Source organism: Ruegeria sp. N8 (genome assembly GCF_056531325.1).
Window position 1 is genome coordinate 281780 of record NZ_JBQFLQ010000004.1, and the last position, 49043, is coordinate 330822.

Sequence of the window (49043 nt, forward strand, 5' to 3'; positions counted from 1 at the left end):
GTGCTGTCGAACCGCAATGTGATCGAAAGCGCCAAGAACTCGGCTGAGTTCGACCATCTGACCCGCAACGAAGATATTCTGTCCTACCTGCCGATGGCGTGGGTGGGCGATTTCATATTCTCGATCGGTCAGGCCTATTGGTGCGGCTTCTGCGTGAACTGCCCAGAAAGCGCCGACACGATGATGACCGACCTGCGCGAGATCGGGCCGACCTATTTCTTTGCCCCGCCGCGCGTGTTTGAGACGCAGCTGACCAACGTGATGATCCGGATGGAGGATGCGGGCAAGCTGAAGAAGCGCATGTTCCGTCACTTCATGGATCACGCCAAGAAGGTGGGCGGTCTGTTGCTGGATGGCAAGCCGGTTGGGTTTGGCGACAAGGTGAAATACGCGCTGGGCAACATGCTGGTTTATGGTCCTCTGAAGGATACGCTGGGTTATGGCCGGTTCCGCGTCGGCTATACGGCGGGTGAGGCGATTGGGCCTGAGATTTTTGATTTCTACCGCTCACTGGGTATCAATCTAAAGCAGCTATATGGTCAGACCGAAGCCACCGTTTTCATTACTGTACAGCCAGACGGCGAGGTGCGCGCGGATACGGTTGGTGTTCCTGCGCCGGATGTCGAGTTGAAGATCGACGACAAGGGCGAGATTCACTATCGCTCGCCCGGTGTGTTTGTCGAGTATTACAATAACCCGGATTCGACCGCCTCGACCAAGGATGCCGAGGGTTGGGTGGCAACCGGGGATGCCGGGTTCATCGAGGAAGGGTCAGGCCATTTGCGGATCATCGACCGTGCTAAGGACGTGGGCAAAATGGCCGACGGGTCGATGTTTGCACCGAAATATGTCGAGAACAAACTGAAGTTCTATCCCGATATTCTTGAGGTTGTTCTGTTCGGAAACGGCAAAGATCGCTGCGTGGCCTTTATCAATATCGACCTGACGGCGGTGGGTAACTGGGCCGAGCGGAACAATGTGGCTTATGGGTCCTATCAGGAACTGACCAGTCATCCCCGTGTGTTAGAGACGATCAAGTCGCATGTGGAAGAGGTCAACAAGTCGGTTGCGGCAGATGAGATGCTGTCGGGCTGCCAGGTGCATCGCTTTGTGGTCCTGCACAAAGAGTTGGATGCGGATGATGGTGAAATGACCCGGACCCGAAAGGTGCGGCGCGGCTTTGTGGAAGAGAAATTCCACGACATCATTGATGCGCTTTATGACGGATCATCCAGCGTTTCGACTACGACTGAAGTAACCTATGAGGACGGGCGTAAGGGGTCGATCTCGGCCACGCTGGAAATTGTGGACGCGCCGGTTGTTGCTGCGACCTCGCACAAGGTGGCGGCGGAATGAGGGCCGTTCGAGCGCCGCTCGACCTTGCGGTCATCGCCCCGCCCGCCGTCCCGTTTTTTTACAGCTCAGGGAGGATCTGATGCTGGATAGTTCCGAAGGATATGTCACCGAAGACGGCCGCAAGATCGGCGGTGTGGTGATGGAGATGAAGAACATCACCCTGCGTTTTGGCGGTGTGGTGGCAATCAAGGATATCTCGTTCGACATTCGCGAGGGTGAGATCCGGGCAATTATCGGACCGAATGGGGCGGGCAAGTCCTCGATGCTGAACGTGATCTCGGGGTTCTATGTGCCGCAGGAGGGTGAGGTTTGGTTTCACGGATCAAAACGCCCGCAGATGCGACCCTTTGAGGTGGCGCAGCAGGGGATTGCACGGACGTTCCAGAATATCGCTCTTTTCGAGGGGATGAGCGTTTTGGATAACGTCATGACAGGGCGTTTGGGCTTCATGAAGACGAATATTATCCAACAGGCCTTGTGGAAGGGCAAAGCCGAGGCGGAAGAGACGGAAAATCGCGAGGCGGTCGAGAAGATCATCGATTTCTTGGAAATCCAGCACATCCGCAAAACACCTGTGTCTCGCCTGCCCTACGGGCTGAAGAAACGGGTCGAACTGGCGCGAGCCTTGGCGGCGGAGCCAAAGCTGCTGCTGCTGGATGAGCCGATGGCGGGCATGAATGTCGAGGAAAAAGAGGACATGAGCCGCTTTATCCTGGACGTGAATGACGAGTTTGGCACCACCATCGCGCTGATCGAACACGACATGGGCGTTGTGATGGACCTGAGCGACCGCGTGGTGGTGATGGATTATGGCCGCAAGATCGGTGACGGCACACCCGATGAGGTGCGCAACAATCAAGAGGTCATCGACGCCTATCTGGGGGTGAGCCATGACTAGACATCTGACAGACATGAGAGGGGGCGGACATGCCTGATCAGTTGGTATTTGCGATGGAGGTCATTCTGAATGGCCTGATGGCCGGGGTCCTTTATGCGCTGGTCGCGCTGGGCTTTGTGCTGATTTACAAGGCATCGGGGATTTTTAACTATGCCCAAGGGGTTATGGCACTGTTTGCGGCAATGACTCTGGTGGGGATCATGAAAGGTCAGGTGCCGTTTGCGCATCTGATCAATGCCATGTTCGGCACGCATATCCACTATTTTGGCTGGAACGTGCCTGCGCTGCTGGCGATTATTCTGACCATGGCGGTGATGGTGTTGCTGGCCTGGGCGGTGCAGCGCTTTGTGATGCGCCATCTGGTGGGTCAGGAGCCGATCATCCTGTTCATGGCGACGATCGGCCTGGCTTATCTGCTGGAAGGTGTGGCCGATCTGATGTGGGGCTCTGAAATCAAGACGCTGGATGTGGGCCTGCCGCAGGGCATCAACCTGTGGATTGATGAGAGCACATTCAACATCTTCGGCTACGGCTTCTTCATCGACAATCTGGACATTGTTGCAACAGTTATCGCGGCATTGCTGGTGGCGGCGCTGGTGGCGTTCAGCCAGTACACCAAGCAGGGCCGGGCGATGCGTGCGGTGGCCGATGACCACCAGGCGGCGCTGTCCGTGGGGATTTCGCTGAATTTCATCTGGGTGATGGTTTGGTCGGTCGCCGGGTTCGTGGCCCTTGTCGCAGGCATCATGTGGGGTACGAAATCGGGTGTGCAGTTCTCGCTATCGCTGATCGCGCTCAAGGCGCTGCCGGTGCTGATGCTGGGCGGGTTCACCTCGATCCCCGGAGCGATTGTCGGAGGGTTGATCATCGGTGTGGGCGAGAAACTGTTCGAATTTGCCATCGGCCCGCTTGTGGGCGGTGCGACCGAGAACTGGTTTGCCTATGTGCTGGCGCTGATCTTCCTCGTGTTCCGGCCGCAGGGTCTGTTCGGTGAGAAGATCATCGAGAGGGTGTAGCGATGCAAAAGTTCCTCGCCATCACCAACGTGATCGCATGGGCCGGGTTCTGGGCCTTTGGATATATCGCTCTGACGTCGGATGATCTGACGGACGGGCAGGTGACAATCGCAGCGATCCTGGCTTTTGCCGGACTGGTCATGGGCATCCTGGCCTACCTCAAGCTGGTCCGTGCGTCCGAGGCGACGGGATATGCCAAAGGATCGAACCAACTGGATGCCGCAGCCCGCAACCGGGCGCAGGAAGAATGGGGAAAGTAAGACATGTTCTATCGTGAAGCCGGAGATTTCAAAGTCTCTTACGTGGATGACAGCCAGACCTTCCCGATCAAGTTCGACCGGTATCGGTACTATGTGGTGCTTGCCGTGGCGTTTGGGATCATCCCGTTCATCATCAACGACTATTGGGCAAATGCGCTGCTGCTGCCGTTTCTGATCTATGCGATTGCGGCGATCGGACTGAACATTCTGGTGGGCTATTGCGGGCAGGTTTCGCTGGGCACCGGCGGGTTCATGGCTGTAGGGGCCTATGCTTGCTATAAGCTGATGACGGCCTTCCCGGATGTCAGCATGTTCATCCATGTCATCCTTGCCGGAGGTATCACCGCGTTGGTCGGTGTGCTGTTTGGCCTTCCAAGCCTTAGGATCAAAGGGTTCTATCTGGCCGTGGCGACTTTGGCGGCGCAGTTCTTCCTTGTCTGGCTGTTCAACAGGGTGCCGTGGTTCTACAACTATTCGGCCTCGGGGCAGATTAATGCGCCGGAACGCGATGTGTTTGGTATCATCATTACCGGCCCGAATGCGCCTGCATGGGCAACCTATCTGTTTTGCCTGATCTTCCTAGCGGTCTGCGCCGTCGTCGCTCGCAACCTGACGCGTGGTACCACAGGACGTAAATGGATGGCGATCCGGGACATGGACATCGCGGCCGAGATCATTGGTGTGAATCCACTTCGGGCTAAGCTGACGGCTTTTGCTGTCAGCTCGTTCTTTGTGGGTATTTCGGGTGCGTTGTTCTTTGCGGTTTATCTGGGCGCGGTCGAGGTCGGCGAAGTCTTCGGTATTCAGAAATCGTTCCTGGTGCTGTTCATGATCATTATCGGTGGACTGGGATCCATCTTTGGATCTTTTGCCGGGGCTGCGTTCCTTGTGCTGTTGCCCGTTGTCCTGAAGGTCGTCGGCGCGGACATGCTGGGCTGGCCCACCGATATCGTGGCTCATTTGAATCTCGTCATCGTTGGCGCGCTGATCATCATGTTCCTGATCCTTGAACCGCATGGGCTGGCGCAGCTGTGGCGCGTGGCCAAAGAGAAACTCAGACTCTGGCCGTTCCCGCACTAAGCGGTCCGGCCCAATCAGATAACGGGTGCAAAGCCCGAACTCACCATCGGACCAACCAAGGGAGGAGACACCCGATGAAATTGAAACTGGCAACCATGGCGCTCGGCGCCGCAATGGCGGCAGGTCCGGTTATGGCCGACCTCGTATTCCCGTCGCTCAGCTATCGGACCGGGCCTTATGCGGCGGGCGGTATCCCGTTCGCGGATGGCTATGCTGATTACTTTACCCTGCTGAATGAACGCGATGGCGGTATTGGTGGCGTGGCGACCAAGGTGATCGAATGCGAAACCGGCTATAACACCGAAAAAGGTGTGGAATGCTATGAATCCACCAAGGGCGAAGGCTCGCTGGTGTATCAGCCGCTGTCGACTGGTATCACCTATCAGCTGATCCCCAAAACCACCGCAGATGGCATTCCGATGCACACGATGGGGTATGGGCGCACCTCGGCCAAAAACGGCGATGTGTTCAGCCATACGTTCAACTATCCTGCGAACTACTGGGATGGGGCCTCGGGCGCGATCAACTACCTGCTGGATACCAACAACGGCGACCTGAGCGGCAAGAAAATCGCGCTGGTCTACCACAACTCGGCCTATGGCAAGGAACCGATCCGCACGCTGGAAGAGCTGTCTGCCAAGCACGGGTTCGAGCTGGTTGCCCTGCCGGTGGATCATCCTGGTCAGGAGCAGAAGTCGCAGTGGCTGCAAATCCGCCGTGATCGTCCCGATTTCGTCCTGATGTGGGGCTGGGGCGTGATGAACCAGGTGGCTGTGCAGGAAGCTGCCAACATCCGTTACCCGATGGAAAACTTCATCGGCATCTGGTGGTCGGGCTCGGAAAACGACGTGCTGCCAGCGGGTGAAGCTGCGAATGGCTACAAGGCGCTGACCTTCCACAATGTGGGCACCGATTTCCCGGTCTTTGATGACCTGCAGAAATATGTCGTCGATGCCGGTAAAGCCGCTGGCGCGGGCGATCAGGTGGGTACGGTTCTGTACAACCGTGGCCTCTATGCCGCAATGCTGGCCGCCGAAGCTGCCAAAAAAGCGCAGGAAATCCACGGCACCGCCGACATCACCCCTGCGATGATGCGCGACGGCATGGAAGCGCTGGAAATCACCGAAGCCAAAATGACCGAACTGGGCCTGCCAAACTTTGGCCCGACCTTCTCGGTTTCGTGTGAAAACCACGGCGGCGACGCTCTGGTCGGTGTGACCCAGTGGGATGCGACCAACAAGACCTGGAGCCTGATTTCCGAGTTCAAAGCCACCGATGGCGACGTGATCGGCCCGCTGATCAACGAGGATTCGGGTGCATATGCGTCGGAAAACAACATCGGTTCGCGCTGCTGATCCGGTGATCTGAAACACGGGGCGGCGGGCTCTCGCCGTCCCGACCTAAACACAAGGCTTGAGGACACGCGCTGATGCTGGATGCGGCTCAAAACACCGAAGTGCAGACCGAAACCCTGCTTGAGGTCAACAATATCGAGGTGATCTACAATCACGTGATCCTCGTCCTCAAAGGCGTCAGCCTGACCGTGCCCAAGGGCGGTATTACCGCGCTGCTGGGTGGAAACGGGGCTGGCAAGACGACGACGCTCAAGGCGGTGTCGAACCTGCTGCATTCCGAACGCGGCGAGGTGACGAAAGGCACGATCAAGTATCGCGGCACCAGCGTGCATGAAAGCGATCCGGCGGATTTGGTTGAAAAGGGTGTCATCCAGGTGATGGAAGGCCGCCATTGCTTCGAACACCTGACGGTTGAGGAAAACCTGCTGACCGGTGCCTATACCCGCAAGGACGGTGCGGCGGCGATCCAGAAAGACCTTGAGCTTGTCTATTCCTATTTCCCACGGCTGGCCGAACGCCGCAAATCCCAAGCCGGATATACTTCGGGCGGTGAGCAACAGATGGTCGCCATGGGGCGCGCATTGATGTCGCGGCCCGAGACAATCCTGCTGGACGAACCCTCGATGGGTCTGGCCCCGCAGCTGGTCGAAGAGATTTTCGGAATCGTGAAGGACCTGAACGAGAAAGAGGGTGTGTCCTTCCTGTTGGCCGAACAGAACACCAACGTGGCGCTGCGGTTTGCGCATTACGGCTACATCTTGGAATCGGGTCGTGTGGTGATGGATGGCCCGGCGGCGGAACTGCGCGAAAACCCGGATGTGAAGGAATTCTACCTCGGTATGTCGGATGAGGGCCGCAAAAGCTTCCGCGATGTGCGGTCCTATCGCCGCCGCAAGAGGTGGCTGTAAGCGGATGGAGGATCTGGCGATGACCTATTTCGACGCACTCGAAACCCGATCAGCCGACAAACGCGCCGCCGATCAGGCCGAGGCGCTACAAAAACAACTTGCACGGGCCCTGTCTGCCCCCGGTTTTCAAACGCATCTTGCGGATGTGGAGACAGATGGTGTCACATCGGTTGAGGACTTGCCCAAACTGCCGGTTCTGCGCAAATCCCATCTGGCGCAGGCGCAGGCTGCGCGTCCACCGTTCGGGGGGTTCACGGTCAAACCTGCGCGGCATTTTCACCATGTGTTTCAGTCTCCGGGTCCGATCTATGAACCGGGTAGCACCGATCCCGACTGGTGGCGTATGGGCAGGTTCCTGCACGCTGCTGGTGTAGGGCCGGGCGATATCGTTCAGAATTGCTTTGGCTATCACCTGACGCCCGCGGGTATGATCTTTGAAAGCGGCGCGCGCGCGGTCGGGGCGGCTGTTTTGCCCGCAGGCACCGGCCAGACCGAGTTGCAGGTGACAGCAGCGCGTGATGTAGGCTGCACCGCCTATGCCGGGACGCCGGACTATCTGAAGGTCATACTGGACAAGGCGGATGAGATGGGCGTCCAGCTTCGGTTCACTACCGCCGTCGTAGGCGGCGGGGCCTTGTTCCCGTCACTGCGGCAGGAATACGCGGATCGTGGAATCTCGTGCCTGCAATGCTATGCGACCGCCGATCTGGGTAACATCGCCTACGAAAGCCCCGCCATGGAGGGGATGATCATCGACGAACATGTCATTGTCGAGATCGTGACCCCCGGCACCGGTACCCCAGTGGCAGAGGGTGAAGTGGGTGAGGTCGTTGTGACCTCTTTGAACCCCGACTATCCGCTGATCCGTTTCGCGACGGGCGATCTATCGGCGATCATGCCCGGCCATTCATCTTGCGGACGCACGAATGCGCGGATCAAGGGCTGGATGGGCCGCGCCGATCAGACCACCAAGATCAAGGGTATGTTTGTGCGCCCCGAACAGGTGGCCGCGCTGGTCGATAAACATGCCGAGATCGTCAAAGCCCGCGTCATTGCCGCCCGCCAGGGTGAGATGGACATGATGACCGTTCAGATCGAAAGCCCCGGTGGCGATGACATGGCCTACGCTAAATCGGTTGTCGAGCTGCTGAAACTGAAGGGCGCGATCGAGGTCGTCGCGCCGGGATCGCTGCCCAAGGACGGGTTGGTGATCGAGGATCAGCGCGTTTACGAATGAGGCCAAGCAGGTCTGCGGCAGTATGTGCCGCAGATTTGTATCCCTGCCCACTGGTGTTTCTGACCGTTTTGGTCGATTAATGACGAAACCTGCGCCTTAGCCAGTAACAAGCCGGGATCATGGCCGACGTCGAATTCTCAGAACATGGAACGCGCAATCGCGGCGCGTTGGGCACCCGGTTGGTGGCGACAGTAGCCTGTCTGGTGGCGGCGGCCTGTCTGCTGCCTATGCTCGCAGTTGTTCTGGCGGCGGTGACGGGCGGGACGGACACGATCTCGCACCTGATGGACACGGTCTTGCCGGGCTATGCGCTGACCACTGCGGTGCTGGTTATTTTGGTGGCGATGGGGACGTTTGCCATCGGTGTCGGTGCGGCGTGGCTGGTAACGATGACGCGCTTTCCCGGAGTTCGGTTTCTGGAAATCGCTCTGGTGCTGCCGCTGGCCTTTCCGGCCTATGTTCTGGCCTATGCCTATACGTTTATTTTGGACCACCCCGGTATCGTTCAGACCACCCTGCGCGACGTGACCGGCTGGGGTCCGCGCGACTATTGGTTCCCCGAGATCCGCTCGACCGAAGGCGCGGCGGTTATGCTGATCCTCGTGCTGTACCCGTATGTCTATCTGCTGGCTCGCGCGGCTTTTTTGCAGCAAAGCGCCACTGCCTTTCTGGCGGCCCGCGCGCTGGGTAACAGCCCTTGGGGCGCATTCTGGCGCGTGTCGTTGCCAATGGCGCGCCCGGCGATTGCAGGGGGCGTGTTGCTGGCGATCATGGAGACCATCGCAGATTTCGGCACCGTCGCCTATTTTGGCGTGCAGACCTTTGCCACCGGCATCTATACCAGCTGGTTTTCTATCGGAGACCGCGCTGCCGCCGCGCAACTGGCGTTGTGCCTGCTGGGTTTTGCGCTGGTCATGGCCGTGGCTGAACGGATGCAACGCGGCAAAGCGAAATACTATCAGGCGGGCAAAAACCACGCTGCGCTGCCCTCGGCCCAATTAAAGGGATGGCAGGCGGCAGCGGCGTTCACGCTGTGCATCATCCCGGTGTTGCTGGGGTTCCTGCTGCCTGTGTTCATTCTGGTGCAGATGGGGACGGAATCGGAACAAAACCTGCTGTCACGGCGCTATATCGGGTTCATTCAAAACTCGCTGATTTTGGCAGGGACGGCTGCGGTCGTGACGGTTTTTGCTGCGATCTGCGTTGGGTTCTTTCAACGGCTTCGGCCTGGTCGGGTATCCTCTAGCACAGGGTATATGGCGCGGCTGGGCTATGCGGTGCCCGGCGGAGTTATCGCCGTCGGACTGATCGTGCCCTTTGCCAGTTTCGACAATGCTCTGGATGCGTGGATGCGGCAGACTTTCGATATCTCGACCGGGTTGCTTGTCACCGGCTCGATCTGGCTGTTGGTTGCGGCCTATATGGTCCGGTTCCTGGCCGCTGCGCTAAGTGCCTATGAGGGCGGTCAAAGCACAGTCCACGCCAATATGGACGCGGCCTCTCGGTCCTTGGGGCAAAGCCCGCTGGGCACGTTGCGCCGAGTGCACTTGCCGATTCTGACACCATCGCTGCTGACCGCGCTGCTGATCGTGTTTGTGGACGTGATGAAAGAGCTGCCCGCGACCCTGATCATGCGCCCGTTCAACTTCGACACACTGGCGGTGCAGGCCTATCGGCTGGCCTCGGACGAACGGCTTGAGGGGGCTGCGGTGCCGTCGCTAGTCATTCTGGCTGTGGGACTGCTACCGGTCATTTTGATTTGCCGGCAAGTGGGTCGCAGACGCTAGGGCGCTTCAAAATTGCCACACCCTGTCGTGCGTGGGCTTGATTCAGGCGCGTTTTCCGGCAAGGCTTGGAGCATGAACATGCAGCCTCCCAGCCGGTTCTCTGGTAACTCGGCCCAGATGCCCGTCGCTTTCAACCGCCACGAGATGTCTCATATCCTGTCCGTCTATGGTCGGATGGTCGCCGCCGGAGAATGGCGGGACTACGGCATTTCCAACCTCCGCGATATGGCCGTGTTTTCGATCTTTCGCCGCACGGCCGAACACCCGATATACCGGGTAGAAAAGCACCCGCGTTTGCGGCAGAAACAGGGGATGTATTCGGTGGTCGGCATGGATGGCCGCATCCTGAAGCGCGGTCAGGATTTGCGTACCGTGCTGCGGGTTCTAGAACGCAAGCTGATCCGCTCGGTTGACCTTGATTAGAGCCTTTTGTGACTGGTCACCGGTCCGTCACCCTGATCTTTGATCCGCGCAACGGCCTGCACCATCGGCTCAAAGGTCACATCCATGTGGAAGGCATTGGCGTGCAGAAGCATGTCCTCGGCATAGACCCATGCAACATGGCCCTTCCAGAACAATAGATCACCACGTTGAGGCGGAGTGCCGTCTGGCAGAGTTTGCCCGACCGCGCGCTCTTGATCTCCGCTATCACCCGGGCAATGCATCCCGCAGGCCAGCAATCCGGCCTGCACAAGGCCCGAGCAATCCAGCCCGCTTCGGCTGTTGCCGCCCCACAGATACGGTGTGCCCAGAAACAGCTCGGCCACGGCGACTGGGTCGGTCAGGGTGACGCCGATGGGTTTGGCGTGAACGGCGGGAATGAAACCAAGTTCGGTTTCCAGAAACCCGTTCACTTCGGACCGGGCGGTTATCCTGCCGCCGAAGCTCAGTGACGCGATGTCCGGGCTTTTCATATCCGCTTGGGTATAAGCATGGGTGGCTGGGGCGGTAATCCAATGGGTTGCGGGGGTATCCGGGCCAAGCTGGCCCGACCGGACCCAGCCCGGATAACCGTCCTTGTCTGATGTGATCCGGCTCCAACCCTCTACTGTATCAGTGACTGCGACCGTATCCCCATACAAAAGTTGCCGATCCCGGGGCCCATCTGGGCTGCGCATCAGATCGACGACCGGCTGTATGATGCGGTGTTGGGTCATAGGCCCAGCATCTCGGGCAGGGCGGTCAAAAGGGCACGTGGGCCTTGACCCAGCCCGCCCTTGCTGCGTCCGGGTTCTTTGCTGCGCTGCCACGAATAGATGTCGAAGTGTATATAGGGACTGTCGACCGCAAAACGGCGCAGGAACAGGGCGGCAGTGATCGACCCGGCAAATCCACCCGCAGGGGCGTTGTCCAGATCGGCAATGCCGGGTTCGATCATGCCTTCGTAAGGCTCATGGAAGGGCATCCGCCAGACTGGGTCGGCTGCTGCGCGCGCCGCGTGGGTCAAGGCGTCGGCAGCCTTGTCGCTGTCGGTGTAGAAGGGCGCCAGATCAGCACCAACAGCCACACGCGCTGCCCCGGTCAGCGTCGCCATCGAAATAACAAGGTCTGGTTTCCCCTCATCCGCCAGCGCCAGCGCGTCCGCCAGAACAAGACGCCCTTCGGCATCGGTATTATTGATCTCGACCGTCAGACCCTTGCGCGAGGTCAGGATATCGCCGGGTCGAAAAGCGTTCCCAGCCACCGAATTCTCAACCGCTGGGATCAGAACACGCAGTTGCAGCGGCAGGTTCAGCGCCATGATCATCCGCGCCAGCCCTAGCACGTTGGCTGCCCCGCCCATATCCTTTTTCATCAACCCCATCGAGGCACCGGGCTTCAGGTTCAACCCGCCAGTATCGAAACAGACACCTTTACCGACCAGAGTCAGTTTCGGTCCTGCGTCGCCCCAGTTCATCTCGATCAGGCGAGGCGCCTGCGCGGCGGCACGACCCACCGTGTGGATCATGGGAAAATTCTGGTCCAACAGGTCATCGCCTGCAATCACCGAACAGGATGCACCGAATTCCTGTGCCAGCGCTTCAGATGCGGCCTGCAACTGATCCGGCCCCATATCCGAGGCGGGGGTGTTAACCAGATCGCGGATCAACGCCTCGGCCTTGGCAAGAACCTCCAATCGGGTGACATCCACGCCATCCGGTGCGACGAGGCGCGCTTTGGCGGCGGATTGACTGGCATAGCGGTCGAAACTGTATCCGGTCAGCAACCATCCCAGGCATTCAGTCTCAAGCACATCATCCGATACCCCCGAGGCTATGCGATACGTGCCTTTGGGCAACGCTTCGGCCGCTGCGGCCAGTGGGAACCGTTTGCGCGCCCGGCCTGCTGGTTTGCCAAAGCCCGCCAGCGCCATGGACGGCGCACCGTCTGCATCGGGTATCAACAGCGTTTGACCCAAACCGGCCGTGAACCCGCTGTGTTCCACCCAAGCCGCCACAAAACCAGGCTGATCCGAAAGCCAGCTTTCCAGATCGGGCTGCGCGATCACGTGCAATGGCAGGGACGGGTCAGAGGCAGGGGCAAAAGACAGGGTCATGGCGATCTCAACTGGTTCGAATTGCGCCCAGCCTAGTCACCCACGATCCGTTCGCAAGCCCCGTCAGACCGAAAGGTCCTGCTGGTCCCAGATGACGGTCAGCGATTTTTCACCCACGCGGATCAGGCGCGACAGCGTTGACCCCGTGGCCACGGCATCGCCGACATCAACATTATGCGCCACGTCCCCTGCTACGCGCGCCAAAGCGGTCATCCCAACCTGTTCGGAAATCGCCACCAGAGAACGCGCGCATTTGCGCAAGCTCACCCAGTCGCGCCGCCGCCAGTAGCGTTCGCAATTTGACAGGCGCACGGCCAGTTCCTCGACCGTGCGACACAACACGTCCAATGCATTCTGATCCCCCAACTGTCCGCACAATCCGTTCAGACGCTCCGGGTCCAAGCGGACGGATTCCTTGTGTTCAAGCGTGATTATCTTTTCCACCACATTCACCCCAATTCCTTGCACCCCCACGGTGTGGCCCTACTGTGGCGTGAAATTCCTTTGCAAAACCTTGCAGTGCTGCGGGATAATGGCTCGAATTTTCGGTGAATTCGGGTTACAGCACTCGTCAGACACAAGACTAAGGACGTAAGAATGGAACGCGCCAAACCTCTGCCGAGCTATCTGGTCAAACGGTATCACGGCTGGAAAGCCACCACCTATTCCGAAAATCAGGTCTGGTACCGGCGCCTCGCGACCGAGGGTCAGCGCCCGCGCGCGATGGTTATTTCGTGCTGCGACAGCCGGGTGCACGTGACGTCGATGTTCGGCGCGGATCAGGGCGATTTCTTCATTCATCGTAACATCGCCAACCTCGTCCCCCCATACGCCCCGGACGGAGATCACCACGGTACCAGCGCCGCGATCGAATACGCCGTAACCGCGCTGAAAGTGGCGCATCTGATCGTGCTGGGCCATTCGCAATGTGGCGGCGTTCAGGGCTGTATCGACATGTGCAAGGGCCAGGCCCCGCAGCTTGAAGCCAAGGACAGCTTTGTCGGGCGCTGGATGGATATCCTCAAGCCGAAATACGATCTGGTGGCCGATATCGAGGACAGCACAGACCAGGCGCGCCAATTCGAGCGGCATGCGGTTGTTGCCTCGCTGGAAAACCTGCTGACCTTCCCGTTCATTGCTTCGGCTGTCGAGGACGGATCACTGAGCCTGCACGGGCTGTGGACCGATATCGGCGAAGGCGGGCTGCAATGCTATGACCCGCACGAAAAGAAGTTCGTGGTTGTTTGATTTTCGATAGGCGCAATGCGATGTGAAGGGCCGGTCAGGCCCTTCTTTTTTGTGCAATTGAATCACCGTAGGATCATACCCTCGGGCCAGTTTAGTTCTGTCTCGATTTGAATAGTTTCTGCCTGTCCGGGGGCCAACTCCATTTCCCACGCCAGAACTCCCCGCCGGTTATCGACATTTTCTTCGGCAGGGCTGGGATTTGCGCTCCAGGTGATATTCAGATCATCCTGTTCGGAAAAGGGGACGCTCTCGAGCAGCCGTAGGGGCCAAGTTTGGTCCGAGAGATTCTCGATGTGAATTTGAGCGCGTTCAACTCTTTCGTTCGAGCGTGATATCAACCCGACGTCACCGCTGCGCCGTCCCAGGATTTGGTGCTTCAAAGTCAGAGCATAAAGAGGACCAAATCCCAATTCCACCTCTTCACGAGGTCCGATTTCGGGGCTGGCATCGATTGCGACCAGAACGCCATCGACATGCCATCTGGCATATTCCGAGGAGATTAGGTTTTGTGCATACGGATTCGTGAAACGCGCAGTGCGATAAGCCGTGTCGTCTCGGCTGGGATTGGCCAAGGCAAAAAGCTCTGCCGGTTGAGACATGCTATCCAGTTCCAGTTCGGCGGCCCCGTATCCGCTGGAAATCGAGATCGGTACTGGCAGCGTATAGGTCGTGCCCGTTCCTTGAACTGACGCGGCGCTCGGGTTCCAACTTCTCGCGGTTTCTTCGGCCACAACCGGCGCCTCTACGACCGGTTCTTCCAGCGTTTTGGGCTTTTCACGGATAGAGCGGCGTTTGGTTCGAATCCTAGACGCAGTGCTTTGATCGTCGGGTTGCAGTGTGGAAACGCTCAGGGCGATGTCGTTCCAGTCTTCACCAGTCGTTTGAGCCACAAAGACGCTGCGTTTGATCTGCACCTTCGGGGTATTTCCGGTTTTCAGATCAAAGACATAAGCCGGTTGCCATGATGCAGTTTCATAAGTGAGATATGACAGCGATAGTGTTCCATTTGTATCTTCTTCGGCAATAGCATCTACGGCGATAAAGATACGTTCATCCGCTTCCGGCACAAGCGCGGCCAGATCAGCTTGCGCCGATTCCAACTCGGCCTCAAGCTCTGCCAGTTGGGTTTCAGTTTCTCGCGCCTCAAGTTCTGCTGCCTGCGCGGTGTTTTCAGCATCAAGGGTTTCGTCGCCAACCATGCGGGCAATGCTGCGCAGGTTTTCGGGATCCGACTCGGCCGAACCTTCGTTACGCCCCAGATTGGTGAGGAACGCAATCGTGTGACCGGCAGCTTGGGCCTTCAATCGGGCGGTGTCAGCCTGACCCTCGACCGATTGGATTCGAGATTCTATGTCTTCGATACGTTCTTCTACCTTTTTGACGGCCTCGCCGACATAGTCGCGCCAGGGCACGTCTGCGTAGCGTGAGATCAGAGCCGTCTGACTTAATCCATCTGCGCGAAACTGCATTGTCGCGATTTGGTAGCCTACATCGTCGCTTTTCGGTGTGCCCAACAGAACCAGTCGATGACGGCCCGCTGGCACATCGAAGGCGCCTGTTCGGGTGATCTGAGCCCCTTCCGGGTACACAGTCACGGCGCTAACATTGGTTTCAATGGTAAAAGTTTCAGCATGTAGAAGTGTCGGCAACAAGGCCAAAGAATAGATCAAAGATTTCATAACAACTCGCAACAAATCAGTGGCACCATACCGTATAGGTTGCAGGAGTGCTGCGCTGCAACAAGTCAAAAGAAAATGAGCCGCCAGATTGGGCAGCCGTTTGATTGCAGGGACAGCCAAAAAACTGTGGGGCAAGTTCTTCACCGGATTTGCCGAGGTCGTGGCGGAACAGGAGGTGTCCTGACCTTTTAAGCTTGGGGGAAGTATTGTTTGCGTCCGTGAGCAAATGAGTTGACCGCAATGCGGATCAAGGCGATCACCATGCCTGTAGGAGATTTCCGCAGGCAGGAGGTGTGGGATGTCGATTGGCCCTCAGGTCAGGAAGCTTGAAGACAGGGTTTTGATTAATCCCAAAGACGGTCCTGCCATCAGGCGTCTCGTTACTCTTTTGGACCTTTGGGAAAATTCCGAGAATGCAAGCGGTACCTTTGGCGCGACGCAGGCCCGGATAAATGAAGACCTAGGTCCAGATTGGCGTCAGGACATGCTGGATCGCTCGCAAATTTGCGAAAGTTATCATCATTGGATGTCTGTCTTGTCTTCTGCAGGCATGGCTACTGCCGTCCCGATTGCTCAGGCGTTTTCGGGCCGGGTGATGACAATCAAAGGCCAACAAACGCACTGCGATACGAGGATCAAGTTCTTCAAAGAAACCAAGGTGATATCGCGGCTTTGTCACGATTGCTACAAAGTGCAAATCTTGCCTTCAAATCTAGACGAGATGTTCCAGACCTATTTCCTTTTGCTTTTGCTCAATCTGCCGAACGACAATGCAAGGAAGTGCATGATTGAGCTGAGAGATGGCATCAAATACCCCTATAAAGGGTATATTTATTGCCAGAGCATCGAAGAAGCTAAGGACTGCATGGTAGCTTTCGAAAGCCTCAAAATTCGGAACGGGGTAAAGGGGATTCGTACAAAAATTTCGCACGGATGCTCCGAGTTCGTGCAGGAATACCCGGATTTTAAATTCAACGAAGCTGAAGCATTCAGTGAGTTCAAGGTACCAGATGATTGGGTTGCGAAAGAGACGCGCTATTTCAAAAACTTGAAGCTCCCGACATCCTTGCGGAAGACGAACTCGAAAACGTTTCTCAGTCTGAGGGATGTTTTCAGTTTTCGCACATGGGTAAAATACGCTGAACTAATTGGCGACGAAGCAAGTGAGTCATACAGATCGCAACAAGGTCCGAACCTGTTACCAACGTTTATTCAACGCGTTCAGAAGCAAGCAAAAAAGCGGAACAGCGAAATGAAAGCGCTCGTCGAAACAGACTGATGGTACAGCATGTTGCAAGAACGGACATTTGCGTCCGGACAAAACAGCGAGTTTTCGGAAGAGATGGTGCCCAGGAGAGGACTCGAACCTCCACGTCCATACGGACACTAGCACCTGAAGCTAGCGCGTCTACCAATTCCGCCACCTGGGCAGGTGTCGTGGAGGGGCGTTTAAGCCCACTGGCGAGGGGCGTCAACCGGATTCGGGAAGTTTTTTGAAAGTTTTTTGACCGCATACGGAACACCCCTGAGAATGGTGGGGTTTTTCCCTTGCACGCGGCGTTATTGCGCCTTGTTCCGCGACCTTTTGGGCGGTAGATCGGATCTGGACCTAAAAACAGGAGCCCTTCTATGTCAAAACTGGTCACGATTTATGGCGGATCTGGGTTTGTGGGCCGGTATGTCGCGCGGCGCATGGCAGGCGAAGGGTGGCGTGTTCGGGTAGCGGTGCGCCGTCCGAACGAGGCGATGTTTGTCAAACCCTATGGCGTGGTCGGGCAGGTCGAACCTATTCTTTGCAATATCCGCGACGATTCCTCGGTCGCAGCGGCTATGCAGGGCGCGGATGCGGTGGTGAACTGCGTGGGTGTGCTGAACGAGCTGGGCAAGAACGCGTTTGACGCCGTTCAGGCCGAAGGTGCCGAACGGATCGCACGGATTACGGCCAAGCAGGGGATCGCGACGATGGTCCATATCTCGGCCATCGGCGCGGATGCGGACTCGGACAGCGAATATGCGCAGACAAAGGCACAGGGTGAAGCCGGCGTACTGGAACATATGCCCGGTGCCGTGATTTTGCGGCCCTCGGTCATTTTCGGGACCGAGGATCAGTTCTTCAACCGCTTTGCAGGCATGACCCGCATGGGACCATTCTTGCCGCTGGTGGGCGCTGAGACGAAATTCCAGCCTGTGTATGTGGATGATGTGGCCAAAGCCGCAGTGCAGGGTGTTCTGGGACAAGCCAAGGCCGGCACTTATGAGCTGGGCGGACCCGAGGTGAAATCCTTCCGCGCGCTCATGCAGCAGATGCTTGATGTGATCCATCGCCGCCGCATCATTCTGGGGATGCCGTTTTTTGTGGCCCGGATCATGGCCGGCGTTCTGGATATTGTGAAGTTCATCAGTTTCCAGTTGTTCCCCAACAACATCCTGACCCGCGATCAGCTAAAGAACCTGCGGCGCGACAATGTGGTGTCGGACGGGGCCAATGGTTTTGCCGATCTGGGGATTGAACCCGCCACGCTGGAATCCGTTTTGCCGGACTATCTGTGGAAGTTCCGCCCCTCGGGTCAGTATGACGAGATCCAGAGATCGGCCAACAATCTGCGCACCTGATTAGCTGTAGGCGATGACCAGCAGGATCAGGCCCAGACAAACGCGGTAGATCACGTAAGGCGTAAAGCTGACACTGCGCAGCAGGCGCATCATCAGGGATAGCGCCAGCAAGGCGGCGGCAAAGGCAAAAAGGGCGGCGATGGCGCCGTCGATGGCCAGCCGCAGGTCGGCCTCTTTGATCACATCGACCGACAGCAGGATGCCCGAGGCCAGGATCGTCGGGATCGACATCAGCATTGCGATCCGTGCGCCCTCTTCTCGCGTATACCCAAGATGCCGTGCGCCGGTGATTGTGATGCCGGACCGCGACGTGCCGGGGATCAGCGCCAGCATCTGCCACAGCCCCATGATGGCTGCATCTTTCAGTCCCCAGTCCTTGGCTTCTTTTGTCTGCGGGCCTTTCTGATCCATCCAATAAAGCAACAGCCCAAAGCCCAGCATGGTCCATCCGATTATCGCCATCGAGCGCAGGGATTGGCTGAGTCCGCTTTGAAACAGGACCGCCCCAAGGATTACCGTCGGGATGGTCGAAACGATCAGCCCCAAGGCCAGTCGCGCTTGTTCAGTGTCCGTTTTACCGCGCAGCGCGCGGGGCAGCCCCGCCGCCGCGGACTTTACGTCGGGCCAGAAATACAGGACCACGGCACCCAAAGTTCCCACATGAACCGCTACGTCTATGGCCAAACCCTGATCTTGCAGGCCGGTCAGGCTGGGCAGAAGAATCAGGTGGCCCGAGGATGAGATCGGCAGGAATTCGGTGACGCCCTGAATGATTGCCACAAGAATCAGCTGAAAAAGACTCATGAACCTGCCCGTGCCATTGCCACGTGTTTTATGCGATTCATGGGTATAAGTGCTGCGTTGAAAAGGAAAGGACACTTATAGGTCCGAATCGGATCTATTTTTTCAAAGTTTTTGGACATCATTAGAAATTTTGCTTTGGAAATTACTAAATAGGTCAGCATTTATGACTTTTCATCTGATCTTGCATCTTTTATGGAAGCTCGACAAAGCCAATTCATGGAGTCTGACCCGTGGCCAAGCAACCGATGCTGAAATTTGTGCAAGTCGATCGCGCCATGCCCGAAAAGCGTGCCGCAGACACGCGCAAGGAAGACTTTGACGAGATTTACGCCGAATTCGCCTCGGCCAAGGCGGAAGAGCAGGCCAGCCGCTGCAGCCAATGTGGTGTGCCTTATTGTCAGTCCCACTGCCCGCTGCACAACAACATCCCCGATTGGCTGCGCCTGACCGCAACCGGGCGCTTGGAAGAGGCCTATCAGACCAGTCAGGCTACCAACACCTTCCCCGAGATCTGTGGCCGTATCTGCCCGCAGGACCGTTTGTGTGAAGGCAATTGCGTGATTGAACAGTCCGGCCATGGCACCGTGACCATTGGCACGATCGAAAAATACATCACCGATACCGCATGGGACAAAGGTTGGGTTAAGCCCGTTGTTCCGGGCACCGAGCGCAGCGAAAGCGTCGGCATCATCGGTGCGGGTCCTGGTGGTCTGGCGGCTGCCGACATGCTGCGCCGCGCTGGTATTCAGGTGACGGTCTATGACCGCTATGACCGCGCCGGTGGTTTGTTGATGTACGGTATTCCGGGTTTCAAACTGGAAAAGGACATCGTGCAGCGTCGCAACGATCTGCTGGCAGATGGTGGCGTGACATTTGAACTGAATTGTGACGTCGACGCCACGAAATTCGAAGAAATTCGTGGGAAGCACGACGCAGTGATCATCGCCACTGGCGTTTACAAGTCGCGCGACCTGTCCATGCCGGGCAGCGGTTTGGCCGGGATCGAGAAGGCGATTGACTTCCTGACGGCCTCGAACCGCAAAAGCTTCGGCGACGCGGTTGAAGACTTCGACAATGGTCGCCTGAACGCGGCTGGCAAAAAGGTTGTCGTAATCGGCGGCGGCGACACCGCGATGGACTGTGTGCGAACCTCGATCCGTCAAGGGGCGACATCGGTCAAATGCCTGTATCGCCGCGACCGCGCGAACATGCCTGGTTCGCAGCGCGAGACTCAGAACGCCGAAGAAGAAGGCGTGGTGTTTGAGTGGCTCAGCGCGCCCAAGGGCTTTACCGGCGACGACAACGTCACAGGTGTGATGGTGCAGAAGATGCGCTTGGGCCAGCCCGACGCAACCGGCCGTCAGGCCCCCGAGGTGATCGAAGGCGCGGACTATGTCGAAGACGCCGATCTGGTGATCAAGGCGCTGGGATTTGAGCCCGAAGACCTGCCCAGCCTGTTTGGCCAGCCCGACCTGCCGGTGACACGCTGGGGTACCGTCAAGGCCGCCTTCCAGACCGGCGAGACCGAGATGGACGGCGTCTATGCCATCGGTGACATCGTGCGCGGGGCCTCTTTGGTCGTGTGGGCGATCCGCGACGGGCGCGATTGTGCCGATGCGATCATCGACCGGTTCAACGCCAAGGCTGCAGTCGCAGCCGAATAGACCCAGCGATCAGGAGCCTCGAAATGCCCGAGTTGCAAGGCCAATGCATGTGTGGCGCGGTCACGGTGACCGCTACGCCCGCGCGCGATGCGCTGGGCGCGTGCCATTGCGACCAATGCCGACGCTGGACAAGTTCGATGCTGGTTACTTTTCAGGCCGAAGAAGGCTACGCCGCGCTTGGGCCGGTCAAGACCTTCACTTCGTCCGATTGGGCCGAGCGCGCCTTCTGCGCCGACTGCGGCTCGGCACTGTGGTACCGGATCACGCTCCCCGGTGAGATGCACGGACACACGCAAATCGCCGCAGGCCTGTTCCCAGATACTGGCCACACGCTGAAACTGGAACTTTATTTCGACAAAAAGCCCGAAGGGTACGCGTTCGCAGGTGAACGCAAGCAAATGACCAAAGCCGAGGTCGAGGCCATGTACGCCCCCTCGGAAGAAGGAGACAGCCAATGACCAAATATGATGCCGATTGGGTGCGTGCCGAAGAAGCCAAACGTCAGTGGATGGCCGAAAACGGTCTCTATTCCGAGGAGGAAGAACATTCATCCTGCGGTGTCGGCCTTGTCGTGTCTGTCGACGGTAGGCCGTCGCGCAAGGTGGTCGACGCGGGGATTGATGCGCTCAAGGCGATCTGGCACCGGGGCGCTGTGGATGCCGATGGCAAGACCGGCGATGGCGCGGGTATCCATGTGCAGATCCCTGTTCCCTTCTTCTATGATCAGATCCGCCGCACCGGCCACGAACCCAATCTGGATGAGCTGATCGCGGTCGGTCAGGTCTTCTTACCCCGTACGGACTTTGGTGCGCAGGAACAGTGCCGAACCATCGTGGAAACCGAAGTGCTGCGCATGGGTTACTACATCTATGGCTGGCGTCACGTGCCGGTCGATGTGACCTGCCTGGGTGAAAAGGCCAATGCGACCCGGCCCGAGATTGAGCAGATCCTGATCTCGAACTCCAAAGGTGTGGACGAAGACACCTTTGAGCGCGAGCTCTACGTGATCCGTCGTAGGATCGAAAAGGCGGCGTTGGCGGCAGGAATTTCCGGCCTGTATCTGGCGTCGCTGTCCTGCCGCTCGATCATCTATAAAGGAATGATGCTGGCCGAACAGGTTGCGGTTTTCTATCCCGACCTGATGGACGAACGCTTTGAATCGGCCTTTGCGATCTATCACCAGCGTTATTCGACCAACACCTTCCCGCAATGGTGGCTGGCCCAGCCCTTCCGCATGTTGGCCCATAATGGTGAGATCAACACGCTGAAAGGCAACGTCAACTGGATGAAAAGCCATGAGATCCGCATGGCATCCTCGACCTTTGGGGACTACGCCGAGGACATCAAACCGATCATCGCGGGCGGATCGTCGGACTCCGCCGCATTAGACTCGGTTTTCGAGGTTCTGGTGCGTGCGGGCCGGTCTGCTCCAATGGCGAAAACCATGCTGGTGCCGGAAAGCTGGTCCAAACAGGCGGTCGAGTTGCCGCAGGCGTGGCGCGACATGTATTCCTACTGCAACTCGGTGATGGAGCCATGGGATGGCCCCGCCGCTCTGGCCATGACCGATGGTCGCTGGGTCTGCGCCGGGCTCGACCGGAATGGTTTGCGCCCGATGCGCTACGTTGTGACGGGTGATGGATTGGTTATCGCCGGGTCGGAGGCCGGGATGGTGCCGATTGATGAGGCATCGGTGACGGAAAAAGGCGCGCTGGGTCCGGGTCAGATGCTGGCCGTGGATATGAAGCGTGGCAAGCTGTACCGCGACACGCAGATCAAGGACAAACTGGCCCGTGCCCTGCCCTTTGGCGAATGGGTTGGCAAGATCAACGATCTGAATGAAAGCCTGTCAGGCGTGACCGAAACCGCGAAGTTCAGCGGAGAGGAACTGCGCAAGCGACAGATCGCAGCCGGTTATTCTGTTGAAGAGCTGGAGCAAATCCTTGCCCCCATGGCTGAAGACGGCAAAGAGTCCCTGGCCTCGATGGGCGATGACACGCCATCGGCGGTTTTGTCCAAGCAATACCGCCCGCTCAGCCATTTCTTCCGCCAGAACTTTAGCCAGGTGACCAACCCGCCGATCGACAGTCTGCGCGAATACCGCGTCATGTCGTTGAAAACCCGGTTCGGTAACCTGAAAAACGTGCTGGACGAAGACAGCAGCCAGACCGAGATCATCACGCTGGACAGCCCCTTTGTCGGCAACACCCAATGGGACAAGCTGGTAGAAAATCTCGGTTCGCCGCTGGCGGAAATAGATTGTAGCTTTGAACCCGGTCGGGGCGCGTTAAACGCCGCTTTGACTCGTGTTAGAGCCGAAGCAGAAGAGGCCGTGCGCTCGGGCGCGGGGCATCTGGTGCTGTCCGACATGGGTTCGGGCGCAGGTCGCGTGGCGATGCCGATGATTCTCGCGACCAGCGCGGTGCACTCGCATCTGACCCGTCAGGGGCTGCGGACTTTCTGTTCGTTGAACGTGCGCTCGGCCGAATGTGTCGATCCGCATTACTTTGCGGTTCTGATCGGTTGTGGCGCGACCGTGGTGAACGCTTATCTGGCCGAAGACTCGCTGGCTGACCGCATTGATCGCGGCTTGCTGGATGGCACGCTGACCGAAAACGTCGCACGCTATCGAGAGGCAATCGACCAAGGTCTGCTGAAGATCATGGCCAAGATGGGCATTTCGGTGATCTCCTCTTATCGCGGTGGTCTGAACTTTGAGGCCGTGGGCCTTAGCCGTGCCATGGTGGCTGAGTATTTCCCCGGCATGACCAGCCGGATTTCCGGTATCGGTGTGACCGGTATTCAGACCAAGGCCGAGGAAATCCATGCCAAGGGCTGGGACAGCGGTCTGGACGTGCTGCCCATCGGTGGTTTCTACAAGGCGCGGAAATCGGGTGAAACCCACGCGTGGGAAGCGACCTCGATGCACATGATGCAGATGGCCTGTAACCGCGCATCTTACGAGCTGTGGAAGCAATACTCGGCCAAGATGCAGTCGAACCCGCCGATCCACCTGCGTGACCTGATGGATTTCAAACCGCTGGGCAAACCGGTGCCGATTGAAGAGGTCGAGTCGATCACCTCGATCCGCAAGCGTTTTGTGACGCCGGGCATGTCGCTGGGCGCATTGTCACCCGAAGCGCATAAGACGTTGAACGTGGCGATGAACCGGATTGGAGCCAAGTCTGACTCTGGTGAAGGCGGCGAAGATCCGGCGCATTTCGTGCCAGAGCCCAATGGCGACAACCCATCGGCCAAAATCAAACAGGTGGCCTCGGGCCGGTTTGGCGTGACTGCCGAATACCTGAACCAGTGTGAAGAACTTGAGATCAAGGTCGCCCAGGGTGCAAAACCCGGTGAGGGCGGCCAGTTGCCGGGCATGAAAGTGACCGACCTGATCGCGCGCTTGCGCCACTCGACCAAGGGCGTGACGTTGATTTCCCCGCCACCGCACCACGATATCTACTCGATCGAGGATTTGGCGCAGCTGATCTATGACCTGAAACAGATCAACCCGCGCTGCAAGGTGACGGTGAAACTGGTTGCGTCCTCGGGTGTGGGCACGATTGCCGCCGGTGTGGCCAAGGCGAAAGCGGATATCATCCTTATTTCGGGCCACAATGGCGGCACGGGCGCATCGCCCGCGACGTCGATCAAATATGCCGGTTTGCCGTGGGAAATGGGCCTCACCGAGGCGCATCAGGTTCTGGCGATGAACAACCTGCGCGACCGTGTGACCTTGCGGACCGATGGCGGGCTGCGCACCGGGCGCGATATCGTGATGGCTGCGATGATGGGGGCCGAGGAATACGGCATCGGCACCGCCGCCCTGATCGCGATGGGCTGTATCATGGTGCGCCAGTGCCAGTCGAACACCTGCCCGGTCGGTGTGTGTACGCAGGACGAATCCCTGCGCGCCAAATTCACCGGCAATGCCGACAAGGTCGTCAACCTGATCACCTTCTACGCGCAGGAAGTGCGCGAGCTGCTGGCCAGCCTTGGCGCACGCTCGGTTGATGAGATCATCGGACGGGCCGATCTGCTGGCGCAGGTCAGCCGGGGCTCGGCGCATCTGGATGATCTGGACCTGAACCCGCTGCTGATCACCGTCGATGGCGCGCAGAATATCGTCTATGACCGTGACAAGGATCGCAACGCAGTGCCCGATACGCTGGATGCCGAGATCGTGCGCGATGCGGCGCGGTTCCTGAAAGACGGCGAGAAGATGCAGCTGTCCTACGCGATCCAGAACACGCACCGGACGGTTGGTACTCGGGTGTCCAGCCATATCGTGCAGAATTTCGGGATGCGGAACACGTTCCAGGACGACCACCTGCATGTGAAATTGCAGGGCTCGGCCGGTCAGTCGCTGGGGGCGTTTGCGGCTCCGGGGCTCAAGCTGGAAGTGTCTGGCGATGCTAACGACTATGTTGGCAAGGGCCTTTCCGGTGGCATGATCGTTGTGCGCCCACCGCAGGTCAGCCCGCTTAAGGCAGATGACAACACGATCATCGGCAATACTGTTCTGTACGGGGCCACCGATGGCCACCTGTTCGCAGCAGGCCGCGCAGGCGAACGGTTCGCGGTTCGGAACTCGGGCGCCAAAGTGGTGATCGAGGGCTGTGGCTCGAACGGGTGCGAATACATGACCGGCGGTGTCGCCGTGATTCTGGGCGACATTGGTGCCAACTTTGGCGCGGGCATGACCGGCGGCATGGCGTACCTGTACGATCCCGAAGGCAAGGCACAGGCTCTGATGAACATGGAAACGCTGGTGACCTGCCCGGTTACGGTGGACCATTGGGAAGACCAGCTGAAAACGCTGATCGAAACTCATCAGTCTGAGACCTTCAGCCGCAAGGCCGCTGATATCCTGCAACATTGGGATGTGGAAAAGGCCAATTTCCTGCAGGTCTGCCCGAAAGAGATGCTGAACAAGCTCAGCCATCCTCTGACCAATGAGGTTGAAGCCGTTCCGGCAGAATAAGTCGCCAATCAGTCAAATTGCAAAACCCGCGTACCACTCCGGTACGCGGGTTTTCTTATTCATGGACCTCTACAACAGACATTTCAAACAAGGCCTACACGTCGTATAGCTGTGGCATGGCAAAGAAAGCAGTCCGCAAGACAAGCGGTAAGAAAAAGAAGGCGTCGAAAGCCAAACCCAACGTCGTGATGCGGATTCGCCGCTGGGTCACGCGTGGGCTATTGGCGATTGCGGTGTTTGTAGTGGCGCTGATTGGGCTCTATTCGGTAGTCAACCCTCCGGTGACCCATACGATCTGGTCCGAATGGCGCAGATTGGGCAAGGTCGAGCGTGACTGGGTTCCCATCGAACAGATTTCGCCGATCATGGCGCGGTCAGTCGTAGCGGCTGAGGACGCCAATTTCTGCCGCCATTGGGGGTTTGATGTCGAAGCTATTCGTGACGCGATTGAAGGGGGTGGTGCCCGAGGTGCGTCGACGATTACGCAGCAAGTGGTGAAGAATGTCTTTTTGTGGCAAGGGCGCAGTTGGGTGCGCAAGGCGCTTGAAACTTCGATGACGCCGGTCGTCGAAATTTTCTGGAGCAAACAACGTATACTTGAAGTCTATTTGAACGTCGCCGAGACCGGAAATGGCGTATTCGGGGTTGAGGCAGCGGCACAGCGTAATTTCAACGTTCCGGCGTCCAAACTGTCCTCGGTTCAGGCGGCGCGGATTGCGGCGATCCTGCCATCCCCGCGAAATCGGTCGGTAACCGACCCGTCGGTGCGCACCCGCAGACGAGCGGCTGCGATTCTAGACGGGGCGGCCACCATCCGCGCAGATGGTCGCGCGGATTGTTTCGAGGATTGAAAAACAGGCCATCTCAGGGCTAAAGCTGAGGGGTATTCACTGGTTCGATTGGAAGCTCATGGCGCGTCTGTTTCACGTTCCCCTGTCCCCGTACTGCCGCAAGGTCCGTCTGTCGCTTGCCGAAAAGAAGATCGAGGTTGAGCTGGTCGAAGAGAAATACTGGGAACAGGACCCGGATTTCCTGCGCCGCAATCCGGCGGGTAAAGTGCCGGTCCTGCGATTGGACGGGCATGTCATGGCGGAAAGCAGCGCCATTTGCGAGTATATCGAGGAAACGCGCCCCGAACCCGCTTTGATGCCAAAAACACCGGAAGCCCGGTATGAAGTCCGGCGGCTAGTCGGCTGGTTTGACGACAAGTTTCATCACGAGGTGACATCGAAACTGTTGTACGAGCGGGTCAACAAGAAGATGACCGGGCAAGGTTACCCGGACAGCAAGAATGTCAAAGAGGGTGCCAAGGCGATCAAGTATCATCTGGACTACATGGCATGGCTTCTAGATCACCGACGTTGGTTGGCGGGCGACCAGATGACATTGGCCGATTTCGCGGCGGCGGCGCATTTGTCGGCGCTGGACTATATCTCGGACGTGGATTGGAACCGTTCGGCGGCGGTCAAGGATTGGTACGCCAAGATCAAGTCTCGGCCTGCGTTTCGGTCTATACTGGCGGATCAGGTGCCGGGGTTTCGGCCTCCGCCGCATTACGCGGATCTGGATTTCTGATAGGGTGGCAGGGGGGCTATCTGCCCCCCATCGCGCCGGGGCGCGATTCCCCCCGAGGATATTTTAGCCAGATGAAGAGCGGATCGGATTTAAAGGACAAGGTGGTCGCTCGGGCATTGAGCGAGGGGTTTGTGTCCTGTCGGATTTGTCGGCCGTGGGATGTGCCGGATGTGCCCGCGCGGTTGCAGGCGTTTTTGGATTCCGGGTATCACGGACAGATGGGGTGGATGGCCGAACGGACCCATTGGCGGGGCGATCCGTCGGCTTTGTGGCCCGAGGCGCGGTCGGTGATCATGTTGGCCGAGAGCTATACGCCGGAACATGATCCGACCGAGGTTTTGGGCCATCCTGATCGGGGTGCGATTTCGGTCTATGCGCAGAACAAGGATTACCATGATCTGGTGAAAAAACGCCTCAAGCGGTTGGCGCGGTGGTTGATTGCCGAAGGTGGCGGCGAGGTGAAGGTGTTTGTTGATACAGCGCCGGTGCCTGAGAAGGCCCTGGGCCATGCGGCGGGGCTGGGATGGCAGGGGAAGCATACGAATCTGGTCAGCCGTGATTGGGGAAATTGGGCCTTTATAGGCTCTGTTTTTACTACATTGGACCTGCCTGCGGATATGACCGAGGTGGATCATTGCGGATCGTGTCGCGCTTGTTTGGATGCCTGTCCAACGGATGCGTTTCCTGCGCCGTACAAGTTGGATGCGCGGCGGTGTATTTCCTATCTGACCATCGAACATAAGGGGTCGGTTGACGAAGATCTGCGCGGAAAGTTGGGCAATCGGATTTACGGATGCGATGATTGTCTGGCGGCCTGTCCGTGGAACAAATTTGCTGTCGCGGCCAGCGATCTGCGCTATGCGGCGCGGGATGATTTGGTGGCCCCGCCGCTGGTTGAATTGGCCGGGTTGGATGATGCGGCGTTTAGGGTCAAGTTCTCGGGCTCGCCCATCAAGCGGATCGGGCGGGATCGGTTTGTGCGCAACGTGCTGTATGCGATTGGCAATTCCGGTTTGCCCGCGCTGAAGCCCGTGGCGCAGGGGTTGGTGGATGATCCTGATCCAGCCGTGGCTGATGCCGCGCGCTGGGCGGTACAACAACTGCCCTAAGTGCCGCAAACAGGCTGGACGTGTCGGTCCAAACCGCTACACCCAATTCAGCGAACAGGAAGGAGAACCCGATGGCGCTGGCTTTGGGGGTGGATACGGGCGGAACCTATACGGATGCGGTGCTGATCCGGGATGAAGCTGAGGTGATCGCCTCGGCCAAGTCGCTGACCACGCGGGCAGACTTGGCAATCGGCGTGGGCAAAGCGATTTCGGCTGTGTTGGAACAGGCGGCGGTTGGCCCCGAGCAGATCTCGATGGCATCTTTGTCGACCACTTTGGCCACCAACGCTCTGGTCGAGGGGCAGGGCGGGCGTGTGGCGTTGGTCTATATCGGGTTCAAAGAAGGTGATCTGGATCGGCACGGGTTGCGCGACGCGCTGAAGGGTGATCCGGCGCTGGTGATTGCCGGGGGTCATAGCCATGCGGGGGGTGAAGTTGCTCCGCTGGATTTGGCCGCGTTGCAGACGTTTTTAGACTCTCATAAAGGCATATCCGGCTTTGCCGTGGCCGCGCAGTTTGCCACGCGCAACCCCGCGCATGAGCTGGAAGCGGCGCGGATTATAGCCGAGCGGACGGGGGCTCCGGTCACATGTTCTCATCACCTGTCGGCCAAGTTAAACGGGCCGAAACGGGCAGTGACGGCGGTATTAAATGCACGGCTGATCGGGATGATTGACCGGCTGATCGGACGGGCGCAGGATCAGTTACTGACGTTGGGAATCACCGCGCCGATGATGGTGGTCCGCGGCGACGGCGCGTTGATGAGCGCCGAGCAAGCGCGAGAACGCCCGATTGAGACGATCCTCAGCGGGCCTGCGGCCTCGATCGTAGGGGCCAGTTGGTTGACGGGGGCCGAGAATGCGCTGGTGTCGGATATTGGCGGGACGACCACGGACATCGCCGTGATCCGCGACGGTAAGCCCGCGATTGATCCCAATGGTGCGCGCGTCGGTGGCTTTCGCACCATGGTCGAGGCGGTGGCGATGCGCACGCATGGTCTGGGCGGCGACAGTCAGGTCCATGTGGTGACCGAGGGGCTGGTTGGCGGCGTGGTCCTTGGGCCGCGTAGGGTATTGCCAGTGTCGCTGATCGCGGCCGAGGCCCCGGATGTGGTGCATGCTGAGTTGGACAAGCAACTGCGCGCGACCACGGTAGGTGAACATGACACGCGGTTTGCCCGCCGCGTGCCCGGTATCCACGCCGAAGGGCTGGGTGCACGGGAAGAGGTGTTATTGGACCGTCTTGGCGATCAGGTTTTGCCGCTGAGCGACCTATTGCGCACACGGATGGAGAATGGCGCCCTGACGCGGCTGGTGGATCGCGGGATCGTTCAGGTCTCGGGCGTGACGCCGTCGGATGCCAGCCACGTTCTGGGGCGGCTGGACGCCTGGGATGCCGAGGCAGCATGCAAGGCGCTGGAATTGGTGTCGCGCAAACGGGTTGGGTCAGGCGATGTGCTGGCGAAAAACCCCGAGGTTTTGGCGCAGATGATCGTGGATCAGTTGACGGAACAAACGTCTTTGACTTTGTTAGAGACTGCTTTTGCCGAAGAAGTCGAGGATTTTGGCATTCCCCCGACGGATCTGGCTCGGCACATTCTAACGCGCAAGGGCTTGGCCCGACACCGGGGCCTGCTGGCTTTGGATGCGGCGCTGAATGTGGATGTGATCGGGCTGGGTGCCTCGGCCCCCAGCTATTACCCGGCGGTGGGGGACCGTTTGCATTGCAAGATGATCTTGCCCGAACATACTGGCGTGGCGAATGCCATCGGCGCGGTCGTCGGTCGCCTGACCTTGCGCCGGGCGGGGACGGTCACGTCGCCTTCCGAGGGCAAGTTCCGGGTGCATCTTGAGGACGGACCGCAGGATTTCAACGATTCCGAGGCGGCGTTGTCGCTGCTAGAATCCGTACTGCGATCCGAGGCTGAGGGCGCGGTACGCGACGCCGGGGCCGAGGATATCCGCGTGATCGTTGACCGCGACATCCGCACAGCCCGCGTCGAGGCGCAGGAGGTCTTTGTCGAGGCCATGATCACGGTCGAAGCCAGCGGCCGCCCAAGGGTCGCCGCCGGCTGATCGCTTATTCCGCCGCGTCGCGTTTGGGCAGAACCCAATCGGGGCGCGGGAAATGGCAGGTATAGCCGTTGGGGATACGCTCCAGATAGTCCTGATGCTCGGGCTCGGCGTCCCAGAAATCACCGACGGGCTCCAACTCGGTCACGACCTTGCCGGGCCACAAACCGCTGGCGTTCACATCGGCAATCGTGTCCAACGCCACCTGTTTCTGTGCGTCATCGACGTAGTAGATGGCCGAACGATAGCTCATCCCGCGGTCATTGCCCTGACGGTTTACCGTAGTCGGATCGTGGATCTGAAAAAAGAACTCCAGCAGGTCACGATAGCTGATCTGCGTGGGGTCAAAGAAAATCTCGATCCCTTCGGCATGGGTGCCGTGGTTGCGATAGGTGGCGTTGGGGACATCGCCGCCAGTATAGCCGACACTGGTGCGGGACACGCCCGGTAGCTTGCGGATCAGGTCCTGCATTCCCCAGAAACAACCTCCTGCTAGGACAGCGCGTTCTTCGGTCATTGGATTTCCTCCACATGGATCAGATAGTCGGCATAGCCTTCGGCCTCCATGTCATCGCGATGGACAAACCGCAAGGAGGCTGAGTTGATGCAATAGCGCAGCCCGCCATGTTCACGCGGGCCGTCGGGGAAGACGTGGCCTAGATGGCTGTCGCCGTGTTTTGAACGCACCTCGGTGCGAATCATGCCGTGGGTGGTATCCCGGAACTCTTCTACATGTTCATGCACGATGGGCTTGGTGAAACTAGGCCAGCCGCAGCCGGATTCGTATTTGTGAGTCGAAGCGAACAGCGGCTCGCCCGAGACGATATCCACATAAATCCCCGGTTCCTTGTTGTTCAGCAGCTTGCCGCTGCCCGGACGCTCGGTCCCGCTGTTCTGCGTGACATGGTATTCTTCGGGCGAGAGGGCAGCGATGGCCTCGGGGGATTTGGTGTATTGGGTCATGGATCCTCCGGTCGGTTGAGTTGCACCATTATTTGGGGGTTGGGGCGCAGAAATCAAAGCCTGTTTCATGCGCCTCGCGCCCTCGTGCGTTGATCCGGGGGACGATTTGGCGCGTATACTTGGGTAGAGGAGGGTTCACCATGTTCCGCATCTTGCTGTTGACCGCTTTGATTCTGACCGGGCGCACCGTGCAGGCTGCGCCGTTGAGCGGAGAGTTTCCGTCCATCGACGGCGGTACCCTGTCGATCGCGGATTGGCGCGGGCAGCCGGTTTTGGTGGTGAACACGGCCTCGCATTGCGGCTTTACTGGGCAATACAACGCGCTGCAGCAAGTCCACGAAGACTATGGTCCGCGCGGACTGGTCGTGCTGGCGGTACCGTCGGATTCCTTCAATCAGGAATTGGGATCGGCGGAAGAGGTCAAGGAATTCTGCGATTTCAACTATAACCTGACCCTGCCGATGACCGACATCACCCCGGTTCGAGGCGCAAAAGCGCATCCTTTCTATCAACAGGTTGCGGCGCAGACAGGATTTGAGCCCAGTTGGAACTTCAACAAAATCCTTCTGGATCCCGAAGGCGAAGTTATAGCGACCTATGGCGCGACCACGCGCCCCGATTCCCGGCAAGTGCTGTCTCAGGTCGAGGCTTTGCTGCCCTGAGCAGGCTGTCGCGACAGTTGCACCGCCAGGATTCCAGCGGTGGTGATCAAAACGCCAACAGCATCCAGCGGGCCCAGTTTCTCACCCAGCAGAATCGCGGCGATGGTCACGCCGAATACGGGGTTGAGGAAATGGAAGGTGGCTGCACGAGTCGCCCCGATCCGATCCAGCAGAAGGAACCATATCAGCGTGGCCAACAAGCCGGGGAACAGGGTTGTGTAGGTGAAAGCCAGCACCAGCGGAACGGTGAGGTGGATATGGATCACCTCGAACAGGGGAGCCGCGACGAACAGAACGGCTGAACCAACCAGCATCTGCAACCCCACGACCATCATGAAATTTCCGCCTGAGGTCGCCCCCCGCACCGCCAAGGTGGCGAAGGTCAGCGCCAAGGCCCCAACACCGCAGAGCATCACGCCGACCATATCAACGCCCGCGCTGATGCGGCTGCTCATGATCAGAGCGACGCCAGCAAACCCGGCGAGCAGGCCAATCACGCCTAGCGGTCGCAGTCGATCGCCCAGAAAGAGCCAGCTTGCCAGTGCCACCAGCAGCGGCATGGTCGAGGCGATGATGGCGGCAACCGACGCCTCAATCGTTTGCATTGCGTAGAAATTCAGACCCAAATACAGGGCATTTTGGCAGATTCCAAACAGGATGGTCGCGTACCATTGTTGCGGCGTCAGCCGCCAGCTCTGTCCCATTGCGCGCGCAATGGCGACGCCGATCAACCCGGAAATCAAAAAGCGCAATGCCAGCGAAAACAGCGGTGATGCGTCCATCACGATGATCCGCGCCGAAGTAAAGGCCGACGACCAGATCAGTGCAAATGTCAGCCCCATGGCCATGGCGCGCAGATCCATCGCCCATCCCCTTTGTTGGTTTCGCGCACTGTTCCTTAAATCAGTAAGGGTCGCAAGATGTACCGTCTGGCCGTAGTAACTAGGAATCTCATAAGGGCACCACACGCGGGGCGCACAATTTAATTCTTACCGGAGTTGGAGTTACTTTTCGGCCCGCTAGATTATAAGTGTCGATGACAAAGGCGTAGCTTGTTATGTTGCAAGAGAAGCGAAAAGACCTGGATTCAGAGCGGCAGAAAAAGCTGCTGTTTCGGCTTGTGGATGAACTCAGCCAATCTTCGCCTGATCTGTACTATCGCCCGACCAGTGAGATCGCGACGTACCTTGAAAAGTATATTCGTAAGGAAGCAAAACTGTCTGCAGACGATCGGGCCTTGATGAACCGGCTCAGCCGTCGTGATCTGGAAGTGCTGTTAAGTTTGCACTGATCCCAAAGAAAAAGGGCCCCCAACTGGCGGCCCTTGATCATACCGTGGTGAAAGCTGAAATCAGCCGTTCACGCTGTCTTTCAGAGCTTTTGCGATGGTCATCTTGACCACTTTGTCAGCTTCTTTCTTGAACTGTTCGCCGGTGGCGGGGTTGCGCACCATGCGCTCGGGGCGCTCGCGGCAGTAGATCTTGCCAACGCCCGGCAGGGTCACGGCACCGCCGGCGGAAACTTCGCGGGTGATCAGGCCGGTCACGGCCTCCAGCGCGGCGTTTGCAGCCTTCTTGTCGGTCCCCATTTCCTCAGCGAGAGCAGCAACCAGCTGAGTCTTTGTCATAGGCTTTGCCATTTCTTGGTCTCCTTAACGTGCCCGATGTCTTGGGCCTCACCGCGTAACTGTAACGGGATATTGTGGCCGAACACAACGAATAGTAGCGCGGAAAACCCGAAAAATAGGGGGAAAACGTTGCTTTTTTGCGTCAGAGAAAGGCTGTTTCGTCGAAAGAACGCAATTTCCGGCTGTGCAGACGCTCAAGCGGCATGCCTCGCAGGTGTTCCATCGCGCGAATTCCGATTGCCAGATGGCGGCTGACCTGTGTGGTATAGAAGTCCGAGGCCATGCCCGGAAGCTTCAATTCCCCGTGCAGCGGTTTGTCGGACACGCATAGCAAAGTGCCATAGGGCACCCTGAACCGATATCCATTGGCGGCGATCGTTGCGCTTTCCATATCCAGCGCGATTGCGCGCGACTGGCTGAGGCGCTGCACCGGGCCGGACTGGTCGCGCAGTTCCCAGTTGCGGTTGTCGACCGAGGCGACGGTGCCAGTGCGCATGACGCGCTTCAGCTCGTAGCCGTCCAGTTCTGTCACTTCGGCCACGGCGCGTTCCAGCGCCACCTGTACTTCGGCCAGGGGCGGGATCGGCACCCAGACGGGCAGGTCATCGTCCAGCACCTTGTCTTCGCGCAGATAGGCATGGGCCAGTACGAAATCCCCCAGTGCCTGCGTGTTGCGAAGCCCGGCGCAATGGCCGACCATCAGCCACGCATGTGGTCGCAGAACTGCGATATGGTCGGTCGCGGTTTTGGCGTTGGACGGCCCGACCCCGATATTGACCAGCGTGATCCCAGACCCATCAGCGCGTTTCAGATGGTAGGTCGGCATCTGAGGCAGCTTTAGCGGCTGCTCCAAAACGCCATCGGCCGAGGTCATCTGCGCATTCCCGGTCGACACAAAGCTGGTATAGCCGCTTTCCGGGTCTGCCAGTTGTTCGCGGGCGTAATTCTCGAACTCGGACACGTAGAACTGGTAGTTGGTGAACAGCACATGGTTTTGGAAATGGCTGGGATCGGTGGCAGTGTAATGCGCCAGACGGGCCAGCGAATAATCCACACGCTGGGCGGTGAACAGCGCCAAGGGGCCAATCTCGGTTTCGTGGTCATGCACCCCGTTGACGATATCGTCATTGGTGGTCGTCAGATCCGGCACGTCGAACACGTCGCGCAAGGTGAATCCCGCCGCGCCCTGATGCGGCACCACGAGGTCGGGGTTATTGGCCACCGCGAAATGCACCGGGATGGGTGTATCCGAAGCACCAATCGTCACTGGTTGGTCATGGTTTTTGATCAGCAGGGCAATTTGTTGGGTCAGATAGGCCCGGAATAGATCGGGCCGTGTGACCGTGGTGGCATGGGTGCCGGGTTCCGAGACGTGACCAAAGCTCAGACGGCTGTCTACATGCGCGTATGAGGTCGTTTTGATGCGAATCTCTGGGTAATAGGCTCTGAATCGCTCGGTCGGAGTGCCTGCCTCCATCGCTTTGGCGAAGTTTTCACACAGGAAACTTGTGGCCTTTTCGTACAGCTCTTCCAGACGCGCCACAGCGGCGGCAGGGTCGGTGAACTTCTCGGGGCTTGGGACGTCGGGTGTTCTTATTATTGTCATGCGAGGGGTTCCAAAAGGTCGATCTTTTCAAATGTCCGCACATCCACCAGCCCAAGGTCGGAAATCCGCAGTTCGGGGATCACGACAAGGGCCAGCAGCGAGTGCTGCATATAGGCGTTGTTCAACTGACAGCCACAGTCCTGCATCGCCTGAACCATCCGGTCCGCCTTGGCGGCCACATCGGCGGCGGGACTGTCGGACATCAGGCCAGCGATGGGCAGTTCCACCAGCGCCAGTTCCTCGCCGTCGCGGAACAGGGTGATACCTCCGCCCACCTCGGCCAGACGGTTCGCCGCCAGTGCCATCTGTTCGCGGTCGGTTCCCACCACGATCATATGATGGCTGTCATGCGCCACGGTCGAGGCCATGGCCATGCGCCCCTGATACCCAAAGCCCGAGACAAATGCGTTCGTGACTCCTCCGGTCGCGCGGTGGCGTTCGACCAAAGCGATCTGGCAGACGTCGCTTTCGCCCTCGACCAACCCGCCGATGATGGGCAATTCCTCCTTCAGCGCCTTGGTCGGTGCCTGATTCTCCACCACGCCGATCACATTGGCCCGCACGCGGTTGGCGCCCTCTGGGGCTTTGATCTCAAAATCCTTATCGGTCAGGGTATGGCCCAGATGCACCGTATTGCGCGCACTGTCCGGCCAGTTCAGATGCGGGCAGTCTACTGAAATCGCGCCATTTTCGGCAACGATCTGGCCGCGGGCGATCACCACCTCAATCTGCAACGCAGCCAGATCAGAACTCAGGATAATATCCGCCCGTCGGCCCGGCGTGATCGACCCGATCTCGCGTTCCAGCCCGAAATGGGTGGCGGTGTTGATCGTCGCCATCTGCAACGCAATCAACGGATCGCACCCGCAGGCAATCGCGTGGCGCACCACGCGGTTCATATGCCCCTCATTCACCAATGTGCCCGAGTGGCAATCATCCGTGCACAGAATAAAGCCGCGCGGGTCTAACCCTTTCTCGGTCACGGCTGTGATCTGGCTTTCCACGTCATACCAGGCCGAGCCCAGCCGCATCATCGACCGCATCCCCTGCCGCACCCGAGCTATGGCGTCGGCTTCGCAAGTTCCCTCGTGGTCGTCAGCGGGGCCTCCGGCCACATAAGCCGCGAATTCAGGCCCTAAATCAGGCGAAGCATAGTGCCCACCCACGGTTTTCCCCGCATTCTGAGTCGCCGCGATCTCGGCCAGCATCTTGGGGTCGCCGTGGATCACGCCGGGGAAATTCATCATCTCACCCAACCCGATGATGCCGGGCCAGTTCATCGCCTCGGCCACGTCCTCAGGGGTGATTTCATAGCCTGTGGTTTCAAGCCCTGGGGCCGATGGCGCGCAGGATGGCATCTGGGTGAAGATGTTGACCGGTTGCATCAACGCCTCGTCATGCATCATCCGCACGCCGTCCAGTCCCAGCACATTGGCAATCTCATGCGGGTCGGTGAACATCGACGTCGTGCCATGAGGAATGACCGCGCGGGCAAACTCCGCCGGGGTCAGCATCCCCGATTCGATATGCATATGCGCGTCGCACAGACCGGGCAGCATATAGCGCCCATTGGCCTCGATGATCTGCGTCTTTGGGCCGATGCAATGCGAGGCATCCGGTCCCACAAAGGCGATGCGCCCGCTGGCGATGGCGATGTCGTGATCCGGCAGCGCCTCACGTGTGTGAACATTCACCCAGATCCCTCCGCGCACGACCATGTCTGCCGGATTACGTCCAGCGGCAACAGCGATCAATCGAGGGGCGGTATCGGGCCAACTTGGGAAAGGCGTATATTCCATGGCTCAACTTTTCTGAATGTGTCCGAAGGTGCAACCCCTGCCGAACATCTATCATCAAACCGTCACGCAGCGCGTCAGCGCTGCCCGGCCCAACCAAAGGAGGGGGCGCGCAAGCGCCCCTGACGATGGGCGGGAGCGCCTACCCCGCCAGATCGCGGGCAATTTCCCGCCTTACCCAATCGGCGAACAGGACGGCACCCGGCGTTTCCTCGGCCTGAGGCGACAGCAGCAGGTAATAAGCCTCGGGCATCTCCGCACGATACTCAAACGGAGCCACCAGTTGTCCGCGCTCGATCAGGTCGCGAGCTATGGTGTCATGGGTCAGGCAATACCCACCCCCGGCCATCGCAACAGACAGGCTAACCAGATAGGTTGTTGAATAGGTAATGGGCGAATTTTCCCAAGTTAGGCCCTGTTCAGTGATCCAATTCTGCCAATTCGACAACAGATTAGAGCAATCAAACAGGGGTTGTTCCTGAATATCTTCCAGCCGCACTTCATAGCCCGGCGCGCAGACCGGGTAGTAGTGGTCGGTGCGCAGCAACTCGGTGCGCACCGTGTCGGACGGGCGCAGAGAGTATCGGATTTCGACCGCCGCGCCCTCGGCCATTTCGCGCGGCTCCCAGAGTTCGGTGAAGATGTTCAATTGCACATCCGGGTGCGCAGCCCGGAACCGGGGCAGGCGCGGTCCCAGCCAGTTCACGGCAAAGGTGATGTTGCTCTGAACCTGAACCGCGTTTTGCTGCGCCCCGGTGACGGCCTGTGTGCCCCGCACTAGCGTACGAAACGCTTCACGCACCACGGGCAGATAGGTGATTCCGGCCTCGGTCAGTTCCAGCGCGCGGGGGCGACGCAGGAACAGCGGTTGGCCCAGATAGCCCTCAAGCGACTTAATCTGCTGACTGACCGCGCTTTGCGTCATGTTCAGATCACGCGCCGCACCGGTGAACGACAAGTGTCGCGCGGCGGCCTCGAATGTGCGCAGCCAGCCCAGCGGAGGAAGCGATGTCTGCATTGGCATAACCTCACCATTAGCTGAGCTTATGAGATAGGCGAGAATTTTTCGTTGGTCAAATCCGCCTCGCGTCGCCACCTTCTTGAGAAACCAGATGGAGGAGCCCGCCATGACCGTCACCGAATTGCGTCCCAATATCGACCACTGGCCCGAGCGGGTCGACCTTGCTGCCACCTTCCGCTGGACTGAACGCCTGAACATGCACGAGGCCGTGGCCAACCACTTCAGTTTGGCGGTCAACGAGGACGGAACGCAGTTCCTGATGAACGCCAATCAGATGCATTTCGCACGGATCAAGGCGTCGAACCTTCTGCTGCTGGATGCCAATGATCCCGACGTTATGGATCAGCCCGGCGCGCCCGACCCAACCGCTTGGGGTCTGCATGGCTCGATCCACCGCCATTGCCCGCATGCGCGCTGTGTGATGCATGTGCATTCGATCTTTGCAACCGTTCTGGCCTCGTTGGCCGACAGCACTCTACCGCCGATCGACCAGAACACGGCCACCTTCTACAACCGCTATGTTGTAGATCAGGAATTCGGCGGGCTGGCCTTTGAAAGCGAAGGTGAGCGCTGCGCCTCAATGCTGTCGGACCCGAAGAACAAGGTCATGATCATGGGCAACCATGGCGTGTTGGTGACGGGCAGCGATCCGGCGGATACGTTCAACCGCCTCTATTATTTCGAGCGTGCGGCCGAGACATATATCCGCGCGTTGCAGACCGGCCAGCCCCTGCGTGTCTTGTCCGATGAGATCGCCGAGAAGACCGCGCAGGAACTGGATGACTACCCTGATCAGGCCGAGGCGCATCTGCGGGAAATCAAAGCCCTGCTGGATGCAGAGGGTTCGGATTACGCCAGCTAAAGGGAATTGCCATGACAGACGCCGCCCAAGACCCCGAAGCCGCCCGCTGGCACTATCACCCCGAAGGTCCGGTGGGCTTGAACCCGCTGTTCGCATGGCCTCCGCGCCCCGCCTCTGTGCTGAAGTGGTACAGTGGAGCTTGGCTGCAGATTACCTCGCTGACCCTGTGTATGGGGCTGGCGATCATTACCTATGCCATATTCTTCCCTGCGTTAGAGTCGATGAAGAGCTTTGCTCCGGGGTGGATGTTCCGCATTTGGCTGCTGAACATGGTGCCTCAGATCTTGGTGGCGGGCGGGCTGCATTGGTGGCTTTACATGCGCAAGGGGCAGGGCATGTACAAAAAGTTCGACCGTCGCGACCTGACCCGGGACAACGGCAATTTCACCTTCCGCAATCAGGTCTGGGACAATATCTGGTGGACGCTGGGCAGCGCCATGACCGTGGCAACCGTGTATCAATGGGTGATCTATTGGGCGATGGCCAACGGATATGTGCCGACAGTCACTTGGGCCAGCGCGCCGATTTGGTTTATCGTCTGGATGTTGTTCGTCCCGATGTGGTCTGGCTTGCATTTCTATTGGGTGCATCGGCTGGAGCATCACCCCAAGCTCTATAAACACGTCCACGCCGTGCATCATCGCAACGTCAATATCGGCCCGTGGTCGGGGATATCGAACCATTGGTATGAAAACCTGCTGTATTTCACGACCTATTTCATCCATCTGATCGTGCCGTCCCACCCTCTGCATCTTCTGTTTCACACGTATTTTCAGCAGATCAGCCCGGTTCTGTCCCATTCAGGGTTTGAAAAGTTGAAAGCCGGAGAAACTGAAGCGGCCCGTGCGGGGGACTTTTTCCACCAGCTTCATCACCGGTATTTCGAGTGCAACTACGGCACCTCGGAAATCCCTTTCGACAAGTGGTTTGGCACCTATCACGATGGGTCTGCCGAGGCGACGACGCGGACGCGGGCCTATAAAAAGCAGATTTATACCTAGCCGGATCGCATTGCGCGCGGGGTGGTCCCGAACTCGGTCCGAAAGGCTCGGGTCAAAGCGCTTGGGTCGTCATAGCCTGCGCGCAGGGCGATCTCGGCGATGGTCAGGTCGGTCTCGGCTGCCAGTTTCCGGGCCAGGTTCAGGCGCAGGCGGCGATAGACCTGTGCGGGGCCTGCGCCCAGTTCGGTTTGCATTCGCACGGACAGCGCCTTTTGCGATCGTCCAACCCGGCGGGCGATCTCGGGGATAGGCAAGGGCATTTCCAGATGTTCCTGCATCAGGGCCAGCGCTTTGTTCACATAGCTGCTGGTCGCACCCGCCCCGCCGGAATGAGACCTGGCGGAATCGCGAGTCATGAAAAGCTGCGCGACCTCCAGCGCTAAAGCCTGTCCGTGATCTTGCCCAATCAGGTGCAACACCAGATCAAACGCCGCCATCGCACCAGAACAGGTAATGCGGTCGCCGTCGATCACGTAGCGTTCGCGCTGTGCGTCAATTTCGGGGAATCGTTCGGTGAAACCGTCCAGCTCCTCCCAATGGATTGTGGCGCGGTGCCCGTCCAGTAATCCGGCCAACGCCAACAACCAGCTTCCGGTATCCAGCCCGGCCAGTATGCTGTAGCGCCTCGCTGCGGACCGCAACCCCGCCAGCGTCCGCCACCCGCCATGGGCCCGATACCCGTAAGAGGGCATGACCAGTAAAGTATCGCCGCGTGCATTCTGCAAGATGTCGTGCGGTGCGACTTGCAGCCCCGAAGATGACGTGACGGGAGCGCGATCCAGTGACAGAAATTGCCAGTCATACAGCTTGCGCCCCGCTATGGAATTCGCCGCCCGCAAGGGTTCGACCGCATTCGCAAGGCAGTGGTTGGAAAAGCCGTCGAACAGAAGCACTCCGAATTGCTGCGGCGCAGCAGGCGATTTGATCCATCTTTGCATGATTTAGGTCTATTTCTGCATATTCAGCTTGGCAAGCCACGTCAGGATATCCGCAACCCCAGATGTGGAGACCCCAGATGCAATATGGCCTGTCCAACGAACAAGAGATGATCGCCGCGACCGTTCGCAGCTTTGTCGAAAACGAAATCTACCCGCATGAAGAGCTGGTCGAGCGCACTGGCGAGGTTCCGCACGAGATCGCCGCCGAGATCAAACGCAAGACGATCGAGTTGGGCTTTTATGCCTGCAACTTCCCCGAAAGCGTCGGCTGTGCCGGGCTAAACCATCTGGAGTTTGCGCTGGTCGAGCGCGAGTTGGGCCGGGGATCCATGGCGCTGAACCATTTCTTCGGACGGCCGCAAAACATCCTGATGGCGTGCGAGGGGGATCAGATCGACCGTTACCTGATGCCGGCCGTCAGGGGTGAAAAGATGGACGCGCTGGCGATGACTGAACCGGGTGCGGGCTCGGACGTGCGGGGGATGAAATGCGCTGCCGTGCGCGATGGGGGCGACTGGGTGGTCAATGGCACCAAGCACTTCATCTCGGGCGCGGAACATGCGGATTTCATCATTGTCTTCATCGCAACCGGCGAAGATCAGACGCCGAAAGGTCCCAAGAAACGCATCACTGCCTTTCTGGTCGATCGCGGCACCCCCGGCTTCACAATCCGGGATGGGTACAAGTCGGTCAGCCATCGCGGCTACAAGAACATGGTGCTGGACTTCGACGATTGCCGCTTGCCGGATGCGCAGGTTCTGGGCGAGGTCGATGGCGGGTTCGAGGTGATGAACACCTGGCTTTACGCCACCCGGATCACCGTTGCCGCAATGTCGGTTGGGCGCGCGCGGCGGGCGTTCGACTATGCGCTGGACTATGCCGCCACGCGTGAGCAATTCGGCCAGAAGATCGGCAAGTTTCAGGGCGTCTCATTCCAGATTGCAGACATGATCACCGAGATTGATGCCGCCGATCTGCTGACCCTCGCCGCCGCCGATCGTCTGGACAAGGGGCTGCCCGCCAACCGTGAGATCGCGTCGGCCAAATTATACGCCTCGGAAATGCTCGCGCGGGTGACGGATGCGGCGATACAGGTGCATGGCGGGATGGGTCTTATGAACGACTACCCGCTGGAACGGTTCTGGCGTGATGCGAGGGTTGAACGCATCTGGGACGGCACCAGCGAGATTCAGCGCCACATCATCAGCCGCGATCTCTTGCGGGCGCTGGGCGCATGACGACAGTGCTGGCCCGAGCGCTGAACCCAAAGACCATCGCCGTGATCGGCGGTGGCGCGTGGTGTACGTCTGTTATCGAGCAGGCACACAAGTTTGGATTCGAGGGCGAAATTTGGCCTGTGCACCCCAAAGCAACCGATGTCGCGGGGGAAAGTGCTTACCCGACACTCGAGTCGTTGCCTGATGTGCCCGACATGGCCTTTGTTGGCATCAACCGCCACGCCACAATTGAGGCCGTCAGGATTCTGTCTGCGATGGGGACGGGCGGTGCGGTCTGTTTCGCTTCGGGCTATACCGAGGCACAGGCTGAAGACCATTCAGGCGCGGGCCTTCAGGATCAGTTGATCGCCGCCGCAGGGGACATGCCGATTTTTGGGCCGAATTGTTACGGTTTCGTCAATGGCCTGGATCGTGTGGCTGTCTGGCCTGATCAGCACGGCATGCGGCCTGTGGATCGCGGGGTGGCGATCCTGACGCAAAGCTCGAACATTGCCATCAACATGACCATGCAGCGCCGCGCTTTGCCGTTGGCCTTCATGCTGACCTGTGGAAATCAGGCGCAGACGCATCAGGCCCAGATTGCCTCGGCGTTGTTGGATGACGACCGCATTACGGCCATCGGCGTGCATATCGAAGGGTTTGGCGATCTGCGCAAATGGGAGGCGCTGGCTAAAAAGGCTCGTCAGCGCGGTGTCCCGATTGTTGCGCTGAAGATGGGCCGGTCGGTCCATGCCCAGGCGGCAACGATTTCGCATACGGCCTCGCTGGCGGGGCAGGACGCGGGTGCTCAGGCGTTTCTGGATCGGTTGGGGATTGCCCGCTTGGATGACATCCCCAGCTTTCTGGAATGCCTCAAGCTGTTGCATGTTGCTGGGCGTCTGGACAGCAACGGGCTGGGTACGATCAGCTGCTCGGGGGGCGAGGCCAGTCTGGCCGCCGATATGGCCGAGGGGCGTGATCTGCACTTTCCGCCGTTGACGGATACGCAACGCACCGATCTGCGCGCGGCATTGGGGCCGATGGTGGCGCTGGCGAACCCGCTGGACTACCACACCTATATCTGGCGCGACACGCAGGCGATGACGCGCGCCTGGTCGGCGATGATGGGGCCAGAACAGGCTCTGACTATGGCCATTGTGGACTATCCGCACACTGATCAAACCGATTGGACCTGTGCAACGCAGGCCGCGTTGAATTGCGTGGCACAAACCGGGCGGCCCTTTGCAGTGACCGCAACTCTGCCCGAGTTGATGCCCGAGGACGTCGCGCAGCGACTGATGGATGGCGGGGTTATTCCCTTCGCTGGGCTGCATGAGGCACTGTCGGCTGTCGAAGCGGCGGCGCGGTCTGCAGGTCAGGACTCTGATCCGGTGGTCCTTCCCAGTACTGCCAATCCAAACGTCACGCTGACCGAGGCGGAGTCCAAGGACCAGCTTGCAGCCTTCGGCGTGCCCACTCCGAAAAGGCGGGTGATGCAGGCCGATGCCGCCTGTGCAGGTGACATGGCGGGCCCTTTCGCCGTCAAGGGCGTTGGACTGGCCCATAAGTCGGACCACGGGGCGGTTCAGTTAGGGGTCAGCGCGGGCGATCTACGGGCCGTCGCGGCCCAGATCGGCACCTCTGAGGTTCTGATCGAGGAAATGGCCGCCGAAGGCGTGGCAGAGTTGCTGGTCGGTGTAACCTGCGATCCGGCCCATGGATATGTTCTGACCTTAGGCGCGGGCGGGGTATTGACGGAAATCCTACGGGACTCGGTGTCTCTGCTGATCCCGTCGCCTCGGAATGTAGTTGAAAAGGCGCTGGGCAGGCTGGCCTGTGCGCCGTTGTTGGCTGGCTATCGCGGCAAACCCGCAGCTGACATGAACGCGATTTTGGACACGGTCGAGGCTGTTCAGGCCTATGTTATTGCCAATGCAACTCATGTCAGCGAAGTTGAAATCAATCCGCTTATCTGCGGCCCTAAAGGTGCTGTGGCGGTGGATGCTCTGATCCGAAAGGTACGCACATGAACCCGATCAAAACCCAGCGCGAGGGCGCGATATTGCAGGTCACTCTGGACCGTCCCAAAGCGAATGCGATTGATCTGGCGACCAGTCGGGTGATGGGCGAGGTCTTTCGGGATTTCCGCGATGATCCGGACCTGCGCGTGGCAATCATCACCGGCGGCGGCGACAAGTTCTTTTGCCCCGGCTGGGATCTGAAGGCTGCGGCGGATGGCGACGCGGTGGATGGCGATTATGGCGTGGGCGGCTTCGGCGGGTTGCAAGAGCTGCGCGATATGAACAAGCCGGTGATTGCCGCCGTGAACGGTATTGCCTGCGGTGGCGGGCTGGAACTGGCGCTGAGCGCGGACATGATCATCGCCGCAGATCACGCCAGCTTTGCCCTGCCCGAAATCCGATCCGGCACCGTTGCGGATGCCGCCAGTGTCAAACTGCCCAAACGCATCCCCTATCATATCGCGATGGAACTGCTGCTGACCGGACGCTGGTTCGATCCGGGCGAGGCCAAGGCATGGGGCTTGATCAACGAGATTGTGCCCGGTGATCAATTAATGGACCGCGCTTGGGAACTGGCGCGTTTATTGGCCAGCGGGCCGCCCCTGGTCTACGCCGCGATCAAAGAGATCGTGCGCGAGGCCGAGGATTCAAAGTTTCAGGACATTATGAACCGGATCACACGGCGGCAATTGCCGACCGTGGATGTTCTGTATGGGTCCGAGGACAATCTGGAAGGCGCTTGCGCCTTTGCCGAGAAACGCGACCCGGTCTGGAAAGGGCGCTAAATCCGCTCGAACAAGGCGATGAGCGCCGTGTCGTCCTTGTTGGGACCAACGGCGAGGTCGCCATAGATACGTACTTCGGGCAGAGACAGGTTTCTGATCTGTCCCTGAGCCAGCTTGTGAAGCGCCTCGGCAAAGCCAAGTGCCTCATAATGTTGGGCGTTGATCGACAGGGCGAATTGCGCACCGTGGCGCGCGACGCGCAGCAAGGGCAACAGCGCCTCGGGGCCGAGGTGGCCGTGGGTGAAGGTGCCCGATGACACGATGCCCGAGTAGCTTTCGCGCGGCACAGGGATGCCCTCGTTCAGGTCGGCCTCGATTGCATCGCGGTAGATGTCTTTGCGCATGGCCTGATCCAGCATCTGGGCGCTGATATCGGTGGCGTCGATGGGACCGACGCCCAGCCCGACCAGGACATCACCGCACAGACCGGTCCCCGCGCCCACATCCAGCACCGGGCCCTGTCCTCCCGCCCCTACAAAGGCGCGCGCCGTGTGAATGTGGAGCTGATAATCCTCACGCGTGGCAAAGCCTGTGTCATAATCCCGGGCCCATTCCGCATAAAGCCGCCGGTTGTCGTCCGGCGTTTCCAGCGCATAGGCCGCATGCAGATCAGGGGTTTTATCGCTCATGCCTAAAAGAAAGGCCCATTGTGGGATTCGAATCAAGTATCCCGTCGCCCGCGCTTGCATCCGGCTGATTTGGGGATCATCAATGGCGGCATGACTGGTACTTTTTATTCATTCGGCCATGGCTATTCCGCGCAGGAATTGTCGCGGCTTTTGGCACCCGCGGGCTGGCGCATCATCGGAACCACCCGTGACCCCGCGCAATCACCAACCCTGCGGGCTTCGGGGGCAGAGCCGGTTGTTTGGCCTGGACAGCAGGTTGATTTGGACGGGGTGACGCATCTGCTGATCTCGACGGCGCCTAATGCCGAAGGTGACCCGGTTCTGGCGGCCTTAAAGGACGAAATCACCGAGCGCGCCGCGCAGTTCAAATGGGTCGGGTACTTGTCGACCACAGCCGTTTACGGCGATCATCAGGGTGATTGGGTAGATGAGACTACCCCTGCAACACCCACGGCCCAAAGGGGCAGATGGCGGGTGCAGGCGGAACAGCAATGGCTGACCATTCCGGGTCTGCCCACGCATATTTTCCGGCTGGCGGGGATCTATGGCCCCGGTCGCGGTCCGTTCTCCAAGCTGAAACGCGTTGGGATGCGGCGGATCATAAAGCCGGGTCAGGTCTTTTCGCGCATTCATGTGGCCGATATCGCGCAGGTACTGGCGGCGTCGATGGCCGCGCCAAATCCCGGCGCCATATATAATGTCTGCGATGATGAACCGGTTCCACCACAGGATGTCATTGCCTATGCGGCTGAGTTGCAGGGATTGCCTCTGCCCCCCGCCGTTCCTTTTGACAAGGCCGACCTAACCCCGATGGCCCGCAGTTTTTACAACGAGAACAAGCGGGTCAGAAACGACCGGATCAAGGATGAGTTGGGGGTAAAGCTGCTTTATCCAGACTACCGGGTCGGGCTGACGTCTTTGATGCGCGCGGAATGATTGAATTGTGATAGCTTTTAGTTATCACAATCATCCATAAACAAAACTTATTCGCATGGATTGTCTTTGCTAGAACGGTTCTAGACAAGACCTACCGAGTCGCTACTGCCCATCACGACTGCGCGATTTTTCGTCATGCTTTTAGGATGGATAAAAGTGTCATCTATATGTGCTCTTGATCGACCGAGTTTTTAGCGGCGCACCTGCGCCGGAATTTTGCCAGGAATGGAGATCGACATGGACGGAAGTGATAACCCCAAAGCAGGCGGATGCCCTGTCATGCACGGCGCAGGAACCCGGTCTAACCGGGACTGGTGGCCGAACCAGCTGAACCTGTCGATCCTGCATCAGCACGGACCGGCCTCGAACCCGATGGATGCCGATTTCAACTACGCTGAAGAGTTCAAGAAACTGGACATGAAGGCGCTGAAAGAAGACTTGTATGCGCTGATGACGGATTCGCAGGACTGGTGGCCAGCGGATTATGGTCATTACGGCGGATTGTTCATTCGTATGGCGTGGCACAGCGCCGGGACATACCGGACGGCGGATGGCCGGGGTGGTGCTTCGACCGGGAACCAGCGGTTTGCCCCGCTGAACAGCTGGCCGGACAACGGCAACCTCGATAAGGCGCGCCGTCTTCTGTGGCCGATCAAGCAGAAATACGGCAACCAGATTTCATGGGCTGACCTGATGATCCTTGCGGGCAACTGCGCCATCGAATCCATGGGCGGCAAGACCTTTGGCTTTGCCGGTGGCCGCGAAGACATTTGGGCCCCCGAGGAAGACATCTATTGGGGCACTGAGACCGAATGGCTGGCCCCCACCGACAACCCGAACAGCCGCTATTCCGGTGAACGCGATCTGGAAAACCCGCTGGCCGCTGTGCAGATGGGCCTGATCTATGTGAACCCAGAAGGCCCCGATGGTGAGCCGAACGTGCTGGCCTCGGGCCGTGACATCCGCGACACCTTTGGTCGGATGGCGATGAATGACGAGGAAACCGTGGCTCTGGTTGCGGGTGGTCATACCTTTGGCAAAGCGCATGGCGCGGGCGATCCCGATCTGGTTGGCCCCGAACCCGAAGCTGCCGCGATCGAGGAAATGGGCTTTGGCTGGATCAACAAGTTTGGCTCGGGCAAAGGTGACGACACCACAACCTCGGGAATCGAAGGCGCATGGACCGCGAACCCGATCCAATGGGACAACGGCTATTTCGACCTGCTGTTCGGATATGACTGGAACCTGACCAAAAGCCCCTCTGGCGCGTGGATCTGGGAGCCCGTCGGCGTCAAAGAAGAAGACATGGCCCCGCAGGCCCATGACCCGTCGAAAAAGGTCAAAACCATGATGACCACCGCCGACATGGCGATGCGCATGGACCCGATCTATGGCCCGATCTCGAAGCGCTTCCATGAGAACCCCGAAGAATTCGCAGATGCGTTCGCCCGCGCCTGGTTCAAGCTGACCCACCGCGATATGGGCCCCCGCGCGGCCTATATCGGTGAAGAGGCCCCGACCGAAGAGCTGATCTGGCAGGACAACGTCCCCGCTGTGGATCACGATCTGGTGGATGATGCGGATGTGGCGGACCTGAAAGCCAAGATCGCGGCAACCGGCCTGTCGGTTTCGGAACTGGTTTCCACCGCTTGGGCTTCGGCCTCGACCTTCCGCGGGTCGGACAAGCGCGGTGGTGCCAATGGTGCCCGTATCCGCCTTGCCCCCCAGAAAGACTGGGATGTGAACGAGCCGATGAAATTGTCCAAGGCGCTGTCCACGCTAGAGGGTGTTCAGGCCGCGTTCAACGATGCGCAGTCGGGCGGCAAAAAGGTCTCGCTGGCGGATGTGATCGTTCTGGCCGGTGCCGTAGGTATCGAACAGGCGGCTAAGGCTGGCGGTCAGGATGTCGAGGTTCCGTTTACTCCGGGCCGCACTGATGCGTCGCAGGACCAGACGGATGTCGATAGCTTTGCGGTGATGGAGCCCATCGCTGATGGCTTCCGCAACTATCTGAAAGGTGACTATACCGTTTCACCCGAAGAGTTGCTGGTCGACAAAGCGCAACTATTAACCTTGTCCGCGCCTGAAATGACCGCACTGGTTGGTGGGCTGCGCGTGATTGGCGCCAATTTCGGCGATACCAAGCATGGCGTGTTCACAGACCGGGTCGGAACGCTCAGCACCGACTTCTTCACCAACTTGTTGGACATGAGCACCGAATGGAAGCCCGCAGGCAAGGGCGTCTATGAAGGCCGCGACCGCGCCAGCGGTGAGGTCAAGTGGACCGGGACCCGTGTCGATCTGGTCTTTGGCTCGAACTCGCAACTGCGGGCGCTGGCCGAGGTCTATGGTCAGGCCGGGGCCGAAGCCAAGTTCACCACCGACTTTGTGTCCGCTTGGACCAAGGTGATGAACGCGGACCGGTTCGACCTGAAGTAACTTAGACCACCATCACTCACAATACGACGCCGCGCAGGGAAACTTGGGCGGCGTTTTATTTGCGAGTCATGAACGGCTACCAAGCATTGGGTACGATTCCTGCGAAAGGGGTATGCATCCTCTACTGTGACACTCTGTTCGGCGGGCTTTCGATGCGATTATTAAAGTTAGTCTGTTGTTTTTGTTAAATTAAATAAGTTTCTGCCTGCAAATTCAAAGTTTTTTCAAAATGGGGGTTGCAGGTTCCAGACCTAATCCGTAAATACCCCTTCACCGGCGCTGCTGAGGCGGTGCTGGGGCGCTGGAGACGGTGCTGACGGACTGGAAAGACGGTTGAGACGCTCAGGATAGACTGG

Annotated in this window: 43 protein-coding genes, 1 tRNA gene and 1 pseudogene (1 of these 45 cut by a window edge); 30 read left to right on the forward strand and 15 right to left on the reverse strand. The window is 58.9% G+C overall.

Going from position 1 to position 49043, the window contains the following annotated elements; genetic code table 11:
• The 10 genes from ACR0C5_RS11185 to ACR0C5_RS11230 form a co-directional block, all read left to right on the forward strand.
• On the forward strand, window positions 1-1356 hold the 3' portion of the coding sequence (locus ACR0C5_RS11185) for an AMP-binding protein (protein WP_480505464.1). 618 nt of this gene lie to the left of the window's left edge; only the last 1356 of its 1974 coding nucleotides appear in the window; the start codon falls outside the window, past its left edge; it ends in the stop codon at window positions 1354-1356.
• Window positions 1357-1435: 79 nt separating this feature from the next.
• Window positions 1436-2254, forward strand: a complete 819-nt coding sequence (locus ACR0C5_RS11190; protein ID WP_170355671.1) for an ABC transporter ATP-binding protein — start codon at window positions 1436-1438, stop codon at window positions 2252-2254.
• Between the two features lie 29 nt (window positions 2255-2283).
• Complete coding sequence (locus tag ACR0C5_RS11195; RefSeq protein ID WP_170771455.1) at window positions 2284-3270, forward strand: branched-chain amino acid ABC transporter permease; 987 nt, start codon at window positions 2284-2286, stop codon at window positions 3268-3270.
• A gap of 2 nt (window positions 3271-3272) precedes the next feature.
• Window positions 3273-3530, forward strand: a complete 258-nt coding sequence (locus tag ACR0C5_RS11200) for a hypothetical protein (RefSeq protein WP_170771457.1) — start codon at window positions 3273-3275, stop codon at window positions 3528-3530.
• Window positions 3531-3533: 3 nt separating this feature from the next.
• Complete coding sequence (locus ACR0C5_RS11205; protein ID WP_170771459.1) at window positions 3534-4610, forward strand: branched-chain amino acid ABC transporter permease; 1077 nt, start codon at window positions 3534-3536, stop codon at window positions 4608-4610.
• A gap of 74 nt (window positions 4611-4684) precedes the next feature.
• Window positions 4685-5965 carry an ABC transporter substrate-binding protein gene (locus ACR0C5_RS11210; protein WP_170771461.1) on the forward strand — a complete coding sequence of 427 codons (1281 nt, stop codon included), beginning with the start codon at window positions 4685-4687 and terminating at the stop codon, window positions 5963-5965.
• Window positions 5966-6039: 74 nt separating this feature from the next.
• The gene (locus ACR0C5_RS11215) at window positions 6040-6873 is read left to right on the forward strand and encodes an ABC transporter ATP-binding protein (protein ID WP_170771463.1); all 834 of its coding nucleotides are present in this window, start codon (window positions 6040-6042) and stop codon (window positions 6871-6873) included.
• A gap of 19 nt (window positions 6874-6892) precedes the next feature.
• A complete protein-coding gene (locus ACR0C5_RS11220; RefSeq protein WP_170771465.1) occupies window positions 6893-8110 on the forward strand; it encodes a phenylacetate--CoA ligase family protein in 1218 nt (405 codons plus the stop codon).
• 119 nt (window positions 8111-8229) lie between these two features.
• Window positions 8230-9897 (forward strand): ABC transporter permease, encoded by a 1668-nt coding sequence (locus ACR0C5_RS11225; RefSeq protein WP_480876535.1) that lies wholly within the window; start codon window positions 8230-8232, stop codon window positions 9895-9897.
• A gap of 72 nt (window positions 9898-9969) precedes the next feature.
• Window positions 9970-10320, forward strand: a complete 351-nt coding sequence (locus tag ACR0C5_RS11230) for a DUF2794 domain-containing protein (protein ID WP_170771486.1) — start codon at window positions 9970-9972, stop codon at window positions 10318-10320.
• Here the strand turns inward: ACR0C5_RS11230 and ACR0C5_RS11235 are convergent.
• The 3 genes from ACR0C5_RS11235 to ACR0C5_RS11245 form a co-directional block, all read right to left on the reverse strand.
• Window positions 10317-11054 (reverse strand): C40 family peptidase, encoded by a 738-nt coding sequence (locus ACR0C5_RS11235; protein WP_480876538.1) that lies wholly within the window; start codon window positions 11052-11054, stop codon window positions 10317-10319. The genes ACR0C5_RS11230 and ACR0C5_RS11235 overlap by 4 nt on opposite strands.
• Window positions 11051-12433 carry a leucyl aminopeptidase family protein gene (locus tag ACR0C5_RS11240; RefSeq protein WP_480876541.1) on the reverse strand — a complete coding sequence of 461 codons (1383 nt, stop codon included), beginning with the start codon at window positions 12431-12433 and terminating at the stop codon, window positions 11051-11053. The genes ACR0C5_RS11235 and ACR0C5_RS11240 overlap by 4 nt, the downstream gene beginning before the upstream one ends.
• Window positions 12434-12496: 63 nt before the next feature.
• Entirely contained in the window at window positions 12497-12886 is a 390-nt protein-coding gene (locus tag ACR0C5_RS11245; protein WP_170771590.1) for a hypothetical protein, read from the reverse strand.
• A gap of 144 nt (window positions 12887-13030) precedes the next feature.
• Here ACR0C5_RS11245 and ACR0C5_RS11250 point away from each other — a divergent pair, with 144 nt between their 5' ends.
• Entirely contained in the window at window positions 13031-13681 is a 651-nt protein-coding gene (locus ACR0C5_RS11250) for a carbonic anhydrase (RefSeq protein ID WP_170771492.1), read from the forward strand.
• 62 nt (window positions 13682-13743) lie between these two features.
• Here the strand turns inward: ACR0C5_RS11250 and ACR0C5_RS11255 are convergent, their stop codons facing one another.
• Entirely contained in the window at window positions 13744-15360 is a 1617-nt protein-coding gene (locus tag ACR0C5_RS11255) for a DUF4139 domain-containing protein (RefSeq protein ID WP_480876545.1), read from the reverse strand.
• An 82-nt stretch (window positions 15361-15442) separates the two neighbouring features.
• Between ACR0C5_RS11255 and ACR0C5_RS11260 the strand changes: the two are divergent.
• Window positions 15443-15544 (forward strand): annotated as a pseudogene (locus tag ACR0C5_RS11260) (carbon monoxide dehydrogenase); the annotation flags it as partial.
• Between the two features lie 114 nt (window positions 15545-15658).
• Complete coding sequence (locus ACR0C5_RS11265) at window positions 15659-16639, forward strand: hypothetical protein (protein ID WP_170771496.1); 981 nt, start codon at window positions 15659-15661, stop codon at window positions 16637-16639.
• Window positions 16640-16703: 64 nt separating this feature from the next.
• Here the strand turns inward: ACR0C5_RS11265 and ACR0C5_RS11270 are convergent.
• Window positions 16704-16790 (reverse strand) — tRNA-Leu (locus ACR0C5_RS11270).
• A gap of 199 nt (window positions 16791-16989) precedes the next feature.
• On the opposite strand from ACR0C5_RS11270, the gene ACR0C5_RS11275 reads away from it, so the two are divergent.
• Complete coding sequence (locus ACR0C5_RS11275; protein WP_480876549.1) at window positions 16990-17973, forward strand: complex I NDUFA9 subunit family protein; 984 nt, start codon at window positions 16990-16992, stop codon at window positions 17971-17973.
• Here the strand turns inward: ACR0C5_RS11275 and ACR0C5_RS11280 are convergent, their stop codons facing one another.
• The gene (locus tag ACR0C5_RS11280; RefSeq protein ID WP_480876551.1) at window positions 17974-18777 is read right to left on the reverse strand and encodes an undecaprenyl-diphosphate phosphatase; all 804 of its coding nucleotides are present in this window, start codon (window positions 18775-18777) and stop codon (window positions 17974-17976) included.
• A 230-nt stretch (window positions 18778-19007) separates the two neighbouring features.
• Here ACR0C5_RS11280 and ACR0C5_RS11285 point away from each other — a divergent pair, with 230 nt between their 5' ends.
• The 7 genes from ACR0C5_RS11285 to ACR0C5_RS11315 all read left to right on the forward strand — a co-directional run bounded on the left by ACR0C5_RS11285 (window position 19008) and on the right by ACR0C5_RS11315 (window position 30187).
• Window positions 19008-20441 carry an NAD(P)-dependent oxidoreductase gene (locus tag ACR0C5_RS11285; protein ID WP_480876553.1) on the forward strand — a complete coding sequence of 478 codons (1434 nt, stop codon included), beginning with the start codon at window positions 19008-19010 and terminating at the stop codon, window positions 20439-20441.
• A gap of 23 nt (window positions 20442-20464) precedes the next feature.
• Window positions 20465-20899: a GFA family protein gene (locus tag ACR0C5_RS11290; protein WP_480876555.1), complete on the forward strand. Its 435-nt coding sequence runs from the start codon at window positions 20465-20467 to the stop codon at window positions 20897-20899.
• Window positions 20896-25428: a glutamate synthase large subunit gene (gene gltB / locus ACR0C5_RS11295; protein WP_480876558.1), complete on the forward strand. Its 4533-nt coding sequence runs from the start codon at window positions 20896-20898 to the stop codon at window positions 25426-25428. The genes ACR0C5_RS11290 and gltB overlap by 4 nt, the downstream gene beginning before the upstream one ends.
• A 116-nt stretch (window positions 25429-25544) precedes the next feature.
• On the forward strand, window positions 25545-26279 hold the full coding sequence (mtgA, locus tag ACR0C5_RS11300; RefSeq protein ID WP_170790274.1) for a monofunctional biosynthetic peptidoglycan transglycosylase: 735 nt from the start codon (window positions 25545-25547) through the stop codon (window positions 26277-26279).
• 58 nt (window positions 26280-26337) lie between these two features.
• A complete protein-coding gene (gene fzlA, locus ACR0C5_RS11305; protein WP_170771511.1) occupies window positions 26338-27003 on the forward strand; it encodes an FtsZ-binding protein FzlA in 666 nt (221 codons plus the stop codon).
• Between the two features lie 71 nt (window positions 27004-27074).
• Window positions 27075-28112, forward strand: a complete 1038-nt coding sequence (gene queG / locus ACR0C5_RS11310; RefSeq protein WP_480876561.1) for a tRNA epoxyqueuosine(34) reductase QueG — start codon at window positions 27075-27077, stop codon at window positions 28110-28112.
• Window positions 28113-28183: 71 nt separating this feature from the next.
• Complete coding sequence (locus ACR0C5_RS11315; protein ID WP_480876564.1) at window positions 28184-30187, forward strand: hydantoinase/oxoprolinase family protein; 2004 nt, start codon at window positions 28184-28186, stop codon at window positions 30185-30187.
• 4 nt (window positions 30188-30191) lie between these two features.
• On the opposite strand, the gene msrA is transcribed toward ACR0C5_RS11315, so the two are convergent.
• Both msrA and msrB read right to left on the reverse strand, forming a co-directional pair.
• Entirely contained in the window at window positions 30192-30701 is a 510-nt protein-coding gene (gene msrA, locus ACR0C5_RS11320; RefSeq protein ID WP_170771516.1) for a peptide-methionine (S)-S-oxide reductase MsrA, read from the reverse strand.
• Window positions 30698-31147 (reverse strand): peptide-methionine (R)-S-oxide reductase MsrB, encoded by a 450-nt coding sequence (gene msrB / locus ACR0C5_RS11325; protein ID WP_170771518.1) that lies wholly within the window; start codon window positions 31145-31147, stop codon window positions 30698-30700. Before msrB ends, msrA begins: the two co-directional genes overlap by 4 nt.
• A 140-nt stretch (window positions 31148-31287) precedes the next feature.
• Between msrB and ACR0C5_RS11330 the strand changes: the two genes are divergently transcribed.
• Window positions 31288-31809, forward strand: a complete 522-nt coding sequence (locus ACR0C5_RS11330) for a glutathione peroxidase (protein ID WP_170771520.1) — start codon at window positions 31288-31290, stop codon at window positions 31807-31809.
• Here ACR0C5_RS11330 and ACR0C5_RS11335 read toward each other — a convergent pair.
• Window positions 31785-32672: a DMT family transporter gene (locus ACR0C5_RS11335; protein ID WP_170771522.1), complete on the reverse strand. Its 888-nt coding sequence runs from the start codon at window positions 32670-32672 to the stop codon at window positions 31785-31787. The genes ACR0C5_RS11330 and ACR0C5_RS11335 overlap by 25 nt on opposite strands.
• Before the next feature lie 194 nt (window positions 32673-32866).
• On the opposite strand from ACR0C5_RS11335, the gene ACR0C5_RS11340 reads away from it, so the two are divergent.
• Window positions 32867-33100, forward strand: coding sequence for a hypothetical protein (locus ACR0C5_RS11340; protein ID WP_170771524.1), 234 nt, complete (start codon window positions 32867-32869; stop codon window positions 33098-33100).
• 60 nt (window positions 33101-33160) lie between these two features.
• Here the strand turns inward: ACR0C5_RS11340 and ACR0C5_RS11345 are convergent, their stop codons facing one another.
• The 4 genes from ACR0C5_RS11345 to ACR0C5_RS11360 form a co-directional block, all read right to left on the reverse strand.
• Window positions 33161-33448, reverse strand: coding sequence for an HU family DNA-binding protein (locus tag ACR0C5_RS11345; protein ID WP_170349467.1), 288 nt, complete (start codon window positions 33446-33448; stop codon window positions 33161-33163).
• A 130-nt stretch (window positions 33449-33578) separates the two neighbouring features.
• Window positions 33579-35042, reverse strand: coding sequence for an AMP nucleosidase (locus ACR0C5_RS11350; protein WP_480876570.1), 1464 nt, complete (start codon window positions 35040-35042; stop codon window positions 33579-33581).
• Window positions 35039-36841 (reverse strand): adenine deaminase, encoded by a 1803-nt coding sequence (gene ade, locus ACR0C5_RS11355; protein WP_480876573.1) that lies wholly within the window; start codon window positions 36839-36841, stop codon window positions 35039-35041. Before ade ends, ACR0C5_RS11350 begins: the two co-directional genes overlap by 4 nt.
• Before the next feature lie 139 nt (window positions 36842-36980).
• On the reverse strand, window positions 36981-37856 hold the full coding sequence (locus ACR0C5_RS11360; protein ID WP_480876576.1) for a LysR family transcriptional regulator: 876 nt from the start codon (window positions 37854-37856) through the stop codon (window positions 36981-36983).
• A gap of 109 nt (window positions 37857-37965) precedes the next feature.
• Between ACR0C5_RS11360 and ACR0C5_RS11365 the strand changes: the two genes are divergently transcribed.
• A complete protein-coding gene (locus ACR0C5_RS11365; protein ID WP_480876578.1) occupies window positions 37966-38721 on the forward strand; it encodes a class II aldolase and adducin N-terminal domain-containing protein in 756 nt (251 codons plus the stop codon).
• Between the two features lie 11 nt (window positions 38722-38732).
• Complete coding sequence (locus ACR0C5_RS11370) at window positions 38733-39722, forward strand: sterol desaturase family protein (protein ID WP_480876581.1); 990 nt, start codon at window positions 38733-38735, stop codon at window positions 39720-39722.
• Here ACR0C5_RS11370 and ACR0C5_RS11375 read toward each other — a convergent pair.
• On the reverse strand, window positions 39719-40660 hold the full coding sequence (locus ACR0C5_RS11375; protein WP_170786040.1) for a GlxA family transcriptional regulator: 942 nt from the start codon (window positions 40658-40660) through the stop codon (window positions 39719-39721). The genes ACR0C5_RS11370 and ACR0C5_RS11375 overlap by 4 nt on opposite strands.
• Window positions 40661-40737: 77 nt before the next feature.
• Here ACR0C5_RS11375 and ACR0C5_RS11380 point away from each other — a divergent pair, with 77 nt between their 5' ends.
• From ACR0C5_RS11380 to ACR0C5_RS11390, 3 genes are read left to right on the forward strand one after another with little or no spacing between them, the layout of a single operon-like run.
• Window positions 40738-41898 (forward strand): acyl-CoA dehydrogenase family protein, encoded by a 1161-nt coding sequence (locus ACR0C5_RS11380; protein ID WP_480876614.1) that lies wholly within the window; start codon window positions 40738-40740, stop codon window positions 41896-41898.
• Window positions 41895-43907 carry an acetate--CoA ligase family protein gene (locus tag ACR0C5_RS11385; protein WP_480876585.1) on the forward strand — a complete coding sequence of 671 codons (2013 nt, stop codon included), beginning with the start codon at window positions 41895-41897 and terminating at the stop codon, window positions 43905-43907. Before ACR0C5_RS11380 ends, ACR0C5_RS11385 begins: the two co-directional genes overlap by 4 nt.
• Window positions 43904-44683, forward strand: a complete 780-nt coding sequence (locus ACR0C5_RS11390) for a carnitinyl-CoA dehydratase (protein WP_480876588.1) — start codon at window positions 43904-43906, stop codon at window positions 44681-44683. Before ACR0C5_RS11385 ends, ACR0C5_RS11390 begins: the two co-directional genes overlap by 4 nt.
• Here the strand turns inward: ACR0C5_RS11390 and ACR0C5_RS11395 are convergent.
• Window positions 44680-45312, reverse strand: a complete 633-nt coding sequence (locus ACR0C5_RS11395) for a class I SAM-dependent DNA methyltransferase (protein ID WP_480876591.1) — start codon at window positions 45310-45312, stop codon at window positions 44680-44682. The genes ACR0C5_RS11390 and ACR0C5_RS11395 overlap by 4 nt on opposite strands.
• 90 nt (window positions 45313-45402) lie before the next feature.
• Between ACR0C5_RS11395 and ACR0C5_RS11400 the strand changes: the two genes are divergently transcribed.
• A complete protein-coding gene (locus ACR0C5_RS11400) occupies window positions 45403-46248 on the forward strand; it encodes an SDR family oxidoreductase (protein ID WP_480876594.1) in 846 nt (281 codons plus the stop codon).
• A gap of 237 nt (window positions 46249-46485) precedes the next feature.
• A complete protein-coding gene (katG, locus tag ACR0C5_RS11405; RefSeq protein WP_480876597.1) occupies window positions 46486-48687 on the forward strand; it encodes a catalase/peroxidase HPI in 2202 nt (733 codons plus the stop codon).
• Window positions 48688-49043 lie beyond the last annotated feature (356 nt).

Coding starts and splice junctions, on each gene's coding strand:
- ACR0C5_RS11235 (WP_480876538.1), bottom strand. CDS start 11,054: ATGACCCAACACCGCATCATACAGCCGGTCGTCGATCTGATGCGCAGC.
- ACR0C5_RS11400 (WP_480876594.1), top strand. CDS start 45,403: ATGACTGGTACTTTTTATTCATTCGGCCATGGCTATTCCGCGCAGGAA.
- queG (WP_480876561.1), top strand. CDS start 27,075: ATGAAGAGCGGATCGGATTTAAAGGACAAGGTGGTCGCTCGGGCATTG.
- ACR0C5_RS11290 (WP_480876555.1), top strand. CDS start 20,465: ATGCCCGAGTTGCAAGGCCAATGCATGTGTGGCGCGGTCACGGTGACC.
- ACR0C5_RS11240 (WP_480876541.1), bottom strand. CDS start 12,433: ATGACCCTGTCTTTTGCCCCTGCCTCTGACCCGTCCCTGCCATTGCAC.
- ACR0C5_RS11250 (WP_170771492.1), top strand. CDS start 13,031: ATGGAACGCGCCAAACCTCTGCCGAGCTATCTGGTCAAACGGTATCAC.
- ACR0C5_RS11230 (WP_170771486.1), top strand. CDS start 9,970: ATGAACATGCAGCCTCCCAGCCGGTTCTCTGGTAACTCGGCCCAGATG.
- gltB (WP_480876558.1), top strand. CDS start 20,896: ATGACCAAATATGATGCCGATTGGGTGCGTGCCGAAGAAGCCAAACGT.
- ACR0C5_RS11335 (WP_170771522.1), bottom strand. CDS start 32,672: ATGGATCTGCGCGCCATGGCCATGGGGCTGACATTTGCACTGATCTGG.
- ACR0C5_RS11200 (WP_170771457.1), top strand. CDS start 3,273: ATGCAAAAGTTCCTCGCCATCACCAACGTGATCGCATGGGCCGGGTTC.
- ACR0C5_RS11360 (WP_480876576.1), bottom strand. CDS start 37,856: ATGCAGACATCGCTTCCTCCGCTGGGCTGGCTGCGCACATTCGAGGCC.
- ACR0C5_RS11195 (WP_170771455.1), top strand. CDS start 2,284: ATGCCTGATCAGTTGGTATTTGCGATGGAGGTCATTCTGAATGGCCTG.
- ade (WP_480876573.1), bottom strand. CDS start 36,841: ATGGAATATACGCCTTTCCCAAGTTGGCCCGATACCGCCCCTCGATTG.
- ACR0C5_RS11280 (WP_480876551.1), bottom strand. CDS start 18,777: ATGAGTCTTTTTCAGCTGATTCTTGTGGCAATCATTCAGGGCGTCACC.
- ACR0C5_RS11390 (WP_480876588.1), top strand. CDS start 43,904: ATGAACCCGATCAAAACCCAGCGCGAGGGCGCGATATTGCAGGTCACT.
- ACR0C5_RS11345 (WP_170349467.1), bottom strand. CDS start 33,448: ATGGCAAAGCCTATGACAAAGACTCAGCTGGTTGCTGCTCTCGCTGAG.
- mtgA (WP_170790274.1), top strand. CDS start 25,545: ATGGCAAAGAAAGCAGTCCGCAAGACAAGCGGTAAGAAAAAGAAGGCG.
- katG (WP_480876597.1), top strand. CDS start 46,486: ATGGACGGAAGTGATAACCCCAAAGCAGGCGGATGCCCTGTCATGCAC.
- ACR0C5_RS11190 (WP_170355671.1), top strand. CDS start 1,436: ATGCTGGATAGTTCCGAAGGATATGTCACCGAAGACGGCCGCAAGATC.
- ACR0C5_RS11275 (WP_480876549.1), top strand. CDS start 16,990: ATGTCAAAACTGGTCACGATTTATGGCGGATCTGGGTTTGTGGGCCGG.
- ACR0C5_RS11340 (WP_170771524.1), top strand. CDS start 32,867: ATGTTGCAAGAGAAGCGAAAAGACCTGGATTCAGAGCGGCAGAAAAAG.
- ACR0C5_RS11350 (WP_480876570.1), bottom strand. CDS start 35,042: ATGACAATAATAAGAACACCCGACGTCCCAAGCCCCGAGAAGTTCACC.
- ACR0C5_RS11315 (WP_480876564.1), top strand. CDS start 28,184: ATGGCGCTGGCTTTGGGGGTGGATACGGGCGGAACCTATACGGATGCG.
- msrA (WP_170771516.1), bottom strand. CDS start 30,701: ATGACCGAAGAACGCGCTGTCCTAGCAGGAGGTTGTTTCTGGGGAATG.
- ACR0C5_RS11210 (WP_170771461.1), top strand. CDS start 4,685: ATGAAATTGAAACTGGCAACCATGGCGCTCGGCGCCGCAATGGCGGCA.
- ACR0C5_RS11205 (WP_170771459.1), top strand. CDS start 3,534: ATGTTCTATCGTGAAGCCGGAGATTTCAAAGTCTCTTACGTGGATGAC.
- ACR0C5_RS11215 (WP_170771463.1), top strand. CDS start 6,040: ATGCTGGATGCGGCTCAAAACACCGAAGTGCAGACCGAAACCCTGCTT.
- ACR0C5_RS11365 (WP_480876578.1), top strand. CDS start 37,966: ATGACCGTCACCGAATTGCGTCCCAATATCGACCACTGGCCCGAGCGG.
- ACR0C5_RS11380 (WP_480876614.1), top strand. CDS start 40,738: ATGCAATATGGCCTGTCCAACGAACAAGAGATGATCGCCGCGACCGTT.
- ACR0C5_RS11375 (WP_170786040.1), bottom strand. CDS start 40,660: ATGCAAAGATGGATCAAATCGCCTGCTGCGCCGCAGCAATTCGGAGTG.
- ACR0C5_RS11255 (WP_480876545.1), bottom strand. CDS start 15,360: ATGAAATCTTTGATCTATTCTTTGGCCTTGTTGCCGACACTTCTACAT.
- ACR0C5_RS11370 (WP_480876581.1), top strand. CDS start 38,733: ATGACAGACGCCGCCCAAGACCCCGAAGCCGCCCGCTGGCACTATCAC.
- ACR0C5_RS11265 (WP_170771496.1), top strand. CDS start 15,659: ATGTCGATTGGCCCTCAGGTCAGGAAGCTTGAAGACAGGGTTTTGATT.
- fzlA (WP_170771511.1), top strand. CDS start 26,338: ATGGCGCGTCTGTTTCACGTTCCCCTGTCCCCGTACTGCCGCAAGGTC.
- ACR0C5_RS11330 (WP_170771520.1), top strand. CDS start 31,288: ATGTTCCGCATCTTGCTGTTGACCGCTTTGATTCTGACCGGGCGCACC.
- ACR0C5_RS11220 (WP_170771465.1), top strand. CDS start 6,893: ATGACCTATTTCGACGCACTCGAAACCCGATCAGCCGACAAACGCGCC.
- msrB (WP_170771518.1), bottom strand. CDS start 31,147: ATGACCCAATACACCAAATCCCCCGAGGCCATCGCTGCCCTCTCGCCC.
- ACR0C5_RS11385 (WP_480876585.1), top strand. CDS start 41,895: ATGACGACAGTGCTGGCCCGAGCGCTGAACCCAAAGACCATCGCCGTG.
- ACR0C5_RS11225 (WP_480876535.1), top strand. CDS start 8,230: ATGGCCGACGTCGAATTCTCAGAACATGGAACGCGCAATCGCGGCGCG.
- ACR0C5_RS11395 (WP_480876591.1), bottom strand. CDS start 45,312: ATGAGCGATAAAACCCCTGATCTGCATGCGGCCTATGCGCTGGAAACG.